Origin of the sequence: Nocardioides proteolyticus (assembly GCF_051280635.3) — a bacterium.
Lineage (GTDB): Bacteria > Actinomycetota > Actinomycetes > Propionibacteriales > Nocardioidaceae > Nocardioides.
In genome coordinates, this window is the sequence record NZ_JBNBPO030000016.1 from 1 (window position 1) to 53,723 (window position 53,723).

Here is a 53,723-nt window from a genome sequence, read left to right on the forward strand (position 1 = left end):
TCGGCCGCCTCGGCGTGCCTCCGCCTCGGTGCGGGCGAGCTCCTCGGCCTCGGCACGCGCCCGGTGGGCGACCGCCGCGGTCTCGGCCTGCTCCTGCGCGAGCCGGTCAGCCTCGGCGCGCGCCTCGCTGGCCCGCTGGGCCGCCTCCTCGGCCGCCATCCGCTCGGCGGCCTGCTGCGCGGCCGCCAGCTCGGCGTCGCGCCGCATCCGAGCAGCGAGGGCTGCCACGACCTCGGCGTTCGCCGACGGCTCGGCCGCCTCGTCGGCGCCCGTGGACTCCTCGGGAGCCGGCAGCAGCTCGGCCTCGATCTCGGCACGCGCGTGCGCCAGCACCTCCGCCGGCCGCCTCGGCGTCTCGGTGTGGCCGTCGACGTCCGGGATCGGCTCCTCGAGCAGCGGCGCGTCGACGAAGTCGGGGACGGTCCGCGACTCCTTGGGGGCAGTGCCGGCGCCGCCCGGGCGACGGCGGAAGCGCGCCAGCCCCTTGGCTGCGGGTGCCGGGACGGGCTCGGCGAACCCGCCCTCGACCGCATCCTGGATGACGCGCTCCTCGGGGGACTCGTCGGCGCGGTGGCGGTGGCGTGCGAGGGCGTCGGGTCCGCGCTCGTCGGCCGAGCCGTCGGGCAGGTCGGTCCTCTCGCGGGCGGGCCGGTCGGCGGTCTCCGTGGCGACGACCTCCAGCTCCTCGACCGTCGGGGCGGCCGGGCCGGTCAGGGTGGGGGCGGCCTCGGCACGCTCGGCGTCAGCGGCGAGCGACTCCACACGGGCGTCCTCGGCGCGAGCCTCGATCTCCTCCGCGGTGGGAGCCGGGTCCGGCGCCGGCTCCGGTGTCGACTCCGGTGTCGGCTCGGGTGTCGGCTCGGGTGTCGGCTCGGCGGGTCGTCGCGTGGCGCGGTCGATGATCTCCGCCCAACCGGGCTCGGCGGGGTCGCTCCCCGGATCGGCCTCCTGCTCGGGCGCTCGGTCGGTTTCCGGGGCGGGCGTCGGCGGCCGGCCGTCCTCGGCCGGGCTGACCATGGCGCCCCAGTCGACGTCGTCGGTGTCGGGTGCAGCCGGCGTCGCACCGGAACGGCTCCCCACCCGCGCGGCGATGTCGTCGGTGCGCTCGCCGTCCTCGCCGTCGAGCGCCGGTCTGCCGTCGGCCTCGGCCTCGGCGCCGCCGTCGGGCATGGTGTCGGTGAGCGCCGCGGCGGAGTGCCCAGCCTCCCCGGCCGGACCGCTGCGCCGCAGCAGCTCCTCCACGTCGTCGGGATCGAGCTCGCCGACCTCCGGCACCTGGTCGTCCTGCCGGCGCCAGAGCCGGCCCCTCCGCCCCCGACCGCGCTCAGGGCGCGACTCGCCGAACCGGGAGCCCTCGGGTCCCGGCTCGCCGTCGGTGACAGAGCTCATGACGTCCCAATCTACTCAGCGTTGCAGGAGTTACGCGCGATGTTCACCGATCCTCACGCCCGGCGGTACTGGACGTGCGTGTCCTCGGGGGCGTGGCTGAAGGCGAGGCCCTCGTAGAGCCGGCGGGCCGCGGTGTTGTCGGACTCGACGTAGAGCAGGATCTCCTGGACGCCGCGCGCGGTGAGGTGGTGCAGCCCGGCGAGGGTCAGCACCCGGCCGAGGCCGCGGCCTTGAGCCTCGGGCGCGATCCCCACGACGTACACCTCGCCGGTGTGCCGGTCGTGTTGCTTGGTCCAGTGGAACCCGAGCAGCTCACCGCCCTCGCCGACGGCCAGCAGCAGCCCGGCGGGGTCGAACCACGGCTCCGCCATCCGCTCGGCGAGTCCCGCCGCGTCGAGCGAGCCCTGCTCGGGATGGTGAGCGAAGGCGGCCGCGTTCACCTCCAGGAGCGCGGCGGCGTCGCGGTCGCCGTAGTCGCGGACGTGGACGCCGGCCGGCGGCTCCGCCGCCGGAAGGGGTACGGCGGTGGGCCGGCGCATCACCCACAGCTCGCGCTGCCGGGCGAAGCCCAGCCGCTCGGCGAGGCGTCCTGCCGCCGGGTGGTCGCCGTGCGACCAGGCGGTGAGCCCACCGCTGTCGGCGCAGGCGAGTGCCGCGAGGCTGCCGCCGAGTCCCGCGCCGCGAGCCTGTGGCGCGACGGCCAGGTCCACCTCCGGACCCCTCCGCAGCGCGAAGCCGTCCCGGGTGACCCACGCCCCGATCCCCTCCAGCCCGTCGTGCTTGAGGCGCAGGTGGGCCGCCTCGTCCAGCGGGTCGGCGCGGTCGTGCTCGAGGCACGCGCGTCGTACCTCCGCAATCGAGGCCAACGCCTCGTCGCCCGACAGCAGCGCGATCTCTGGAGCCACGTCTCGACGTTATCGCGACCATCCGGCCCGCTCGCGGGGGACCGTGGATGCCGCGCCCCAACGATTCTTGTCGCGTCCTGGGCGGAATGCCGACAAATTCTGATGGGGCGCGGGTCAGGCGTCGACGTCGTCGCGGTCCGCGGCCGGCGCGGTGTCGGCGGCGCTCTCCTTGGCCGGCAGCACGAACCGGTAGCCCACGTTGCGGACGGTCCCGATCAGGGTCTCGTTCTCGGGGCCGAGCTTGGCCCGGAGCCGGCGGACGTGGACGTCGACGGTGCGGGTGCCACCGAAGTAGTCGTAGCCCCACACCTCCTGGAGCAGCTGCTGGCGGCTGAAGACTCGGCCCGGGTGCTGGGCGAGGAACTTGAGGAGCTCGAACTCCTTGAACGTCAGGTCGAGCACCCGCCCGCCCACCTTCGCGGTGTACGTCGCGTCGTCGACGACGACCTCGCCGGACCGGATGAGGTGGGCCTCGGGGTCGGCGGCGTCGCGGGCGGCGGCCAGCCGTCCGACGGCGAGCCTGATCCGCGCCTCGAGCTCGGCCGGGCCGCAGGTGTGGAGCACGACGTCGTCCATGCCCCAGTCGTGGGCGACGACCGCGAGACCGCCCTCGGTGGTGACCAGGATGACCGGTACGTCGGTGCCGGTGGTCCGGATCAGCCGGCACAGGTCGCGGGACCCGGCCAGGTCCTGGCGTCCGTCGACGAGCACGAGGTCGGACTCCGGCGCCTCGAGCAGCGCGCTGCCCTCGGCAGGGAGGATCTTGACGTGGTGGCCTAGGAGCGCGAGACCCGGAAGCACCTCGGCCGAGGGTTGCAGGGCGCTGGTCAGGAGCAGGAGAGTGCTCACTGCTGGTCTCCTCACTGGCGCCGGTGACCGCAGGCGCCGTGTCGAGACCGAAACGCAACGCTGGGTCCCGGCCGGTTTTCCCTCTGAGGGACGATAGCGAAACACGGGAGCGACCGGGAAGAGAACGACGATGAACGAGATGCAGGTCATCCGGGTGCGGTACTGGGCCGCGGCACGGTCCGCGGCCGGCGTCTCCGAGGAGGACGTCGCCGTCGACGGACCGCTGACCCTCGACGCGCTCCGCGACGAGGTCGTACGGCGCCACGGCGGCACGCGGCTCCCCGACGTGGTCAAGGCCTGCTCGGTCCTGGTGGGGGAGCGCCCCGTCTCCTCGGCGGACCCCGCGACGGTGGTCGTACGGCCGGGGGAGACGGTGGAGTTCCTGCCTCCCTTCGCAGGTGGCTGACTCACGCACCCCACCGGCCTCCGTCCCCTAGACTCCGTTCGGCCGCCGCGATCCCCACGACGGCGGACAGAGGAGAGCAGTGCAGAGCCAGGCGAACGCAGGACCCTCCGGGTCGAGCCGTTCGGTCCAGGCGCCCGCAGGGAGCGGGGTCCTCGTCACCCTCGCCGTGCTGGCCGCGCTCGCCGGTCTGGTGTTCCTCTCCACCACCGATCTGGTCGGCGCGCTGGCCTCGGTGGGCATCGCGGTCTACCTGGCCGGGATCGCCGTGCTCGGCGCGACCAGGATGGGCGTCGCGACCCTGATGGCGGGGTTCGCGACCGCGCCTGCCTACAAGGGCCTGGCGCCGGAGGGCGCCGACGTCACTCCCACCGACGGCCTGGTCGTCATCGGGTTCGCGCTGCTGCTGCCGGTGGTGCTGAGCGGCCGCATCCGGCTCCCCCTGACCCACCTCATCGGCACGGTGCTGATCATCACGGCGGGCAGCATCGCCACCCTGCTGTCGGACTACCCGCTGCTCAGCGGGATCTCGATGGTGCTGTGGCTGTCGGTGATCTTCGGTCTCCCCATGGTGGTGACCATGTGGGACCCGTCGTCACGGGTGATCGAGCTGCTGGTCTGGAGCTACGTGGTCGGCCACATCGCCAGCTGGGCGGGCGGCATCGCGACCGGCGGCATCACGCCGAGCGGCCGCCACATCGGGCTGACCAACCACCCGAACTACTTCGGTCAGGCCGGCATGATGTCGCTGGCCCTGCTGATCTACCTCTTCTTCCGCTACCGGTCGACGCTCGCGCGGACGGTCGTCCTCGGTGCCGCAGCGATCTGCGGACTGTCGATCCTGTTCAGCGGCAGCCGCGGCGCGACGATCGTCGTGGCAGTGCTGATCCTGATGATCCCGTTCGTCGAGCGGTCGGCCGTGACCGGCTTCGTCTGGGCCCTCGTGGGCGGCCTGCTGATCGCGCTGCTGCCCTTCGTCGTGCAGATCACGGGCGAGACCTCCGCCGTCGAGCGCTTGCTCGGCGACGAGGGGACGACCGGCTCCAACCAGGTCCGGGAGCAGGGGCTCGAGGGCGGGATCGAGAAGTTCTTCGACCATCCCTGGGCCGGGATCGGCCTGATCGAGTTCGAGCTGTTCCACATCCACAACAACTTCCTCGAGGTGGCCGTCGGGATCGGGATCTTCGGTCTCATCGGCTACGTGCTGGTCCTCTACGCCTTTGCGCGCCCCCTCTTCAGCGACCTCGAGCACCGTCGGCTCTGCTACACGGTCTGGGGCTTCATGGGGTGGGGCATGACGATCCCGAGCCTGTACGACCGCAGCCTGTGGCTGCCGATCGCGCTCAGTGCCACCTGCTGGGTGGCCGCGGCCAAGCGGCGCGACGATCCCCCCTCCGGCGTGGCCCCCGGGCCCACGCTCGCCACGGCCGGCGGCCCCGCCCCGGCCCCGTCCACGAAGGAAGTCTGATGCGGGTTCTGGTGACGGGCGGTGCCGGGTTCCTCGGCTCCCACCTCTGCGACCGGCTGGTCGCCGAAGGCCACGACGTGCTGTGCGTCGACAACTACTACACCGGCACGAAGGACAACATCGCCGGCCTGCTGGGCAACCACCGGTTCGAGCTGATGCGCCACGACGTGACGTTCCCGCTGTACGTCGAGGTCGACCGCATCTACAACCTGGCCTGCCCGGCCTCGCCGATCCACTACCAGCGCGACCCCGTGCAGACCACGAAGACCAGCGTCCACGGCGCCATCAACATGCTCGGCCTCGCCAAGCGGGTGCGGGCACGGATCCTGCAGGCGAGCACCAGCGAGGTCTACGGAGACCCCGAGATCCACCCGCAGGTCGAGGAGTACTGGGGCCGGGTGAACCCGGTGGGCATCCGCAGCTGCTACGACGAGGGCAAGCGCTGCGCGGAGACGCTGTTCTTCGACTACTGGCGCCAGCACCAGCTCGAGATCAAGGTGATGCGGATCTTCAACACCTACGGGCCGCGGATGCACCCCGACGACGGCCGGGTGGTCAGCAACTTCATCGTCCAGGCGCTCCGCGGCGAGTCGATCACGATATACGGCGACGGGCAGCAGACCCGCAGCTTCTGCTACGTGGACGACCTCGTCGAGGGCATGTGGCGGTTGATGGAGAGCCCGGCCGACTTCGTGGGACCGGTCAACGTCGGCAACCCGCAGGAGAACACGATGCTGGAGCTCGCCGAGACGGTGCTGCGGCTGGTCGGTGGCACGTCCAAGCTGGAGTTCCGCCCGCTGCCGTCCGACGACCCGCGGCAGCGCCAGCCCGACATCTCGCTGGCCCGCAAGGAGCTCGGCTGGGAGCCGACGGTCGCCCTGGAGGACGGCCTCAAGGAGACCATCGACTACTTCCGCCACCGGCTCGAGCGCTGAGCCGGCGCTGAGCCGGGCTCACGACGGCGCCCGGGGAGCGACGGTCCGCTCCCGCGGAGCCGGCCCGCGAGGGCAGGTGAGGCGGCGGTCAGGCCACCGCGTCGGCGTCGCCCGCGGCGGCGTACGGCTGCTGCGTGGCGAGGTCGTGGATGCGCGCGCGCCGGGTCTGCACGACCGCGAGGGCCTCGGTGAAGCTCATCGGCTTCTTCAGACCGAACGTGATCAGCACGGTGTAGAGCAGGATCATGAAGTCGGTGCGCAGCCGGTAGCCCTCGACCGCGGCCCGGCAGTACGCCGCCTCGAGCTCGAGCCGCTGACCGTCGGTCAGCACCGAGCGACCGACCAGCTGGGGGAGCCCCGTCAGGCCGGCCGGCGTCTGCCAGCGCTCGTCGATCGTGCGGTGGCGCTCCACGAGCGCGAGTCGCACGTCCTCGGTCAGCGGCCGGGCGCCGACGATGCTCATCTCCCCCCGGAGCACGTGGATGAACTGCGGGATCTCGTTGAGACCGAGGCGGTCGAGCAGCCGACCGATCGGCGTGTAGAGCGGGGAGTCGGGCTTGGTGTTGAGGAAGTGGTCGGTCTCGTCGCAGTCCTTGACCTTGTTGGCGTCGGGGACCATGACGCGGAGCTTGACCATCTGGATCAGCACGCCCGGGCCGACCCAGCGGTGGGACCGGTAGAAGATGGGCCGCCCGGACAGCACCAGCACGGCGAGCGCCGCCATGGTGACCACGGGAATCCAGGCGAGGGCTGCAAGGCTGACGACGACGATGTCGAACATCCGCTTGAGCTTCATCCACGGACCTCTCTGCCGCTAGGTTCGGGGGGTACTAGCGGCTCCCGAGAAGGCAGTGCTCGGAGCCGCCTCGCAGTCCCAACGAGCGAGTCACGGAAGAGATACGAGTCTCACGAAAATCTTCGAGACCGCGCCGCCGGAGCACGGATGCGGCAGGCGGCGCCCCGGTCACGGAGCAGCGACCGGAGAGCCGCGGGGCCGGCTCCAGGCCGAGCGCGGCCGCTGGTCAGCGGCGGGCGCTGGTCAGCGGCGGGCGCTGTGCTGGGCGAGCAGCGCCTCGAAGCGGTCGGCGCAGCCTGCGAGCGCGAACTCCTGCTCCGCCAGGTCGCGCGACGCCTCGCCGAGCTCCTCGCGCAGCTCGGCGTCGTCGAGCACGCCGGCCACCCACTCTGCGGCGGCCGGCAGCGACTCCGCGGACGGGCGGAGGACCATCCCGCCGGCCCTGGTGATCAGCGAGGACGCCAGGTTCTCGGCCGGCATCAGGCCGAGCACCGGCCGACCCGCGCAGAGGTAGGAGAGGGTCTTGGAGGGGACGGAGAACGCGCCTGCCGCCTGCTCGAGCAGCACGACGAGCACGTCGCCGGTGCCGAGCACCTCGGGCAGCCGCTCGTAGGGCTGGAACGGCAGCAGCGAGACCGGCACGTCCAGCCGCTGGGCCTCGGCGCGGAGCACCTCGACCGCGGGGCCGTCGTTGACGACCACGAGGCGGACCGGAGACCCGCGGTCGATCACGGCCCGCGCCAGCTGCACCAGGAGGGCGGGGTTGTGCTTGAGGCCCAGGGTGCCGGAGTAGAGCAGGGTCCGGACGTCCTCCAGGCCGTGCTCGACGGCCCAGTCGTTCTTGCGGGCGGTCGGCCGGATCTCACCGAGCGGCGCCCAGTTGGGGATCACGGTCACCTTGTCGGCCGTGCCCCACTCCTCGTGGACGGCGACGAACGAGGGGGCGATCACCACGATCGCGGCGGCCCGGCGGGCGCACCAGCGCTCGAGGACCTCGAACACCGCGGCGACCAGGCGGAACCCGCGGCCCAGCTTGTCACCGGCGAACGACTTCACGGCCACGGCGTACACGTCCTGGTGCCACAGCATCCACGGCTTGCGCAGCACCATCATCGCCAGCGCGAACACGGTCAGCGTGGGGATCTGGACGTTCGACAGCAAGATGGCGTCGGGCTTGACGCGCCGCACCTCCCGCACGAGGTCGATGCCACGGGTCAGCTCCCGGAAGAGCCTGCTGACGAAGCGGTGGTTGTCGATCCGCCGGTCGCCGCCGATCCCCTCGAAGGTGATGCCCTGCTCGCCGGGCGCGGCCTCGAGCCGGCCCTTGCCGGAGACGTAGCCCGCGACGTACGAGTGCGTGACGCTGTGGCCACGGCGGGCGAGCTCGCGGCTGAGCTCGGCCTGGAACGGGTGCCCGCTGTGGTCGTGGACCAGGATCCGCAACGGGTCAGCCCTGTGCGCGCTTGACCTGGTCGTACACCCAGGCGTACGTCTTCGCGAGGCCGTCGGAGAGGCTGATCGACGGCTCCCAGCCGAAGACCTCGTTGATCCGCGTGTTGTCGGAGTTGCGGCCCCGCACGCCCTGCGGCGCGTCGAGCTTGTAGCGGCGCTCGCACTTGATCCCGGCGATCTCCTCCACGATGGAGTAGAGCTGGTTGATCGACACCAGCTCAGCGGAGCCCAGGTTGATCGGCTCCTCGTAGTCGCTGGCGAGGATCATCTGCGACCCGCGCACGCAGTCGTCGATGTACATGAAGCTGCGGGTCTGCTCGCCGTCGCCCCAGATCTCGATCTCGTGGTTGCCGCTGATCACGGCCTCCGCGATCTTGCGGCACACCGCCGCGGGCGCCTTCTCGCGGCCGCCCGTCCAGGTGCCCTCGGGGCCGTAGACGTTGTGGTAGCGGGCGACCCGGGTCACCATGCCGAAGTCCTCGGCGAAGTGGCGGCACATCCGCTCGCTGAAGAGCTTCTCCCAGCCGTAGCCGTCCTCCGGCATCGCGGGGTAGGCGTCGGACTCCTTGAGTGCGGTGACGGCGGTGTCGGTCTGCTTGTCGGCGGCGTACACGCAGGCCGAGGAGGAGTAGAAGTAGCGCTCGACGTCGTGCTTCTTCGCCGCCTGGAGCATGTGGGTGCTGGTCAGCACCGACAGCATGCACAGCGCCTTGTTGTTCTCGATGAACCCCATGCCGCCCATGTCGGCGGCCAGCATGTAGACCTCGCGGGCGCCGGCGGTGGCGGCCTCCGCGCTGTCGAGGAGCGACAGGTCGGCGACCTGGTTGTCGGCGTCGGCGTGCACCTGGTACCACTCGTCGACCGGCTTGACGTCCACCGCGCGCACGGTCTTGCCCTGAGCGAGGAGATCGGCGACCAGGTGGCCCCCGATGAAGCCCCCACCACCGGCGACGAGTACGTCGACAGCGCTCGAGTTCATTGCGTTCTCCTCACGATCGGTTGCCTTCGCCCCAGGGACGCCCTACCAACGAGGGGCCGGTCCCGGCGTCACGGTCCGGACGCGGCCCGTACCGCCTGCGCCGGCGGGCCAGCTCAGTCCACCGGGTACCCCAGTCGGGCCACCAGACCGGGGACGACCTCCTCGATCGCCGCATGGTGCTCGGGCCCGAACAGCTCACGATACGTCTTCCGGTCGATCCTGTAGTGCGATTCGCCACCACCGCGCTGGGCGATATCCCGGGCCTGCAGCGCCTCGCGCGAGACCTCGTTGACCACGGCGTCCAGCTCCGAGGGGCTCAGCCTTACCTCGCAGTGCTCGAGCATCCGGCGCACCTGGCCCTCCGGGTCTGTCTCGTTGTCCTCCAGCCGGAAAGTGGCCACCGAGGGGTCGTCGACGCCGACCCAGGTCCCGATCTCCTCGAACCTCGGTGCCGCCTCCCTGATCAGCCGGAGCAGCCCCTCCTCGCGGGGCATGCTGCGCAGCTCGTCGCGGAACTGCTCCAGCTCGGGGACGTGCACCTTGCGGTGCGTCTTGACCGCCGAGTAGTAGCCGCTGACGATCAGGTCGCGAGGGTCGCGGAACATGTACACGGTGCGGTGCGGCCACGGGCGCGGCAGCCGGCGGTACTCGTCGTAGCTGAGGTAGATGCCGGGCACGAAGGTGCCCGGCGGGAACGGCTTGTCGAGCCGCTGCTGGTAGTCCAGCTGCGGCAGCGTGAAGAGGCCGGTGTGCTCGCGCACGACGCGGTGGTGGAAGAGCGCCTTCATCCACTGGCTGCCGGCCTTCGGTGAGCCCGCCGTGAAGATGTTGGCCACCTCGGGCACCTTGCCGGCCCGGGCCAGGGCGGCCCCCCGCACCCGGGCACCGGCGTGCACGCCGTACTTGATCCAGGCTCGGGGGGTGTTCCACTGCACGACCTGCGCCGCCAGCTCGCGCACGCCACCGCTCTCGGTCTTCGCCATGTGGCGAACTCTACGGATCTCCGACCGATACGCTCGCCCTGTCCGCGGCCGGTGCGACCGTCGCCGGGCGACGACATCCGCGAGGGGGACCGTGAGCAGCAGGGACCAGGCCGGCCGTCGGCTGAGCCTGATCACCCTCGACCAGGTGCTGTCCGGCGCCTCCAACGTGCTGGTGGCGCTGCTGTCGGCGCACCTGCTCGGCGTCGCCGCGTTCGGCTACTTCGGCCTGGTGCTCATCATCTACGCCGCCGCCCAGGGCGTCACCCGGTCGCTGGTGGGCGACCCGGTGCTGCTGCACCCGGAGGACGCCAGGGAGCGTCCGGGTGCGCCGATCGGCGCCGCGCTCATCGTCGGGTCGGTGATCGGCGCGGCGGTCGCGGTGGTCGCCGGAGGTCTGCACCTGGCTGACCTGCCCCTCGTCCCCGAGCTGCTCGTGCTCGCGGTCGGCCTGCCCGGCCTGGTGCTGCACGACCTGGGGCGCTACCTCGGCTTCGCGACCCAGCGGCCGTCGTACTCGCTGGTGCTCGACGGCCTGTGGCTGCTGTTGATCGTGGTCGCGATGGTGGCGCTGGTGGCGCTCGACGAGACCACGCTGACCTGGTTCATCCTGGCCTGGGTCGGCACCGGCGCGCTGGCGTCGCTGCTCGTCCTCGTGCAGCACGGCCGGCCGTTGCGCGCCGGCTTCGGCTGGCTGCGCGAGCGGTGGTACTACTCGTGGCGCTTCCTGCTGTCGTTCAGCGCCCTCCAGGGCGCTGCACTGGTCTTCTCGGTCGCGGTCGCCGCGGTCGCCGGCGCTCGGGCCCTCGGCGCGGTCCGCGGCGTGCTGCTGCTGATCCGGCCCTACGTCACGTTCCAGACGGCGGCCGTCGCGGCGGGCGTCTCCGAGATCGCCAACGCCCCGGGCGGCCGGTCGCCGGGCCGCCACCTCCGTCGTACGACGGGGATCGCGCTGACCCTCGCGCTGGGCAACGTCGCGCTGCTCCTGGTCATCCCCGACAGCGTCGGGCGCCTGATCCTGGACGAGACCTGGGACTACACCGAGCCGCTGCTGCTGCCCGCCTGCCTGCACATCGTGTGCCTGGGGCTCGTGGTCGGGCCGCGCTCCTACCTGACCGGGCTGAAGGCCGTGCGGGCGACCGTCGCGCTCGACCTCGCCACCACCGTCGGCATCCTCGCGCTCGGGATCGCAGGCGTCGTCGTGGACGGCGCCGTCGGCGCCTACTGGGGCACCGCGATCGGCCAGGGCCTCTCGGCGGTCGTGTGGTGGGCCACCCTCCGGGTGCACGCCTCGCGGCGGGCCGACGAGGCAGGGTCCCCGGACCCGGACGGCGAACCGGTGACGGAGGCGGCCCCGCAGGGCTAGCCTGTCCGCACGACTCATCTTCTGGGGGGAGAACCGGGAGAGTGCCGTGCCGGAGACTCGGGGGCTGGCGGCCGTCGCGTGGCGACGCATGGGGTGGTTCGTCCGGGACCGGTTCCCCAGACGCAGGGTGGTCAGGGACGTCCAGGGCGTGCGGCTCGTGCTCCCCTGGTCGCACCGGCTGCCCGACTACACCGCCGGCGGGTCGGTCTACGGCCAGAACCTCGTGCAGCTCGCCGTCGAGCTCGCCGCCGGCTCCCCGGAGGACGGGCTCACCATGCTCGACGTCGGCGCGAACGTCGGCGACTCGGCTCTCCAGGTGCTCCACGCCGTGCCGGCGAAGGTGCTGTGCGTGGAGGGCGACCCCTACTACTTCGACTTCCTCGAGCTCAACGCGGGCGCCGACCCCCACATCACCCGCGTCGAGACGCTGCTGACCTCGGATGCCGCGGCGGTGCCGCTGGCAGCCGTCCGCGGCCGGGGCACCACCCGGTTCGCCGAGAGCGGAGCGCCGGTCTCCGTGCCGACCACCACGCCCGAGAGCCTGCGCGCCGCGCATCCGGACTTCGGGCGACTCAGGTTGGTCAAGTCCGACACCGACGGGTTCGACGTCGTCCTGGTGCCCGCGATCGCACGCGCGTGGGCCGACTCGGCGCCGGTGCTGTTCTTCGAGTACGACCACCGCCTGTCCCGGCTCGCCGGCAACGACCCGGTGGCCGTGTGGCCGCAGCTGGCGCAGCTGGGCTACGACACGGCCGCGGTCTGGGACAACGCCGGACGAGCCGTGGCGCTGGAGCGGGTCGACGCCATGGCGCAGCTGGCCGCCGTGCTCGACCATCCGGCGCGCGGCGTCGCGCCCTACTGGGACGTCGCCGTCGCCCACGGGTCCGACGCGGCCGGGCGGGCGGCGCTGTCCCGGATGTGCTCGTTTGCCGGTGTGGCCGCCGAGGGCGCGTCCGGGCAGTAGCCTGTCGCGCACCATGGCTGAGCCGACGTACTGCACGATCCTCGCGACCAACTACCTCCCCAAGGCGCTCGCCCTCGCCGACAGCCTCCAGCGCCATCACGGCGAGGCGGGCGCAGGTCTGGTCGTGCTGCTCATCGACGCCCAGGACGCGGCGGACCACGATCTGCCCGACCTGCCGGGCATCCGACTGGTGGGCACCGACTTCCTCGGGCTGTCCAGGCGGGAGGTGCTGGCCCTCACCACCTATTACGACCTGGTGGAGTTCGCGACGGCGATCAAGCCGCTGCTCTTCAAGCGGCTGCTCGAGGAGTCGGAGCAGGTCTTCTACCTCGACCCCGACACCTACGTCACCTCGCCGATGGCCGAGCTCCCCGGCGAGCTCGCCGCCAGCGAGGGCGGCATCCTGCTCACCCCCCACTTCCTGCATCCGTTGCCCGACGACGCGCCGGTGAGCGAGGGCCACGTGCTGGCGGTCGGCATCTTCAACCTCGGCTTCTGCGGCTTCGACCGCCGGGCGCTGCCCGCGCTGGACTGGTGGTGGGCGCGGCTGGAGTGGGAGTGCCTCTTCGACTACATGAGCGGGCTGTTCGTCGACCAGAAGTGGATGGACTTCGGGTCGGACCTGTTCCGCGCCCGGAGCCTGCGGCACCACGGCTACAACGTCGGAGTGGTGAACCTCCACGAGCGGCCGCTCGGCCTCGACGCCGAGGGGTTCTCCGTCGTCGGGACCGACGACCGGCTCCGGCTCTTCCACTTCCACGCCTTCGACACCAGCCGACCGGAGGAGCTGTCCACCCGGTTCGACATGTCCACCGCGCACCTCCGCACGGAGAGCGCGGCCGTCGACGCGCTGTGCAAGCAGTACGCCGACGACGTGATCCGCCACGAGGAGGCGCTGCCCGCGGCTCCGTCGTACCGCTACAACGTGGACACGCGGGGTCGCCGGATCCCTCGTCAGCTGCGTCGAGCGTGGCGGGTGGAGGCCCGTGCCGGGGGAAGGCCGCCGGTGCCGTTCCTGCCCGAGGAGGCGGAGGAGTGGGACCGGTGGCGGCGCGGGGCGTGGAAGACCGTGGCCCGCGAGCTGTCGGGCGACGCCGCGAAGGGTGCGCGGATGTCGATGCCGGAGGAGTTCGGCAGGGTGAAGGAGAAGTTCCCGGCCCTGATCTCCACGGTGCGCTCACGGTTCGTCGGCCGCGGCGGCATGTGGGGCTGAGTCCTCGCCGGGTCAGGGGGCCAGGGCCTCGCGCGTGGCGCGAATGGTCCGCTCCCAGGTGAAGCGGTCGGCCCACGCACGGGCGGCCGCGAGCGCGTCGTCGTCGAGACCGCGAGCACGGGTCACCGCGTCGGCGAGGGCGGCGGGCGTCCAGTCCGCCATCACGACGCCGTGCCCGCCGGCGACCTCGAGGCAGGCCTTCTCCGGGCCGATCACGACCGGCTTGCCGAGGGCCATGCCCTCCACCGTCGGCAGCCCGAATCCCTCGAAGTCGCTGGGGAAGACGATCATCTCGGCCTCGGTGAGCACCTGCTGGAACTCCGCGTCGGGAAGGAACGGGGCGAGCCGCACGTGCTCGGTCAGCCCACGCTCGGCGATGGCGGCCTCCATCGCGGGCCGCCGGGCCGAGCCCACGCCGAGGACGAGCAGCGGCGGCGGGGACTGCCCGCCCGCGAGCAGCCGCCACGCGTCGAGCACCAGGTCCGGGTTCTTGTTGGTGTGGTGGGCGAACGTCACCGCCGGGCCGGTACGACGCGGTGCCGGCCACCCGTGCACGTGGTCGGCACCCAGGTGGGCGACCACCGCGGGCTTGCCGCGGGTGCCGGGATGCAGCTCGTGGAGGTCGTCGAGGCTGCGCTGGGAGATCGCCACGAACGCGTCGGCCAGCCGGTAGGTCCGCCCGTAGGAGACGTCGCGCAGGAGCCGCCGACCGCGACTGAACTGCTCGGGCCGCAGCTCGTGGCGCAGGTCGAGGATGATCGTGACCAGCCGGCTGCCGAGCGGCAGCACCGACGTGGTCGGTGCGGTCGCGAGCACGGCGTCGGGACGCAGCCGGTGGGCCAGGGAGCGCATCGTCGTGGTCTGGGCGAGCGGGCGTCCGGCGATCGCCGGGCGTCGTACCGCGATCTCGTGGCGGGTGTGGTCGGCGGTCGGCAGGTCGGAGCCCGCCGGCACGGCCACGTGCAGCTCGTCATCGGGGAACACCGACGACCACTGCGCGAGGACGTGCTCGACCAGGGTGCGGATGCCGCCGAACTCGGCGCACATCGCGTCGACGAGCAGCTTCATCGGCTGCTCAGCCCTCCTTGCGATGGCTCACCAGGCGGCCGAGCTGCTCGATGTCGGCGTCGACCATGAGCCGCGCCAGCCCCTGGGCGTCCGTCCTCGCCTTCCAGCCCAGCACCTCCTGGGCCTTCGAGGCGTCGCCGATCAGGGCGTCCACCTCGGTCGGCCGCTCGTAGGCCTTGTCGTAGCGGACGTGGTCCTCCCAGTGCAGCCCGGCGTGCTCGAACGCGGCCTCGCAGAACTCGCGCACCGTGGTGCCGATGCCGGTCGCGAGCACGTAGTCCTGCGGCTCGTCGTGCTGGAGCATCCGCCACATCCCCTCCACGTACTCGGGCGCGTAGCCCCAGTCGCGGACGGCTTCGAGGTTGCCGAGGTCGAGGTGGTCGGTGATGCCGAGCTTGATCGACGCGACGCCGAGCGTGATCTTGCGGGTCACGAAGCTCTCGCCCCGGCGCGGCGACTCGTGGTTGAAGAGGATGCCCGACACCGCGAACAGGTCGTACGCCTCCCGGTAGTTGACGGTCACCCAGTGCGAGTAGAGCTTGGCGGCGCCGTACGGCGAGCGCGGGTAGAACTTGGTCTCCTCGTCCTGGGGTGGCGGCGTCGCACCGAACATCTCCGACGTCGAGGCCTGGTAGAACCGGCAGTCCAGCCCGCTGGCGCGGATCGCCTCGAGCAGCCGCAGGGTGCCGACCGCATCGGTCGAGGCGGTGTACTCCGGGAGCTCGAAGGACACCTTGACGTGGCTCTGGGCGCCGAGGTTGTAGACCTCGTGCGGCTCGATCGCATGCACCAGGTTGACCAGGCTGACCCCGTCGGTGAGGTCGCCGTAGTGCAGGTGGAGCCCAGGGTGCTCGTTGAGGTGGTCGATCCGCGACCGGTTCAGGGTCGACGCGCGACGGACGAGCCCGTGCACCTCGTAGCCCTTCCCGAGGAGCAGCTCGGCGAGGTAGGAGCCGTCCTGGCCGGTGATGCCGGTGATCAGCGCACGCTTCATGGGCGGGAAGCCTAGTGGTCGGCGGGTCCGCCGGTCAGCGGACTTCGGCCCAACGCATCAGTTCCCGCTCGATCTGCGACTGGCGGCCGACCCGGCGGTAGAAGCCGAGGGTCTCGGGCAGCTCGCGGACGGGCTCCGCCGGGTTGCCGCGGTAGAACGTCTGCTCGGCCCGCAGCTTGGTGGCGACGACGGAGCCGGCCGACACGATGGACCGGGCCGGGATGTTGGTGCCGTTCTGCATGGTGCAGCCCGACATCAGCACCGCGTAGTCACCGAGGACGACCTTGCCGGTCACGAACTTGTCCGTGACGAGGTTGAGGCTGTGGGTCAGGATGGCGGACCCGAACCCGGCGAACACGGCGTGGTCGCCGAGCTGCACCCGGTCGGCCACGTCGATCTCGTGACCCACCGTGATCATGGCGTACCGACCCATGACCAGGGACGGGTCGCGGTCGGGCACGTCGGGATAGAGCACCGACTCCGGGGGGACCCCGATCACCCAGTTGCGCGCGGAGATGTTGGCGCCCTCGCCCATGCGCAGCTCGTCGATGTCCCGGAACACGTTGAACGGCCCGATGCTCGAGCCGGGGCCCATGGTGACCTTGTTCGCCAGGATCAGGCTCCGCCCGATGTAGGCCGTGGGGTGGATGTCCCAGCCGAGGACCCGGTTCGCCACCAGGTGCTTCAGCTTCTGGGGCAGGAAGATCATCAGGAACGCGAGAGCACGGCGCATGTGGGTCCTCAGGATGGTTGGATGCCGGGTCGGGAGTGTATTGGAGATCCGAAGGGACGAGCATGGGAACCGACAACGGAAGCGCTCCGGTGAGCCACGAGCCCGACGCGCACTACGACCGGGTGCACGAGACCTGGCGGCTGATCATGGGGGAGGAGTTCCACTACGGGTACTTCGTGCCCGAGGGGATCCCGCTCGAGCGCGCGACCGCGGCGCTGACCGGCCAGATGCTGTCCCGCGCCCGGATCGGTGCCGGCGACCGGGTGCTCGACGTGGGGTGCGGCACCGGCCGACAGGCCTGCGACCTGGCCGAGCAGCACGGCGCCGAGGTGCTCGGCATCACCACCAGCGGCACCGGCGTCGCGGCGGCGACTCGCCTGGCCGACCGTCGCGGGCTCGACGGCGCGCGGTTCGAGCAGCGCGACGGCACTGCCAACGGACTGCCGGACGGCTCGTTCGACGTGGTCTGGGCCCTCGAGTCGTCCCACCTCATGCGCGACCGCCGGTCGCTGCTCTCGGAGTCCGCGCGCGTCCTGGCCCCCGGTGGCCGGCTGGTGCTGTGCGACATCATCCGTCGCCGGGAGATCCCGTTCCTCGAGGTCCGCGCGCGGCGCGAGGACTTCGCCGTGCTGCGCGCCGCGTTCGGCGACGCGCACATGCTGCCGCTCGACGACTACACCACCGTGCTCGAGGAGCTCGGGCTGACCGTCGAGGACGCCACCGACATCAGCGACGAGACGCTCGGCACGTTCGCGGCGTGGCGCGCCAACTGCGCGAAGCACGCCGACCAGATCAGCGCCCTGATCGGCGAGGACGGCCTCGCGACGTTCGTGCGCTCGACCGAGGTCCTGGAGGACTTCTGGAACGACGGCACGCTGGGCTACGGGATCCTCGGCGCGGTCAAGCCCCCCACGGCGTGACTCTCGCGGGCCACGTACGTTGAGGTGGTGTCCGAGGCCCGTGGAAAGGATCGAGAAGTGAGCACAGACCGCGCACGCAGCATCATCGCGGACTTCCTCCAGCGTGCGAACAAGCCGTTCGAGCAGCTGACCGACGACGTCGGTCTCTACGGCGGTGGGCTGGAGCTCGACTCCCTCGAGGCGGCCGAGCTCTCCGCGATGCTCGAGGACGAGCTCGGCAGCGACCCCTTCTCCTCCGGTGACGTGCTTCCCGAGACGGTCGGCGAGGTCGTGGGCTTCTACGAGGTCGCCCGGACCGCATGATCACGCTCCTCGAGCGTGCCGCGGCGGCCGACCCGGAGGCGGTCGCCGTCGTGACCGAGCAGGGCAGCACGACGTACGGCGAGCTGCTGGTCCGGGCGCGCGAGGTGGCGGCGGCGCTCAGCGAGCGGACGGTGGACAGGTTCGCCGTGGTCGAGACCGACGTGGCCCGGCTGGTCCCGCTGCTTGCGGGCGCGGCGCTGGCCGGGGCGGAGCCCTGCCAGTACCAGCCCGACACCGAGCCGGCCGAGCTGGTGGCCGAGCTCGCACGGCTCGGTCACGACGTCGTGGTGAGCCGAAGGACCGACATCGGAGCCGTCGTCGACCCCGACTCCCTGGTGGGCACCGCGGCGCCGGACCGATCGGCGGCCCAACCCGTCCTGATCCGGACCACCGGCAGCACCGGGGCGCCGAAGGCCGCCCGCCACGACTGGACCCGGCTCGCCCGCACCGTGGAGCGGGTCCGGCCGCGCCCCGACCAGCGCTGGCTGCTGGCCTACGGGCCCCACCAGATGGCGGGCGTCCAGGTGCTGATGCACGTCCTCGCGGCGCGCGCCACGCTGGTGGCGCCGTTCCCGCGGCAGCCGCGGGACGGCCTGCGGGCGATGGTGGATCACGGCGTCACGTGCGCGAGCGCGACCCCGACCTACTGGCGGTTCCTTCTCGCCCAGGCGCGGTCCCGCGATGTCGACCTGCCACGGCTGGAGCAGGTCACCCTCGGCGGCGAGGCCGTGCCTCCGGACCTGCTGTCGGAGGTCCGCGCCGCGTTCCCGGGAGCCCGCGTCTCCCAGGTCTACGCTTCCACCGAGCTCGGCTCGGTGGCCTCGGTCACCGACGGGCGGCCCGGGCTCGACGCGGCCAGGCTGCACGGGCCGGACAACCCCGGCGGCAGCCTCCGCATCGTCGACGGCGAGCTGTGGGTGCGCAGCGAGACCGGCATGCTCGGCTACGCCGGCGAGGACGACTCGTCCGCCCCCGAGGACGGGTGGCGCCCCACCGGTGACCTGGTCGAGCTGGTCGGGGACCGGATCCAGTTCCGAGGCCGCACCTCGGAGGTCATCAACGTGGGCGGGGTGAAGGTCCACCCCCTGCCCGTCGAGAACAGGCTCACGGCCATCGACGGCGTCGCAGCGGCGCGCGTCTTCGGCCGTGCCAACCGGCTCACCGGAGCCATCGTGGCTGCGGAGATCGTGCCCGGACCGGACGCCGACCAGGCCGCCCTGCGGGAGCAGGTGCGGAATGCGGTCGGCGACCTGCCCCGGGCGTGGCATCCTCGCAGCATCACCTTCGTCGAGGCTCTCGAGATCCGCGGCGGCAAGACGATCAGGAGGATCGAGAAATGACGAGTGGGTCGGACAACCGGGTTGCCCTCATCACCGGCGGAAGCAAGGGGCTGGGCGCCGGGATGGTGGAGGAGTTCCTCGCCGAGGGGTACGCCGTCGCCACCTGCTCGCGGTCGCGCACCGACCAGGTGGACCTCTGGGAGAAGCGGTACCCCGACACCTTCTCCTTCACGACCGCCGACGTGTCGGCGGAGCCCGACGCCACCCGCTTCGTGAAGGAGGCCGCCGAGCGGTGGGGCCGGATCGACGTGCTGGTGAACAACGCCGGGGTGGCCCGCGAGGGCGTGATCGGGCTGTTCGACGACACCGCGATCGACCAGGTGGTGGACCTCAACATCAAGGGCACCGCCTACGTCACCCGCGCGGCGAGCCGGGTCATGCTGACCCAGCGCAGCGGCTCCATCGTCAACATCTCCTCGGTCGTGGGGCTCTCCGGCTACCGCGGCCTGGCCCTCTACAGCGCGACGAAGGCCGCCCTCGACGGCATGACCCGGGCCCTGGCCCGCGAGCTCGGGTCGCGTGGGATCACGGTGAACAGCGTGGCGCCGGGCTACCTCCGCACCGAGATGAGCCACGGCCTCGATGAGGCGCAGCTGAAGCAGATCGAGCGTCGTACGCCGCTGGGCCGGCTGGGCGACCCGGAGGACGTGTCCCGGGTGGTGCTCTTCCTGGTGTCCCCGGAGAACCGGTTCGTCACCGGCCAGGTGCTCGTCGTCGACGGCGGGCTGACCTGCTGACGCCGGCTCAGAGGTAGCCGAGGTCGTCCTCGACGCCGCTGCGCAGGCGGACGAGGTCGACCTCGACCATCCGGGCGACCAGGTCCTCGAACCCGGTCGTGGCCCGCCAGCCCAACCGGGCGGCGGCCGGCTCCGGGTCGGTGACGAGCACCGCCGAGTCGGCGGGCCGCAGCAACGCCGGGTCCTGCTCGATCCGCGACCACGGATCGTCCACGCCTGCTGCCCGGAACGCCGTCTCGACCAGGTCGCCCAGCGTGTGGCTGGTCCCGGAGCCGATCGGTAGGTCGCCGGGCTCGTCGGCACGCACCATCCGGACGAACGCCCGGACGTAGTCACCGGCGAAACCCCAGTCGCGACGCACGTCGAGGTTGCCGAGGGTCAGCACCTCGCGACGTCCCAGCGCGATCTCGGCCGCGGCCAGGGTGATCTTCCGGGTGACGAACCGTGGCGTGCGGAGGGGGCTCTCGTGGCTGGCGAGCCGCGCCGCGGAGGCGTGCAGGCCGTGCCGCTCGCGTGCCGTCGCGACCAGGTGCTCGGCCTCCGCCTTCGCCTGTGCGTAGGGGCTCTCCGAGGCCGCCCCGGCCACCTCGGCGGAGGACGCCTGGAAGAAGCGCACCTCCTGCCCGGACCGGCACACCTCCACCGCAGCCTCGAGCAGGCCCTGCACCGCACCCCGGTTCACCTGACGGGTCCGGTCCGGCTCCTGCCAGCTCTGCGCCACGGAGCTGAGCGCCGCGAGGTTGTAGACCTCGTCCGGACGCACCTGCACCAGCAGGTCCCGCATGCCGGCCAGGTCGGTGATGTCTCGCTCGACGACCTCTACCCCGCCGAGGTAGGCCGCCACCCGCGCCGTCGAGCCCCGGCCGGGCGCGACGGTGCCGACCACCCGGGTGCCCTCGTCGGCCAGCAGGCGCGCGAGGTAGACGCCGTCCTGGCCGGAGGCGCCGGTGACCAGGGCGGTCCGGCGTGGCGAGCCCACTGCTCAGTCCTCGAGCAGGGCGTCGAGCGCGGCGTCCACCTCGTCGGGGGTCACCTCGATGTCCTGCATCAGCTCGTTGTCGCCGGTGCGGGCAGGCGTCCGCGCGACCAGGTAGCGGTAGCGCGAGTCGGCGATGTTGGCGGTGATCGCCCAGTAGCAGTGCACGGTGTAGCCCGGCGCGAACAGCTCGAGCACCCGCACCCCCTCCCGGCAGAAGACCAGGTTCGTCAACGCCGCGCCGTGGGGCGCCACCACCACCCGTGCGGCGGCGAAGTGGTCGATCTGCTCCTGCACCGAGAGGCTGCCCGGGTCGATGGTGACGAAGCCCCGCCGTTCGAGGCGCGCGCGGACGGCGTCCTCCGCGACGAGCCTGCGGGTGTTGGGGGTGCTGCCCCTGGTCAGGTAGATGCGCTCGGGAAGGCCGGTGACCACGCGAGGTGGCAGCCGGTCGCGCAACCACGACGTGCTCGTCGGCGGAGCGATCATCACCGCGTTGGGCAGTGAGGGCACGAGCAGGCGGTGGGCCCGCAGGGCCAGCCCCGGTCCGGGCTCGACGACCCGGCGCGGCGCCACCCCGAGCATGTCGAGCAGCTCGCGCTGGTAGCGGCTCGAGCGGTCGAGCACCCACGCATCGGGCTGGAGGTCCGGGAAGCACTGCTCGAGCAGGCCCAGCCGCGGCAGCGCGTCGGTGACGAAGTGGTAGTAGTTGCCGCCCGTCCCGCGGGCCGCGAGCACGGCGACGGTGCCGTCGACGCGCTCCGGCTCGGCGGGCCGGGGGTTCCAGAAGACCGGGTGCTCCTTCCAGCCGCGGATGCCGAAGTAGTGGCTGGTCTCCATGTCGAGCGTGCCGCCGGCGGTGACCACGGCCGCGTGGCGGCCCAGGAGCAGCCCGTCCTGCAGCTCCAGCACGTAGCGCTCGGGGACCGTGTGCTCCAGGTGCTCGGCGAGGAACGGAAGGCCCGCGGGATCGCCCGGCGGCATCGGGCGGCGGAGCGACTGTGCCGGACCGGCCGAGTGGATCCTGGTCGTGCCGGGCTCCAGCGCGAGGGTCTCCCGCGAGGTCGAGGTGGCCGTCCAGGGCAGCCCCCTCCGAGGCCCGACCGTACGACGCCCGACGGCTCCGACGACGCGGGCACCGACGCGGTGGCCGGCCTTCACCACGGGCCACAGCGGCTGCAGCCGCGAGGGGAGTCGGCTCATGCGCCCCGGCGCAGCCAGACCATGCCGAGGCCGGGCTGGTTGCCCTCCTCGTGGTGGTAGGGACGCAGGCCCAGCGGCGCCAGGAAGTCCAGCAGCTCCTGCAGGCCGTGACCGTCGACCGGGTGGTACTCCAGGGCGGCGGTGCGCACCTCCGACCACGACTTGGGCGAGCTGGCCAGCACCACGTCGTACTCGGCGCCCTCGACGTCCATCTTCACCACCTGCACGCTCCGGCCCGCGGCGCGCACCTCGGCGACGGCGTCGTCGAAGGTGACGGCGGGGACGACGACCTCCTGGCCGCTGCCCTCGGGCGCGGTGATGCCGTTGAGCACGCTCGCCGTGCCGTTGTCGACCAGGGAGAACTCACCGCGCTCGCCGGCGAGAGCGGCGGCATGCACGGTGACCCGGTCGGCGAGGGCGTTGTCGGCCATGTTGCGGCGGGCGTAGGCGGCGCTGGTGGGCGATGCCTCGTAGACGTCGATGCTCGCAGCGGGCAGCGCGCGGGCGACGGCGAGGGCGAAGCACCCGACCTGGCCGCCGATGTCGAGGACGGCGGCGTCAGCGTCCACGCCTCGGGTGAGGTCCGCCATGCCGTAGGCGTCGTCGGCGAAGATCTCGTAGACCGGGTAGCGGGCCCCGTCGGCGTTGGGGATGGTGACGACGAAGCCGTTGCGCAGCCGCAGCGTCATCTCCCGGCGCGCCAGCCGGGTCTCCTGGGTACCCAGGTCCCAGAAGACGGTCGGGAAGTTGCGGAACAGCGCAGGCGTCTGCCGGATGCGCTTCGCGAGGTGTGCGGCACTGCGGACGGCCGGCATCAGTGATCTCCCTAGGACTTGCGCCAGAACGCGCCGTTGCCGTCGATGTCGACGATCTCGTCGGTGATCCCGTGCTGCTTGCGGTAGTCGTGCACGGCGGCCTGTGCCTGGGTCGGCAGCGTGCCGTAGTCGTCGACGATGCAGAACCCGCCGGGCGAGAGCTTCGGGTAGAGCGCCTCGATCGCCTGCCAGGTCGACTCGTAGAGGTCGCCGTCGAGCCGGAGCAGGGCGAGCTTGTCGACCGGTGCGGTCGGCAGCGTGTCCTTGAACCAGCCCACGAGGAACTTCACCTGGTCGTCGAGCAGGTTGTAGCGCTCGAAGTTGTGGCGCACGGCGGCCTCGCCGACGCTCAGGCCCGACTGCTTGTAGAAGGTGTCGCCCGCGTCGGCGGGGAAGTCCTTCACGTTGGGCGCGGGAAGGCCCTCGAAGGAGTCGGCGAGCCAGACGGTGCGGCTGGTGTCGCCCCAGGCCTTCAGGTTGGCGCGCATGAAGATGCAGGCACCACCGCGCCAGACGCCGGTCTCGATGAAGTCGCCGGGGACGTCCTGCTCCATGATCTGCGTGATGCAGTCCTGGATGTTCTGCATGCGCTTGAGGCCGATCATCGACTCCGCCCGCGAGGGCCAGTCGTTGCCGTGCGCGCGCTGCTCGGCGTCGTAGGGCTTCTTGTAGGCGATCTCGAACCCGAAGCGCTGGGCTGCGGTGCCGACCGCATTGGCCAGCTGCTTCTTGCGGGACGGGGATCCCTGCGTCCGGACACCGCCGAGGATGGAGTCGTTGTCCTCCATCAGGGCGCCGGTCAGAACGCGCTTCATCAGGTCGAGGTAGAGCTCCCGGAGCTCGCCTTCGGTCGTCGTCACCGGGCGAAGATAGCAGCCGTCGGCGCGCTGTCCGGGCGGTCCGGAGAATTGCCCTGGAGTCTGGTGCGGACAATCCTTCACCCGGCCGTCCGGCGCCGCCTATCCTGCTCTGCACCGCCCGCGCTGCCCCCGACGATGCGCGGCAGCTGGAAGGCAAGCCGCTTGCTCACCGACAGGAACTCCATGGCGACCGACGACGTCTCCGACCTCCGTGCCCGTCTCTATCCCGAGGTCGGTGCCGGCGGCTACACCCGCCGCGACGGCTTCGTCGACTTCTACACCCGGGTCAACGCCCTGGTCGACAGCGACAGCGAGGTGCTCGACTTCGGCGCCGGCCGCGGCGCGTGGACCGACGAGCCGCTCGCGCCGTTCCACCGGCGGCTGCGCGCCGTCCAGGACCGGGTACGCCGCGTCGTGGGCGTCGACGTCGACCCGGTCGTGCTGGAGAACCCGTCGCTGGCCGAGGCGCGGGTGATGGGCCCGGGCGAGCCGATCCCCTACGGCGACGAGGCCTTCGACCTGGTCATCGCCGACTACGTCCTCGAGCACGTCGCCGAGGAGGACGCCCCGGGGGTGGCCGCGGAGATCCTCCGCGTGCTCAAGCCGGGTGGCTGGCTGGCGGCGCGGACGCCCAACAAGTGGGGGATGATCGGCATCGGCGCGCGCGCCGTGCCGAACGACCTGCACACGCGGGTCCTCAAGCACCTGCAGCCGGGGCGCAAGGAGCAGGACGTGTTCCCCGTCCGCTACAGCATGAACACCCGCCGCGACCTCGCACGGCTGTTCCCGCCCCCGCACGAGCTGGTCGTCTACGGCCACGCGTCCGAGCCGACGTACTTCGGCTCCGCGAAGGCGGCCTGGCGGGCCGCGCAGCTGGTGGACCGGCTGACGCCTCCGCGGCTGGCTCCCACGCTGATGGTGTTCGTCCAGAAGGCGGCGGCCGGCCGCTAGTCAGTCGTCCCGGCGGCGGCGGCCGCCGTCCTTGCCGCCGCCCTTCGTCTTCGGGGACTTCGCAGCCTTGCCGGACTTGCCCGAGCCGGCGCCCTTGTCGCGGCCGGTCGGGCTGGTCTCCTCGTAGTAGTAGTAGTAATAGGAGCCGACGGCCCGCTTCGCGACCATGTTGACGACCACGCCGTAGAGCCGGGCGCCGACCTGGTCCAGGCGCTTGATCGCCTCGCCGACCTGGTCGCGGGTGGTCTTGCCGTGCCGCACCACGACGATCACGCCGTCGGCGAGCTTCGCGAGCACCGACGCGTCGGCGACGGGCAGCAGCGGCGGGGCGTCGATGATCACCATGTCGTAGGACGAGCGGAGACGCCGGATCAGGTCCTGGGTGATCTTCGACTGGAGGATCTCGGTGGGGTTGGGCGGCTTGGCGCCGCTCGCCAGGACGTGCAGCCCGCTGGCCTCGTGCACCTGGATGGCGTCGTGGATCTCCGTCTTGCCCACCAGTGCGGTGGTCAGCCCGATGGCGGGGTCGAGCCCCAGCGTGCTGGCCACCCGGGGGCGGCGCAGGTCGGCGTCGATGATCAGCGTGTTGCGCCCGGTCTGCGCCAGGGCGACGGCGAGGTTGGTCGACGTCATGGTCTTGCCCTCGCCGGGCACGGCGCTGCTGATCACCAGGCAGCGTGGCTGGTGGTCGAGGTCGATGAACTGCAGGTTCGTGCGCAGCAGGCGGAACGCCTCGGTCCGCGCGGCGAACCCGCCGAGGTCCGTGAGCAGGGGGGCGCTCCGGATGTCGCTGTCGAACCCGATGCTGGCCAGGACCGGGGACTCGGTGAGCTCGGAGACGTGGTCGGCGGTGCGGATGGTGCGGTCGAGCACCTCGCGGGCGACCGCCAGGGCGATGCCCAGGAGCAGGCCGATGAGACCCGCCACGATGAGGTTGAGCTCCACCTGCGGGCTCACCGGGCTCGGGTTGTACGACGCACGGTCGGTGATCTGCGCGATGATCTGCGACTCGCCGCCGCCTCCGGGCGTCTCCAGGCCGGCGACGTAGTTGGTGAACTCCTCGGTCGTCACCCGGGCGATGGTCTGCGCGTCGCGCGGGTTGTCCGCGGTGACCGAGAGCTGGATCAGCGAGGTGCTCTCCTCGACCTGGGCGTCGATCCGCGAGGCGAGGTCCTCGGCCGTCACGTCGAGGTCGAGCTGGTCGATCACCCGCTCGGAGAGCTCGGTGCTCTTCGCCACGCTCGCGTAGGAGGCCGCGCGGTTCGACGCGAACAGCAGCGCCGCGTAGGCGTCCGTCGTGTCCCGCACGTCGACGGTCAGGAAGACCTTGGAGTCCGACTCGTACTGGGGTGTCCGGGTGAAGGTGATGGCCGAGCTGATGGCCAGGGCGAGCAGCACGATGGCGACGATGCTGCGCCAACGGCGCCGCAGCACCAGGAGAAACTGCTTGAAGTCCAAGACCCAACCCTTGCTGTCAGTACCGTGTGCGCACGGACGAGTGTGCGCGATCCTAGTCAACAAGCCGAGGGGAGGGGGCCAAGTGAGGGGTTCCGACGCGGATGCCTGAGGTTCGCCGGCGTCGCCGCTCCCGCCCGATGCGGCTGTGGCGTCGCCTGCGCCGTCAGCGACCACTCATGATCGGCCTCGGCGTGGCGGGTGGCCTGCTCCTCGGGTGGGTCGTCTGGGCGGCGTGGCTGGTGTGGGCGACGAGCGACGACCTGGCCGACGTGCGCGAGAAGGGCACCGTCATGCGTGCGGCGCTCGTCCGCGGTGACGCCGAGGGTGCGCGCGAGGCGATGGAGGCCTACCAGGAGGCGGCCACGTCCGCGGAGTCCCGAACCTCCGGCGCCACCTGGTGGCTGTTCGAGAAGGCACCCCTGCTGGGCGACGACGCCGAGGGTGTCGCGGTCGTGTCGAGGGTGCTCGCCGACATCGGCCGCGACGGGCTGCCGCCGGTCGCGGACGCCGCCGACGAGGTGACGGCGGACGCGTTCCAGCCGACCGACAACGTCTTCCCGCTCGACCGGATCGCCGCCATGGAGGAGCCTGCCCGGCAGAGCGAGCAGGCGTTCGACGCGGCGGCGGAGCGGCTGCGGACGGTGGACCCGTCGGGCTTCGTCGGGCCGGTCCGTCACCAGTTCGGTCAGCTGCGGACCCTGGTGACCGAGGCTCGCAAGACGCTCGGGTCGACGTACCGCGCGGCTCGGCTGATGCCGGAGATGATGGGCCAGGAGCAGCCCCGCTACTACCTCCTGGTCCTCCAGAACAACGCCGAGCTGCGCAGTGGCGGAGGCCTTCCCGGCGCCCTGTCCCTGGTGGAGATGCGCAACGGCAGGGTCCGGATCGTCGAGCAGGCGGACATGTCCGAGATCGGCCGGAACACCGATCCGGTCGTCGAGCTGACCGCCGAGGAGCGCAGCCTCTTCGGGAGGATCCTGGGCCTGGCCGCGGTCAACGCCACGCTGACGCCCGACGTGGCCCGGTCCGCGGAGATCATCCGTGCCCGGTGGGAGCGGGAGATGGGGGGCCGGCTGGACGGCATGTTCTTCGTCGACCCGGTCGCCGTGTCGTACCTGCTGCGCGGGACCGGCCCGGTGGCGGTCCCGGGCTATCCGCGGCCGGTCGACGCGGGCAACGTCGTCGCGGCCGTTGAGAATGCGGTCTACCGGGCCTCCAACGACCGGGACGTGCACAGCGACTACCAGCAGGCGGTCGCCAAGGCGGTCTTCGAGGTCTTCGCCGACGGGAGGGGCGACACGGCCGAGTCCATCCGCGGCCTGGTCACCGGCGTGATGGAGGGCCGCGTGCGGATGCACAGCTTCCGTCCCGACGAGCAGGCCGAGATCGCCGGCACCGAGATCGCCGGTGAGTTCCCGCGCGAGCCCGACGAGCAGCCCGACGTGGGCGTCTACATCAACGACGGCGGCCCGACGAAGCTGCAGTACTACCTGAAGTACGCCGCCCGCGTCTTCTCCCGCTCCTGCGTCGGTGAGCGCCAGGACATCGCGGGCTCCATCGAGCTGCACAGCGACACGCCGGAGGACGTGGAACGGCTCCCGCCGTCGATCACCGGCGCGGGCTATCCCGGCATCCGGGTCGATCCCGGCGACCAGCTCCTCGTCCTCTACCTCACCTCGCCGATCGGGGGGGAGCTCGTCGAGCTGACCATCGACGGTCAGCGGGTACGACGACCGGCCGTCCAGGAGTTCGCCGGACGACAGGTGGCCACGGTGGGCGTGCACCTGGATCCGCAGGAGCGCCGCGAGCTCGAGTTCGTGATGCGCTCCGGCCCGGGACAGACCGGCGACGTGGACCTCGAGGTCACTCCGGGCGCGTTCCCGGGTAGCTCGAACGCCACCTCGCCGAGCGCCTGCGCCGTCCGGTGACAGACGGCTGTCCACCATTCGGACAACCGTCTTGGTCATCGAGACGTCGAGTTCGTGGAACTTCCGACCGCCCGTAGGCTTCTGGCCATGTCGAGGATCCTGCTGCTCACGAAGCGGCGCGCGGTGGACAACTGCCGCGTCAGCTCGGCACTGTGTCGACCCCTCTGACGGGGCCCGTCTGAGCGGCCGACGTCCGGGACCGCCACCTCCGCCGCACTCGCGGACGCGGTGCGCAGACCTCCGCGTCGTGCCCGAGCCCCGTGTCGCGCAGTCCTCCGCGGCTGCCTCGAGCTTCGCAACCGACCGTCTCACATCAATCCGAAGAGGAATCAGCATGAGCCGCGACAACTCGCTCGTCTCCGCCCAGTGGGTGGAGGAGAACCTGGACAACCCGAAGGTCGTCCTGATCGAGGTCGACGAGGACACCACGGCCTACGACAAGGGCCACATCCGCAACGCCATCAAGCTCGACTGGACGACCGACCTGCAGGACCAGGTCCGCCGCGACTTCGTCAACAAGGAGCAGTTCGAGGCGCTCCTGTCCGACCGCGGCGTGGCCAACGACGACACCGTCGTGCTCTACGGCGGCAACAACAACTGGTTCGCCGCCTACGCCTACTGGTACTTCAAGCTCTACGGCCACCAGGACGTCAAGCTGATGGACGGCGGCCGCAAGAAGTGGGAGCTGGACAGCCGCGAGCTGACCGACGCCGTGCCCACGCGCGAGAAGACCAGCTACGTCGCCCAGGAGCAGGACACCTCGATCCGCGCCTTCCGCGACGAGGTCGTCGGCGCGATCGGCACCCAGAACCTGGTCGACGTGCGCAGCCCCGACGAGTACGCCGGCCGGCTGATGGCGCCCGCGCACCTGCCGCAGGAGCAGGCGCAGCGCGCCGGCCACATCCCCACCTCGGTCAACGTGCCGTGGAGCAAGAACGCCAACGACGACGGCACCTTCAAGTCCGACGAGGAGCTCAAGGCCCTCTACGACGAGGTCGGCTTCGACGAGGGCAAGGACACCATCGCCCTGTGCCGCATCGGCGAGCGCTCCTCGCTCACCTGGTTCGTCCTGCACGAGCTGCTGGGGCGCCAGAACGTCAAGAACTACGACGGCTCCTGGACCGAGTACGGCTCGCTGGTCGGCGTCCCGGTCGTCCTCGGCGACGAGCCCGGGGAGGCCTGATGTGCGGCGCAACGGTCGGCGGGCTCTCGCTCGACGGCGTGAACGTGGCCAAGGAGGCCGTCATCCAGGGCCAGGTCGTCCGCGGAAGCGGTGACGACGCGACGCCGGTGTCGGGCGCCTACGTCCGGCTGCTCGACGCGCGTGGTGAGTTCACCGCCGAGGTGCCGACCTCCGCCACCGGGCACTTCCGGTTCTTCGCCGGTGACGGCGAGTGGACCCTGCGCACGCTCGCTCCCAAGGCCGAGCCGGTCGACCGGGTCGTCCGCGCGCAGACCGGTTCCGTGGCCGAGGTCGCGATCGCGGTCTGACCCGGCCCGGGTCGGGCGCCGTACCTGCGCGCGGCCATGAAGCAGACCGGCGGCGGCTCGCGGAATCCGGGAGCCGCCGCCGGCGTTGAAGGTGGAGATGTCTCCCGGAATCGTGATCCTCGTGCTGGCCGTCGCCGTCGCGGTCGGCTTCGGCCTGCATCGACGCCGCCTCGACGGCCGCTTCGGCGACTCGCGTCCGGAGCGTCCGGCGTGGACGGAGGGCGCCGCCCCGCACCCGCGGACCGAGCGTCACGGCGCCGACGGCCCGGACGGCCCGGACGGCCCGGACGGCCCGGACGGCACAGCCTGGTCCGCGCTCGCCGCGGCCCTGCCCCACGCCACCCGCGGGGAGCGCGCCACGCTGGTGCAGTTCTCGAGCGCGTTCTGCGCACCGTGCCGGGTGACCCGGGTCGTGCTGGGTGACGTGGCGGAGCGGGTCGACGGCGTCGTCCACCTCGAGGTGGACGCCGAGCAGCACCTCGAGCTGGTCCGCGCCCTGGACGTGCGCCGGACGCCGACCACGCTGGTTCTCGACCGCTCCGGCACCGAGCTGACCCGCGCCGCCGGTGCTCCGCGCCGCGAGCAGGTCCTCGCAGCGCTGCCCTCTCCGAGCGAGGCGCCGTGATGGCCGGCATCGACCCGCGCGGTCCGCGGTTCACCGCGGCCGTGACGGTGGTGGTCCTGGCCGTCGCCCTGGTGCTGTCGGACACCGGCCCGACCGCCGCGGCGGTGGTGACCGGCGCCCAGGGCCTGCTGTTCGCGATCGGCGCCGTCGCCGGCGTCCAGCGGACGCCGACCGGTCTGGTGTTCCGAGCCGTCGTCCGACCACGGCTGGCGCCCCCGGCCCAGCTGGAGGATCCCGCCCCGCCGCGGTTCGCCCAGGTCGTGGGCCTGATCTTCGCCGTCGTGGCGACGGCCGCGTTCGCCGCGGGCGCCGTGCTGGTCGGCCAGGTCGCGACCGGCCTGGCCCTGGTGGCGGCAGTGCTCAACGCGGCGTTCGGGCTGTGCCTCGGCTGCGAGCTCTACCTGCGCGGCCTCCGGCTGACCCGCCGACCGGCCTGACCCTACGGCGTCTCCAGCAGCACCGTGAACGGTCCGTCGTTGACCGAGCTCACCTGCATGTCGGCTCCGAAGACACCCCGCTCGACGCGCACCCCCATCGCGGCGAGCTCCTCGCACACCGCCTCGTAGAGGGGCTCGCTCTGCTCGCCGGGCGCCGCTGCGGCCCACGTGGGTCGACGGCCCTTGCGGGCGTCGCCGTAGATGGTGAACTGGGAGACGATCAGCACCGGGGCGCCGACCTCGCCCACGGAGCGCTCGCCGTGCAGGATCCGGAGGTCGCGGATCTTGCGTGCCGTCCAGGCCGCCTCGGCGGGACCGTCGGCGTGTGTCACGCCGAGGTAGACCAGGAGGCCGGGCTCGGCCAACGCTCCGACCACCGACCCGCCGACCTCCACCGAGGCGGACGAGACGCGCTGCAGCACCGATCGCACGGCAGCATTGTCGGTCTGCCGCGCGCCGGTCAGGGAGCCGGGTCGGGCGGCGGGCCGAGCTCGCCGGGCTTGCGTGCCCAGGCCTTCAGCACGATCCGCGGTGCGAGTCCGCGCTCGACGACCGCGTCCGCGGCCCTGCCGAGGCCCGCCCCGACGCGGTCGGGAAGGCCCAACGACGTGAGGTAGTCGCCGCTGGCCCGGGTGTAGTAGGGCACCGGCTCGACGTGGACGTCCACGAAGCCCAGACGCTGCAGGGCCCGCGCCATGCTGTCCTCGGTGTGCAGCAGCCAGTGGTGCTCGGCCACCCGACGGTCGGTCCAGTGGCTGAGCCGGCCCCCGGTGGCGCGCAGGGCACCCATCGCCGCACGGTCGACGACGCTGCGCCGCGGGGTCTGCAGGTAGATGACACCGCCGGGCCGCAACGCGTCCCGGCACGCCTCAAGCAGGCCGTAGGGATCGGCGTTGTGGGCGATCACGCACCACAGGCTGATCACGTCCTGCTGGTCGAGGTCGATGGTGCGGATGTCGCCGAGGTCGATCTTGATGTCGTACTCGGCGCGGGCGATCTCGAGGGCCGCCTCGAAGAGGTCGTTGCCCCGCACCTGGAAGCCTCGCTCGCGAGCGAGGCTGAGGAAGCGGCCGTCGCCGGTGCCGATGTCGTACCACCGGCGGTCCGTCGGGTCGCCGACGACCCGGCTGACCACGTCGAGGGCGGAGATCCAGGCCTCCTCGGTGGTCTCCTCCTTGCGCTCGTCGAACCAGCTCGCCCGCTCCTCGACGCTGACCTGGTCGAGCCCGACGGTGAGCTGTTGGCCGCGGGCGTCCAGGTCCGGCGTGGGGCGGTCGTCCCAGCCGATCATGCCGCACGCGCGACAGCGGAAGTTCCGCCGGCCGGTACGACGCGAGGGGGGGTAGGTCCTCAGGTCCCTGGACATGCAGGCAGGACAGGAGTGGACAGACATGGGGGGTGCCTCCAGGCCACCGTGCGGAGGGAGGGGGGTGCGGCGACCTGTCTAGAGCATAGGCACTTGCGAGCCCGCGCGCGCAGCACTTCTGGTGAATCCTCGGTTACTTCGCGAAGGAGTGCCCTGCGGGCGTCCGTCAGTAGACCAGCGCCTGCGTGCCCTCGCGCAGGACCTCCTCGACGAAGACCGATGCGCCGGCGATGCGGACGCCCGCCAGGAGGTCCGGCTCCGTCAGGGAGCGGCGCGCCGCGCACTGCGCGCACACCGTCACGCTGCCGCCGGCCAGGACGCTGTCGAGGAGGTCGGGCAGCGGCGTCGCGAGCGGGAGCTCGAGGTCGCCGGCGCGGCCGGGGACGGCGAGCCACGTCGCCTCGCCGGTCAGCCACAGCGACACCTCGACGCCCGATGCGGCCGCCGTGGCGGCGACGGTGAAGCCCTGGTTGCACCGCTCCGGCTGCTCGGTGCCACAGGTGACCTTCACGGTGAGCGATCGCGTCATGGCCCGAGCCTAGGCCCGAACTAGACTGCTTCCTCGTGGCCTTCCATCTCCCCGAGAACCTGCACCCCGACTGCGGACCGATCGCGTGGATGCTCGGCACGTGGCGGGGGAACGGCCACGGCGACTACCCGACGATCGAGAAGTTCCAGTTCGGGCAGGAGCTGATCTTCGCCCACGACGGGCGGCCGTTCTTCCACTACATGGCGCGGGCGTGGGAGATCGACGAGCAGGGCGAGAAGGTCCGCGACCGGGCGATCGAGACCGGCTTCATCCGCGCGGTCGGCGAGGGCCGGTTCGAGATCCTGCTGACCCACAACACCGGGTTCGCGGAGATCTGGCACGGCGAGGCGGCCGACGGCAAGTTCGAGTGGACCACCGACGCCGTGGCGCGCACCGAGACGGCCAAGGAGTACTCCGCAGGGCACCGGCTCTACGGCAACGTCGAGGGCGACCTGCTCTATGCCTTCGACATGGCGGCGATGGGCCAGCCGTTGCAGCCGCACCTGTGGGCGAGGTTGAAGCGTGTCCAGTGACGCCGACTGGCGCCAGGCCCTGCGCGAGCGGGGCTACCGGCTGACCCCTCAGCGGGAGCTGATCCTCGCGGCGGTCGACGAGCTCGGCCACGCGACGCCCGACGAGGTGCTGGCCCACGTCCAGCAGAGGGCGAGCGCGGTCAACGCCTCGACGGTCTACCGGACGCTCGAGGTGCTCGAGGAGCTGGGCCTGGTGCGGCACACCCACCTGAGCGACCGGGCGCCGACCTACCACTCCACCGGCGGTGCCGAGCACTTCCACCTCGTGTGCCGCGGCTGTCGTTCGGTGATCTCGGTCGACGCGGAGGAGGCGGCGCCGTTCGTCGACCTGCTCTCCGGCAAGGGCTTCACGCCGGATCTCGGTCACCTCGCCGTGTTCGGCAGGTGCGCCCGGTGCGAGGAGGACACCCCATGACCACGGTGCTGACCTACGGCACGTTCGACCTGTTCCACATCGGTCACCTGCGGTTGATCGAGCGGCTCGCCGCCATGGGCGACCGGCTCGTCGTCGGCGTCTCCACCGACGAGTTCAACGCGGGGAAGGGCAAGCGGTCGGTGGTGTCCTACGACGACAGGGCCGCCATCGTCGGGGCGATCAAGGGCGTCGACCAGGTGATCCCCGAGCGGTCCTGGGACCAGAAGCGGTCCGACATCCTCGAGCACCAGGTCGACGTCTTCGTGATGGGCGACGACTGGGCCGGGAAGTTCGACGACCTCTCCGACGTTTGCGAGGTGCGCTACCTGCCGCGCACCTCGGGCGTCTCCAGCACCGAGATCAAGGAGATGCTCCGCACCCTCGACCCCGTGCACATCGAGGAGATGCAGGCGGCGCTCGGCACCCTGACCAGACTCCTCGAGCACTACCGGGACCTGACATGAACTCCACCCGCACCAGCCCGCTCCTCGACCTGCCGGGCGCCGTCGCCGGCGACGGCGTCGACGCCCCGGTGGCCGCCCACTACGGCAGCCTGTACGGCGAGCAGCGGGCGCTCGACCAGGGCGAGGGCTTCGTGGACCTCTCCCACCGCGACGTCGTCCGCATCGCCGGGCCCGACCGGCTCTCGTGGCTGCACTCCCTGACCACGCAGTCGTTCGAGGACCTCGCGCAGGGTTACTGGGTGACCGCCCTGGTGCTGAGCCCGCAGGGCCACATCGAGCACGGCTTCACCGGCGTCGACGACGGTGAGGCGTTCACCGCCCACACCGAGCCGGGCCGCGCGGCCGCGCTGATCGGCTTCCTCGAGCGGATGAAGTTCATGACGAGGGTGGACGTCGCCGACGTCACGGCCGACGTCGCCGTCTGCTGGCGACCCCGGGGCTACGACCTCGTCCCTCGCGACCAGCTCACGGCGTACGCCGCCGCCGCCGGGCCGGCCGCGGGCCTGTGGGCCTTCGACGCGCTGCGCATCGCTCGCGGCGAGCCGCGCCTCGGGGTCGACACCGACGAGCGCACCATCCCCAACGAGCTCGGTCTCCTGGCGACCGACCACGCGCCGGCCTGGGCGAGCGCCGTCCACATGGACAAGGGGTGCTATCGCGGCCAGGAGACGGTGGCCCGCGTGCACAACCTCGGACGGCCGCCCCGACGGCTCACCCTGCTGCACCTGGACGGCTCGGAGAACCGGCTTCCCGAGGCCGGGACGCCGGTGCTGCTCGGGGACCGGCAGGTCGGCTTCGTCGGGTCGTCGGCACGGCACCACGAACTCGGCCCGGTCGCCCTGGCGCTGCTCAAGCGTAACGTCGCCGTCGACGCGCAGCTCGAGGCCGGCGGGCTGCCGGCCGCGCAGGAGGTCGTCGTGGACCCCGAGGTCGGCCTGCACTTCCGCGCCCGTCGCTGACCGGGACGGGACCCGCCGGCCGGCCGGCCCGACCGCGTCAGCCGTTGATCATGCCGGCGCCGACGGTCACGCCGGTCGCCTCGTCGATCAGGATGAACGAGCCGGTCGTGCGGTTCTTGGAGTACGGGTCGCAGAGCAGCGGCACGGTCGTGCGCAGCTTGACCCGGCCGATCTCGTTGACGCCCAGCTCGTTGGTCTCCTGGTCGCGGTGCAGGGTGTTGACGTCGAGCCGGTAGGCGATGTCCTTGACGAGCGCCCGGCCGGTGCGGGTGGTGTGCTTGATCGCCAGCTTCTGCCGCGGCTGCAGCGGCGTGGTGGTCATCCAGCAGACCATGGCGTCGATGTCCTGGCTCGGGGTCGGCGCGTTGTTGACCCGGGCGATCATGTCGCCGCGGGAGACGTCGACGTCGTCCTCCAGGTGCACGGTCACGCTCATGGGCGGGAACGCCTCGGCGATCTCCTCGTCGAACAGGTCGATCCGCGAGATGCGCGACGTCATCCCCGACGGCAGCACGACGACCTCGTCGCCCGGCTTGAGGACGCCACCGGCGACCTGCCCGGCGTACCCCCGGTAGTCGTGGAACTCGTCGGACTTCGGACGCACGACGTACTGCACCGGGAACCGGACGTCGACCAGGTCGCGGTCGGACGCCACGTGGACGTGCTCGAGGTGGTGCATCAGGGTCGGCCCGGAGTACCACGCCATCTTCTCGGAGCGGGTCACCACGTTGTCGCCCTGGAGCGCCGAGATCGGGATGACCGCGAGGTCCGGCACGTTGAGCTTGGTGGCGAACTGCGTGAACTCCTGGTGGATCTGGTCGAAGACGTCCTCCGAGTAGTCGACGAGGTCCATCTTGTTCACCGCGAGCACCAGGTGGGGGACGCGCAGCAGGGAGAGAATCACCGCGTGCCGGCGGGACTGCTCGGTGAGCCCCTGGCGGGCGTCGACGAGGACGAGCCCGAGGTTGGCCGTCGAGGCGCCGGTGACCATGTTGCGCGTGTACTGCACGTGGCCGGGCGTGTCGGCGATGATGAACTTGCGGTTGGGCGTCGCGAAGTAGCGGTAGGCCACGTCGATGGTGATGCCCTGCTCGCGCTCGGAGCGGAGACCGTCCGTGAGCAGGGCCAGGTCGGTGTAGTCGTAGCCCTTGGCGCTGCTCGTCGCCTCGACGGCCTCGAGCTGGTCCTCGAAGATCGCCTTCGAGTCCAGCAGGAGGCGGCCGATCAGGGTGGACTTGCCGTCGTCGACCGAACCGGCGGTCGCGAACCGCAGCAGGTCCATGGGGCGCTTGGTGTCGGTCATCAGAAGTAGCCCTCCTTCTTGCGGTCCTCCATGGCGGCCTCGGAGAACCGGTCGTCCCCGCGGGTGGCGCCGCGCTCGGTCACCCGCGCGATCGCGACCTCCTCGATGATCTCCTGGATCGTGCTCGCGGTGGACTCGACGCATCCGGTCAGCGTCAGGTCGCCCACGGTGCGGAACCGGACGGTGCGCTCCTGGACGACCTCGCCGTCACGCAGCGGGTTGTGCTCGCTCTCGCTCAGCAGCATGCCGTCGCGCTCGAAGACCCGCCGCTGGTGGGAGAAGTAGATGCTCGGGATCTCGATGCCCTCGCGCCCGATGTAGTCCCAGATGTCGAGCTCGGTCCAGTTCGAGATGGGGAAGATCCGCATGTGCTCGCCCTCGTGGAGGCGGCCGTTGTAGAGGCTCCACAGCTCGGGACGCTGGTTCTTCGGGTCCCACTGCCCGAACTCGTCGCGGTGGGAGTAGACCCGCTCCTTGGCCCGCGCCTTCTCCTCGTCGCGCCGTCCGCCACCGAAGGCGGCGGTGAAGCCGTTCTCCTCGATCGCGTTGAGCAGCGTGCCGATCTGCAGCCGGTTGCGGGAGGTCTTGCCGTCGTCGACCACCACGCCGTCGGCGATCGCCTGCTCGACCGAGGCGACGATCAGCTTGACGCCCAGGCGGCTGACCCAGTTGTCGCGGGTCGCCAGCACCTCCGGGAAGTCGTAGCCGGTGTCGACCTGGAGGACGGGGAACGGGATCTTGGCCGGGTAGAACGCCTTCTCGGCCAACCGCATCATCACGATGGAGTCCTTGCCGCCCGAGAACATCAGGACCGGCTTCTCGAACTCCGCCGCGACCTCGCGGAAGATGTGGATCGACTCCGCCTCCAGCTGGTCGAGCTGGCTGAGGCGATAGTCGGTGTGGGTCTGGGTCATGGCGGGAACCGCGCCGTCCTTTCCGAACCGGAGGAGTCCAGGGCGGAGCCATCGTGCCACGGAGGAGGCGGGCACGAGGCATCCGAGCGTGGGGCGTAGACAAATCCACGAGTTTGCCACTGCCGCGCCCGCCCGGCGTCCTACCCTTCCGGTGTGGCCGACTTCGTCGCCCGGCTCGGGTCGCGGGCTTCCGTCCCGGGCGAGGTGCGCTCGACCTTCGACGTCCCCGACTACGTCGCGCTGATGGCCGACCAGCCCGACCAGCCCGACAGCCCCGTCGATCCCGATGGCCCCGGCGACACCGCCGGCGCGCGGCTGCGCCGGCTGGCCGACCGCGACGCCAGGGCGCTGCGCCGACTCGACCCGGACCGGCTGCTGGCCCTGCTCGGGGCGCTGGCGCGACCTCCCTCGGCCGAGCTCAACAAGACCCGCCTCGCGGCGGAGTCGGGCATCCCGGCCACCACCCTCACGCCGTACGTCGACGTGCTGGTCGAGCTGGGCGTGATCCGGCTGCTGCCCGGGTGCCGGGCCTCGGTCGCCAAGCGAGCCATCGGCCGGCCGCGGGTGGTGTTCGACGATCCCGCCGTCGCGCGGCATCTCTCCGGCACGCGGGTCGACGACCTCCTCGCCCTGCGCGGCCGGAGCCGGCTCGCGCCGTTGCTCTTCGGCATGGTGGCCGCCGAGCTGCTGCGGCAGCGCGAGACCAGCTCCGTCGACTTCCGGCTGAGCCACCTGCGGGAGCGCAACGGGCTCGCGGTCGGCCTGGTGGTGGAGCTCCCGGACGACACCGTCTACGGCCTGGAGGTGCGGACGGCCGGTGGTCTGCGGCCCCACCAGTTCGCCGGGCTGGACGTGCTGGCCGCCCGCGCGGGGTGGCGGTTCCGAGGGGGCGTCGTCCTCAACACCGCCGCGACGGGCCACGCCTACCGTCGCGACCTGTGGGGGCTGCCGATCTCCGCGGTCTGGGAGTGGGACGCCGCCGAGGCGACGGTCCGGCCGCAGCGTTCACGACCCGGACGCCCGAACGCCCCCACGGCCAGGGGCGCGATCACCTAGCCTGCTGGCATGAAGATCGCCGTGGTCGGGACTGGATATGTCGGCCTGTCGAACGCCGTCGTGCTCGCTCAGCGCAACGAGGTGTGGGCGCTCGACGTGGACCCGGTGAAGGTCGAGCAGGTCAACCGTCGCGAGTCCCCGATCGTCGACGCCGAGCTGGAGGAGTACCTGCGCGAGAGGCCGCTCCAGCTCACCGCGACCCTCGACAAGCAGCTGGCCTACGTCGACGCGTCGTACGTCATCGTCGCGACGCCCACCGACTACGACCCCGTCACGAACTACTTCGACACCCGTACCGTCGAGGCGGTCACCGCTGACGCGCTGGCGACCAACCCGCACGCGACGGTGGTGATCAAGTCGACCGTGCCGGTGGGCTTCACCAGCCAGCTGCGGGAGGCGCACCCGGGCGCGTCGATCATCTTCAGCCCGGAGTTTCTCCGGGAGGGACACGCGCTCTACGACAACCTGCACCCGTCCCGGATCATCGTCGGCTCGGACACCGAGGCCGGGCGTCAGTTCGCGAAGCTGCTGGTGGAGGGGGCGCTCGCCGAGGACGTGCCGGTGCTGTTCACCGGCTCGACCGAGGCCGAGGCGGTCAAGCTCTTCGCCAACACCTACCTCGCGCTGCGCGTCGCCTACTTCAACGAGCTCGACACCTACGCCATGAGCCGGGGCCTGGACACCGCGCAGATCATCGAGGGCGTCGGCCTCGACCCGCGGATCGGCACCCACTACAACAACCCGTCCTTCGGCTACGGCGGCTACTGCCTGCCCAAGGACACCAAGCAGCTGCACGCCAACTACGAGGACGTCCCCCAGAACCTGATCAGCGCCATCGTCGCGGCCAACACCACGCGCAAGGACTTCATCGCCTTCGACATCCTCGCCCGACGGCCGAAGGTGGTCGGTGTCTACCGCCTGATCATGAAGGCGGGGAGCGACAACTTCCGGATGTCCTCGATCCAGGGCGTGATGAAGCGGATCAAGGCGAAGGGCGTCGAGGTGGTCGTCTACGAGCCCGAGCTCCCGGACGACCGCTTCTACAACTCCGAGGTCATCCGCGACCTCGACGAGTTCAAGCGGCGGTCCGACGTGATCCTCGCCAACCGGCGCACCGAGGTCCTCGACGACGTCGCGGCGAAGGTCTACACCCGCGACATCTACGGGCGGGACTGATCCGGGCGCGGGAACCGCTCAGGTCGGCGGCGGCGCTGCCGAGGAGGGGGAGACCACCCGGAGCAAAATCTGTCGTGTGACAGGGGTTACATCGCTCCGGGGCGGGTACGGCCACCTCAGGAGGAGTTCTCATGCTGGTGCTTGCGCTTGTGATCGGTCTCTGGATGGTTGCCGCGACGGCGGTCACCGTCGCCCTCTCCCACGCCGCGCGCTGCCACGGCTCCGCGGGCTTCGAGGTGGAGCGGGAGCTCCAGCTCCAGCCCTGAGCGTCCCCGGCCGCCCGGTCAGCGGCCGGTCGGCCGGTCGCCCGGTCAGCGCCGGGCCGCCCTGCCGTGGCGCCGGTCGCCCAGCGACTCCAGCTCCGCCACGGTCGGCGCGCCGAACATGGGGAGCCCGTGCCTCCTCCGCAGCACGCCCCAGACGAACGGCACGAGCACCAGCATCGCCACGCCCAGCCCGGCCACCACCATGGCCTCCGCCGTCTCCTGGCCCTCGCCGAAGGGGTGGAGGCCGGCCTTGAAGAGCAGGGCCACGCCCGACATCGTGAGCACGATGACGATGCCCCGCCGGATGTAGGACTGGGGCACCCGCGGCGCGAGTCGTGCGCCGAGGAGGGTCCCGGGAACCGAGCCGATCACCAGTGGGACGAGCAGCCCCCAGTCCAGGCCGTGGATGAGGATGTTGGCGATCGCCGCGCTCAGCACGAGCGGCACCGCCTGGACGAGGTCGGTGCCCACGAGGCGCACGGCCGAGAGCCCGGGATAGAGCATCAGCAGGGCGATCATGATGACCGACCCCGAGCCGACGCTGGTGATGCCCACCAGCAGGCCGCCCAGCATGCCGACCAGCAGGGTCGGCAGCGGCCTGATCGGCGGGTCGTCGTCGGGCAGGTCGCGACCCTCGCGGACCCGCCGCAGGTTGATGTAGAGACGGAGCGCGTAGGTCGAGGCGGCGAAGAGGAGCGCGACGCCGATGCAGAGCTTGAGCACCTGCTCGAGCTGCTGCGGGTCGTCGGTCAGCGCCTTGACGAGATAGGGCCCGACGAACGCCATGGGGACGGAGCCCGCCACGAGCCAGAGGGCCAGACGGAGGTTGGGTGAGCCCTCGCGGGCGTGGGTCAGCGCGCCGCCGGTCTTGTAGACCGCGGCGGCCGTGAGGTCGGCGGTGACGATGGCGGAGGTGTGGCCGACGCCCAGGAAGATCAGCGCCGGCGTCATCAGCGCACCGCCGCCCATGCCGGTGAGGCCGACGACGATGCCCACCACGAAGCCCGCCACGGCGATGGACGCCGCGGCGAGGGTGAGCCACTCGCTCATCGGTCGCCTGCCTGCGGCCCGACGAGGCGGGGGAGCACGGCTGCCAGCAGTCGGTCGATCTGGTCGGCGGAGGCCTCCGCCGCGGCCCGGCCCCGTCGGTAGGGGTCGCGCACGTCGTGCTCGTCGGTCGCCCCGGCCCGGCGGTGACCGACGGCGCTGACCAGGCCGGCGCCGGTGATGCCCGGGTCCACCCGCGCGGCGGACTCGGCGAACTGCCCGAGGGTGAAGACCTTCCGGAAGGCGCCGGGCATCTCCTCGAGCACGAAGGCCCGGTGGGTCGCCTCGGCGGTGAGCACCAGGTCGGCGGCGTCGACGAGGTCCTTGGTCAGCGGGCGGCTGGCGAAGCCCGCGACCAGGTCCGCCGGCACGCCGCGCTCGGCGAGGACGCGGGCCATCGTCGGGTCGACCGGGTGGGCACGGAACCCGTGGGTGCCGGCGCTCGCGAGCTCGACGCCGCCGTCGTCGCCCACCAGTGCCCGCGCGCGGAGCTCCATGTAGGGGGAGCGGCAGATGTTGGCGGTGCAGACGAAGAGCACCTTGAGCCGTGGCGCCGGCGGTGCGCCGACCGTGTCGTCCGTGGCTCCGGCGGCTTCCGTGTCGTCCGGCGCCGGTGCAGCGGCGGTCGCGGGCGTCGCGGCCGGGAGGTCGAGGTAGCCGGCGTCGCGCAGAGCGGCGGTCACCTCGTCGAGCGCCTCCTCGATCGACCGGCCGGTGGTGTCGACCCGGACGTCCGCGTCGACCGGCTCCTCGTAGGGCGAGGAGATGCCGGTGAAGTCCGGGATCTCGCCGCGGCGGGCCTTGGCGTAGAGGCCCTTGCGGTCGCGTCGCTCGCACTCCTCCAGTGGCGTCGCGACGTGGACCAGGAAGAACGCCCCGCCCGCCTCCTCGACCATCGCCCGGACCTGCTGGCGCGTCTCGGCGAAGGGCGCGATCGGGCTGCACACCGCCACCCCGCCGTGACGGGCGATCTCGGCCGCCACCCAGCCGATCCGGCGGATGTTGGTCTCCCGGTCCTCGCGGGAGAAGGTCAGGCCCGCGGAGAGATGGCGGCGTACGACGTCGCCGTCCAGGCTGGTGACGGTGCGTCCCCCCTGCTCGAGCAGCCGGTCCATCAGGGCGCGCGCGAGCGTCGACTTGCCGCTGCCGGAGAGGCCGGTGAAGAAGAGGACCAGGCCCCGCCGGTCGGGCGCGGGGCGCTCCTCGGCGGCGATGTCGGCGAGCTCCGGCAGGGCCGCGCCGCCGTAGGCCAGCTCCACGACCGGGTCGGGTCCGGCGTACGACGCCAGCACCGACGCCCGCAGGGCGGGGTCGGCTGGCGAGCCGTGGTCGGCGAGCGGGACGGCGACCACGGCGGCGTCGATCTGCTCGGCGACGCGGAGCGTCGCCCGGAGCAGCGCCACGGGGCTCACGGCGGGCGTGCCGGTGCCGACCAGGGCGAGCAGCAGCACCGGGCCGAGCCGGCGGAGCTGGTCGAGCTGGACGTCGGTGAGCAGGTCGGAGACGGCCACCACGGTGCGTCCGGCATACCGGCTCCGGACCGTGTCGGGCGGCAGGTACAGCCGGCGGAACGGTCCGAACTGCGCGTGCGCCAGCGGGTGCACGGCGAGCCCCTCGCGGGCGCGGGTGAGCCGGGCGAGCGGGAGCCCCTCGGGGTCGACCAGCTCCACGGCGTCGCCGCCGTCGAGCCGTGCCCGCAGCTCCGGAGGCAGGGTGATGGTCAGCGGACTGCCCGGCTCGTCGAAGCCGGTGATCGGCGCGGCCGCTCCCGAGACGAGGAGCTCGAGGTCGTCGAGCTCCCGGGGCGCTGGGCAGTGCTGCGGGACCGGACTCGACACACACTGGATCGTACAGAGTCGAGTGAGTTGCTCCTCTTTGCGCCGGTGCAAGGCGCGTGGGCCGACCGTCTCGCGATGCGGCCAGCTTGCAGATCGCTAACTTTTGCTAGCACGATGGAGCCATGGCGAAGGGCAAGGTGGGGCAGGCCGTCGGCTCCCTCGGCGACTACCTCAAGGAGCAGCGGGTCTCGGCCCGGCTGTCCCTCCGGCAGCTCGCCGAGCAGGCGGGGGTCTCCAATCCCTACCTCAGCCAGATCGAGCGCGGGCTCCGCAAGCCCTCGGCCGAGGTGCTCCAGCAGATCGCCAAGGCGCTGCGCATCTCTGCGGAGCAGCTGTACATCCGGGCGGGCATCCTCAGCCCCGATGACGGTGTGGGGAGGTCGGTCGAGCTCGCGATCCTCGGCGACACCGACCTCACCGAGCGACAGAAGCAGTCGCTCCTCGACGTCTACGCCTCCTTCCTCGCCCTCAACGCAGCCGAGCACTCCACAGGCAGCGACGACGAGGCAGAAGGGCCGGACGCCGCGCCGATCGCCAACCCGAAGATCCCCGATTCCGTCCCCACAGAAGGGTGAGACACCACATGCCGAAGCTCGAGCTCCCGAAGATCGAGATCCCCACGATCGACCTCAAGACCGTGGACCTGCCGGACCTCCCGGCGAGCGCCGCGAAGCCGATCTACGCCGGCGTCGGCGCCACCGACCTGGCCGTCGCAGCGGTGCGGGCCTACGTCGTCGACGTCCAGGCCAAGATGACGGCCAGGGTCGTCGACGTGCAGCAGGACCTCGTCTCCAGGATCGGCGAGGTGCAGAAGGCCGTCCGCGGCCTCGAGATCCGCGAGCCCCGGGAGCTGCAGGGCAAGGCGCTCGGCGCCCTCGCCGACCGCCGCAGCCGCGCCGAGGCCCGGATCGCGGACCTGCAGGCCGACGCGCGCGCCCTCCCCACCCGGGTGCAGAGCACGGTGAAGAGCACGGTGAAGGGGAAGGTCGACGCGAACGTCGCCGTCGCCACCGCGCTCTACGCCGACCTGGCGAAGCGCGGCGAGGGCGTGGTCGTGAAGCTGCGCTCCCCGGAGGCGCCGAAGGACGACGCTGCGGCGAAGCCCGCCGTCGCGCCCCGCACCGCGACGGAGTCGACGGCGACCACCACCGTGGTGAAGCGGAAGGCCCCCGCCAAGAAGCGGACGACCGTCGTCAAGCAGGCAGCCGCCGCGCCGTCGGGCACGACCACCGCGCAGGCGGAGCCGGCCGCGAAGAAGGCCGCGGCCACCAAGTCCGCCAAGCCGGCCGCCAAGCCCGCCACCAAGAAAGCCGCGGCCAAGAAGGTCGCGGCCAAGAAGGCGCCCGCTCGCAAGCCCACGGCGAAGAAGGCGCCCGCCGCCCCGGCCAGCCAGCCCACCGAGCAGAGCCCTGCCGTGTCCGCGGACGGCGCCGCCAGCTGACCTGCTGAGGTCGCGCCGGGGTGCGGGCCCACCGCCCGCGCCCCGGTCGCGAGGTGCTGCGGGCCCCGGAACGGTCCCCGGCTAGGATCGGCGCACCATGGTCAGCGGAGGGTTCGTCTACCCGTACAACGACGTCGAGGCGTGGATCAACGTCGGCATCGCCTTCGTGCTGCTCGTCATCAAGATCTACGCGTTCGCGAACGCGCTGCTCTACTCCGCGGAGTCGTACCACGCCGCCGGCAAGCTCAACAAGGTCACCTGGGTGGCGATCCTGGCAGTGGGCCTGATGCTCCAGCTGCTGCTCTGGGTCGGCTTCGACCTGTCGATCGTCAACCTCGCGATGACGGTCGCCGCGCTGGTCTACCTGGTCGACGTCCGGCCCGCGCTGGCCGGCCTGCGCCGCCGCTGAGCCGGGCCCGGGTCGAGAGCGGGGTCAGAGCAGGTCGAAGAGCTGGCCGGTCTGCTCGCCGCTGGGCAGGTAGCCCTGGGCGACCTCGCCGGTGCCGATCACCCGCAGCTCCCCGTCGCTGTCGTCGGCGAAGGCCGCGTCGCCCCTGCGGAGCCGGAGGATCTCGTCGCGCTCGTTGACCAGGGCGACCTCGCCACCGGTGCAGACCAGCAGCCGCTGGCCTGACGCCGGCAGCACCACGCCCGCCGGGTCGGCGAGCGAGCTCTGGGTCACCGACAGCGCGAAGTCCGGGCCAGGACTGAAGACGTCGGTGGAGTAGTTGAAGACCAGTGGCTCGACGCGGGCGGCGCGGGACGTGCCCTCCTCCAGGCACTGCATCAGGCCCTGGGTGTCCACGTGCTTGGTGGTGAGGCCCGCCCGCAGCACGTTGTCCGAGGACACCATCACCTCCAGGCACAGCCCGCGGAGGTGGGCGTGGATGATGCCCGTGGCCAGGTACGCCGCCTCGCCGGGCTGCAGGGTCAGCCGGTTCAGCAGCAGGGAGACGATGACGCCGACGTCCCCGGGCCAGGTCTCGGCGATCTCCACGGCGGTGGCGTAGGCCCGCTTGACGTCGAGGCCGGCGTCGAGGGCCCTCCGGCAGTCCTCGACCACCTCGCCCACGACCTCGGGAGACGGCGGGTCGGCGACCAGCCCCTCGATCAGCTTCACGATCCCCGAGAAGCCCGGCCGGTCGAGGAGGCCCTCGGTGAGGTCCTTGGCCAGCGGGTGCTCGAGCCCGGCGAGCACGCGGGCGATCTCCGAGGTCCGCCGGAGCCCGACGAGGGTGTCGAAGGAGGAGAGGGCGTAGACCATCTCCGGCTTCGGGTGGGGGTCCTTGTAGACCCGGTGCGGGGCGTCGAGCGGCACGCCGGCCGACTCCTCGGCCTCGAAGCCCGCGCGGGCGTGATCGGCGTTCGGGTGCACCTGGATGGACAGCGGCCGCTCGGCCGCCAGCATCTTGAGCATGAAGCCCAGCTGTCCGGCGACCTCGGTCAGCGGCCGCTCGCCGCCGTCGGCGTCGACCACCCGCGCCGTGCCGAGCGGATGCGTGCCGAGCCACACCTCGGCGACCGGACCGCCGTCGGCGGTCCGGCGCTGGAAGCCGGGAATGGCGTCCGGGGAGCCCCAGTCGTAGGACTGGGTGGGGCAGACGAGGGCGAGCAAGAGGTCTCCGGGTCGGTCGGGTGCGGGCGACAAGCCTAGGGTGCTGCGGCGAGGTAGCGGGCGAGGGCCTCGTCGGCATCGGTGCTGCTGAAGCCGGTGGCAGCGAGCTTGTCGAGCGCGAGCACGCTGTTGCGCGGCCGTGGCGCCAGGCTCCTGCCGGCGCCGTACTCCTCGGTGGTGGTGGTGCGTACGTCGGCCGGGTCGCGGCCGCAGAGCTCGAACACACGGCGGGCGTAGGCGGCCCACGAGCGAGGCGGCCCGCTGTTGGTGACGTTGTAGGTGCCGTGGGGGGCGCCGGTCGCGAGCAGGTGGCGGGTGGCGCGGGCGAGCTCGTCGGTGAAGGTCAGCCGCCCCACCTGGTCGTCGACCACGCTGGGCGTCACGCCGTCGGCGGCCAGCCGCGCCATCGTGCGCACGAAGTTATGGCCGTCGCCGATCACCCACGACGTGCGGAGGAGGTAGTGCCGCGGCGCCGCGGCCACGGCCAGGTCGCCGGCGGCCTTGGCCTGGCCGTAGACGCCGAGCGGCGCGAGCGGGTCGTCCTCGCGGTGGCCGCCTTCGGTCGGCCGGCCGTCGAAGACGTAGTCGGTGGAGTAGTGCACCAGGGTCAGCCGGCGCTCCGCGGCGATCCGCGCGAGCGCCGCCGGTGCCGTGGCGTTCGCCGCCCAGGCGGCGACGCGTCCCTCGTCGGTCTCGGCGGCGTCGACCGCCGTGTGGGCCGCGGCGTTCAGCACCACGTCGTGGTCCTCCCACCGCCAGGCCGCGAGGGCACGGGGGTCGGTCAGGTCGAGCTCGTCGAGGTCGACGGTGGTCGCACCCGGGAACTCCCGCGCCAGCGCCCGCCCCAGCTGCCCGCGGCAGCCGGTGATCAGCACGCGCCGGGGCGCCATCGGGCGGACCTCGTCGAGGAAGGGGTTGGTGCGGTCCTTCTCCGAGATCTCGACCTCGGCGGAGTCGAGGGGGATCGGCCACGGGATGGCGACGGTCGGGTCCGCGAGGTTGAGGGCGGGATAGCTGCGCCCGGGCTGGAAGTGGTCGTTGACCAGGTAGGAGTACACCGTGCCGTCGACGAGCGCCTGGTAGGAGTTCCCGACTCCTCGTGGCACGAACACGGCGACGCCCTCGTCGATCTCCATCGTGTGCGTGGCCCCGAAGGACTCACCGGCCCGCATGTCGACCCACGCCGCGAAGACCCGCCCGGTCGCCACCGACACCAGCTTGTCCCACGGCTCGGTGTGGACGCCCCGGGTCGCGCCCCGGGCGGCGTTGTAGCTCATGTTGTTCTGGACCGGCCCGAAGTCGGGCAGGCCGAGCGCCGTCATCTTCTCCCGCTGCCAGTTCTCCTTGAACCAGCCGCGCGCGTCGCGGTGCACCGGCAGCCGGACGACGAGCAGGCCCGGCACCGGCGTCCGCTCGACGGCCAGCTCGGACACGCGCTCAGGGCGCGCCACGGCCCGATCCGACATCGGCTACTGCCCCTTCGCGGCGTACGCCGCCTCGGTCGCCTGCTTGTGCGGTCGCCACCAGGCCTCGTTGTCCTGGTACCACCGGATCGTCTGCGCCAGGCCGGCCTCGAAGTCGCCGTACCGCGGCGTCCAGCCCAGCTCGGTGCGCAGCCGGCCGGCGTCGATCGCGTAGCGGAGGTCGTGGCCCGGTCGGTCGGTGACCTGCTCGAAGTCGTCCTCGGGGCGGCCCATCAGGCGCAGGATCATCCGCACCACCTCCAGGTTGCTCCGCTCGCCGTCGGCGCCGACGAGGTAGGTCTCGCCGATCCGCCCGTCGAGCAGGATCCGCAGCACCGCGGAGGAGTGGTCCTCGGTGTGGATCCAGTCGCGGACGTTGGCGCCGGATCCGTAGAGCCGCGGCCGGCGCCCGTCGACGACCTCGGTCACCTGGCGCGGGATGAACTTCTCGACGTGCTGCCACGGGCCGTAGTTGTTCGAGCAGTTCGAGATCGTGGCGCGGACACCGAAGCTGCGGACCCACGCGCGCACGAGGTGGTCCGAGCCCGCCTTGGAGGCCGAGTACGGCGACGACGGCCGGTACGGCGTCTCCTCGGTGAACCGCTGCGGGTCGTCGAGCTCCAGGTCGCCGTACACCTCGTCGGTCGACACGTGGTGCAGGCGGGCGTCGGCCTTGCGGACCGCCTCGAGAAGGGTGAACGTGCCGACCAGGTTGGTGCGGATGAAGGGGGAGGGGTCGGTCAGCGAGTTGTCGTTGTGGGACTCGGCGGCGAAGTGCACCACGGCGTCGTGGTCGGCCACGAGCGGCTCGACGACGGCGGCGTCGGCGACGTCGCCGACGACGAGGCGCACCCGGTCCTCGGGCAGCCCCTCCAGCGCCTCGCGGCTGGCGGCGTAGGTCAGCTTGTCGAGCACCGTGACCCGGGCCCCGGTGTGCCGGACCAGGTGGTGGACGAAGTTGGAGCCGATGAAGCCGGCGCCGCCGGTGACGAGGATCCGCTGCACGTGCCGCAGTCTATGGAGGACAATCGGGCGTCACCGCCGATCGCCACAACCAGGAGCGGGAAAGACATGCGCGGCATCATCCTCGCCGGAGGCACGGGCAGCCGGCTGCACCCCATCACGCACGCGATCAGCAAGCAGCTGATGCCGATCTACGACAAGCCGATGGTCTACTACCCGCTGTCCACCCTGATGCTGGCGGGGATCCGCGAGGTGCTGGTGATCACCACGCCGCACGAGGCCGACCAGTTCCGCCGCCTGCTCGGCGACGGGTCGCGGCTGGGCATCGAGATCGACTATGCCGTCCAGCCCTCGCCCGACGGGCTGGCGCAGGCGTTCCTGATCGGCGAGGACCACCTCGCCGGTGCCGGCGCGGGTCTCGTCCTCGGTGACAACATCTTCTACGGCGCGGGGCTCGGCACCCGGCTGCGCCGCTTCCAGGACCTCGACGGCGCCGCCGTGTTCGGCTACCGCGTGGCCGACCCGTCGGCGTACGGCGTCGTGGAGTTCGACGACGACGGCCGTGCCGTCTCGCTGGAGGAGAAGCCCGAGAAGCCGCGCAGCCACTACGCCGTGCCGGGCCTGTACTTCTACGGTCCCGACGTGGTCGACCGCGCGAGGTCGCTGCGGCCGTCGGCCCGCGGGGAGCTCGAGATCACCGACCTGAACCGCCTCTACCTCCAGGAGCGCCGGCTGCAGGTGGAGGTGCTGCCACGTGGGTCGGCCTGGCTCGACACGGGGACCTTCGACGACCTCAACGACGCGAGCAACTTCGTGCGCGCGCTCGAGGCGCGGCAGGGCACCAAGGTCGGCGCGCCGGAGGAGGTGGCGTGGCGGATGGGCTACATCGACGACGGTCAGCTCGCCGACCTCGCGCAGGGCCTGCTCAAGAGCGGCTACGGGAGATACCTGCTCGAGCTGCTCGACGAGTCCTGACCAGCACGGTTCGGCTCCCACGAGCGGCCGGGACGCTGGGTTGTCCGCCCGACGCGGGAGCTGAGGGTTTCCGACCGCGATGGCCGCGGGGAGGCGTCGCCCCGAGTCGGTAGGGTCGGGCGGCATGAAGGTTCTCGTCACCGGCGGCGCCGGCTACCTCGGCTCCGTCACGTCGAAGGCGCTGGAGCAGGCCGGGCACACGCCGGTCGTCCTGGACTCCCTGCTCACCGGGCCTCGGCAGTACGTCGGCGACCGGATCTTCTACGAGGGCGACATCGCCGACCGCGCGCTGCTGCGCCGGGTGGTCGCCGAGCACCCGGACATCGAGGCGACCATCCACATGGCTGCCCGGATCGTGGTGCCCGAGTCGGTCGACCTGCCCTACGAGTACTACCGCGACAACGTGGCGAAGTCGCTGGAGATGTTCGACGAGCTGACCGCCCTGGGTCGCCCGCGCATCGTCTTCTCCTCCACCGCGTCGCTGTACGCGATGCAGCCCGACTTCGAGGTGACGGAGGAGGACCCGGTCGAGCCGACCTCGCCGTACGCCCGGACCAAGCGGATGATGGAGATGGTGCTGGAGGACATGAGCCGCGCCACCCCGCTCCGCGCGATCATCCTGCGCTACTTCAACCCCATCGGCGCCGACCCCGACCTGGAGACCGGCTACCACCTGCGGGACGCCACCCATGTCGTGCCGCTCATGGCGCAGGCGGCCCTCGGCTTCCGGGAGACGTTCACGATCACCGGCACCGACCACCCCACCCGCGACGGCACGGGCATCCGCGACTACATCCACGCCTGGGACCTCGCCCGCGCCCACGTGCGGGCCATCGAGGAGTTCGACAGCGTGGTCGCCAAGGTGGACGCGCCGTTCACCTACATCAACATCGGCGGTGGGGACGGCGTGACCGTCCGTGAGCTGCTCGCGGCGGTCGAGCGGGTGGTCGGCAAGCCGATCCCGGTCACCGAGGCCCCGCCCCGGCCCGGCGACGCCGCCGGCGCCTACGCCAACGCGGACAAGGCGGCCCAGCTGCTCGGCTGGAAGACCGAGCTGTCGTTGGACGAGGCGATCGCGTCGGCTCTCGCCTGGGGCGAGAAGCGGAAGTCGGTCCTGGGATACGAGTGACCCGCCGGGCGGCGGGCCGCGTCCTCGCCACCGTCGTCATCGGCCTCGTCGGCACCCTGCTCGCCACCGTGCTGGCCGGGTGCTCGGGCCTCGGGGACGCGCCCGGCTCCCCGCCGACCACCCGGGACACCGGCACCGATGCGTCGTCGACGCCGACCACCGGCACCGCGGCCACCCGACCGGCCGACCCGCGGGAACCGGGCCCGCTAGCGGGCCGGGTGGTGGTGCTCGACCCGGGCCACCAGCGCGGCAACGGCCGCTTCCCCGACCGGATCCGGCGCCCGGTGGACGCGGGCGGGCTCCGCAAGGAGTGCAACACGACCGGCACCTCGACCGACGACGGCTACCCGGAGTCGACGTTCGTGTGGGAGGTCGCGCAGCAGGCCGCGCGCCGGCTCCGCCGGCTCGGCGCCACCGTCGTGCTCACCCGCAGCTCCGACAGCCTCCGGCGCTGGGGGCCCTGCATCGACGAGCGGGGCCGCGCCGGCAACCCCGGCACGCCGGGCCCGACGGCCGACGTGAAGGTGAGCCTGCACGCCGACGGCGTGCGTGACCCCGGCGCCCGAGGCTTCCACGTCATCCGTCCGGGCGTACGACGCGGCTGGACCGACGACATCGCCGCCGACTCCGCCGAGCTGGCGCGCGCGCTGCGGGACGCCCTCGTCGACGCGGGCTTCGCGACCTCCACCTACCGAGGCCGGCGCGGGATCGACGTCCGCCGCGACCTGGGCACCCTCAACCTGTCCGACGTGCCCACGGTCCTCGCGGAGCTGGGCAACATGCGCGACCCCGGCGAGGCGGCGCTGATGCGCAGCGACGGGGGCCCGGCGCGGTACGCGCAGGCGGTCGTCGCGGGGATCCGGACGTATCTGTCGGCCTGACCCGGGTACGGGCAAGGCATGAAGCTCGACACCCTGCGACCGATCTACGAGCAGTCCGGCCCCTACGTCTCGCTGCACCTCGAGGTGAGCCGGGACAGCGAGAACGCCCAGCAGCAGCTCGACGCCCGGTGGACCAACGCCAAGCAGGAGCTGGAGCAGGCCGGTCTCTCCTCGGAGCTCCTGGCCGAGCTGGAGGAGCGGCTGAAGGAGCAGACCCACGTCGCCGGGACCGCGTGGCGGACCATCGTCGCGACCACGGAGTCGGTCGTGTTCGACGACGTCCGGGCAGGAGACTCGCACCGCCCCGAGACCGTGGAGGTCGGTCCGCTGCCCGACCTCAGCGGCTGGCTCAGCATGGCCGACGGTCAGTTCCCCTTCCTCGTGGTCCGGGCCGACCGGGTCGGCGCGGACGTGGACCTCTACCACGCGGCGAACTCGGCGGTGGAGCAGTCCCGCTCGGTCGACGGCGGCGAGCTGCACATCACGAAGGTGGCGGTCGGCGGCTGGGCCCACCGCCGGTTCCAGGAGCGTTCGGAGAACCAGTGGCGCGACAACGCCGCGCTGGCGGTGAAGGCCATCGAGCAGGCGATCACCGGGCGGGGCGTGCGGCTGATCGTGCTCGCCGGCGACGTGCGGGCGCGGGCCGACATCGCGGAGATGCTGGGCGACCGCGACGACGTCACGATCGTGCAGACCGAGGCCGGCGGCCGCGCCGCGGGCGCCTCGGAGGACGCGCTGTGGGAGGAGGTCCGCCGCGCGCTCGCCGACCTCGAGGCCCGTGAGGTCGACGACCTCGGTCAGCGGATCGCGCGCGGCGTCGCCGTCTCCGAGGGGGTCCTCACCGGCCCGGACCCGGTCGCCGACGCCTTCGTCAAGGGGGCGGTCGAGCGGCTGGTGCTCGACCTCGACGACGCCCACGCGGTCACCGTGGCAGCCGGCGACCACCCCGGCCTGGCGCTGCCGCCGTCGGCGATGGAGGCCGGTGAGCTGCCGGCCGACCAGGTGCTGGTCGCCGCCGCGGCGCTCACCGACGCGGAGGTGTCCGTGCTGCCGGCCGGGATGCCGCTTCCGCAGGACCTCGCGCTGTCCTCGGGCGTCGCCGCCCTGCTGCGCTGGGACGACCGCACGCCGGACCAGGCGACCGCCGAGGCGGCCGCCGCCGAGAACCGCGGCGATCAGGGGTGAACCGCGTGCCGCCCCCGGGGTGGCTTGGGGGCACGCCGGCGACGTGAGTGTCGCTCGATGTGCGGGCAGCGGTGCGGGCCGTACTTGAAGAAGCACCGGATCTTGCGGCGCAGGCGTCGGAAGCTCATGCGGAACTCCACGTGAGTTGGGGGAGCAAAGCCATCGGCCCGAGCCTGGAATCCGACGGTAGGTCACCGGCTTCGATGAGGGAACCCCAATTGCCTGAATCGGTCGGTGCGGCCCACCGGTAGGTTGGCTGCCATGGGGATCCGCTCCGCCCGGTGGGACGACTGGCTCCTCGACGGCCTCCTCTCCGCCAAGGACGACGCGGAGGCGAAGGTGAGTCTGGTCGTCCCCGCGCGCAACGAGGAGGCGACCGTCGGCGAGGTGGTCTCGCGGCTCCGCACGGCGCTGATGGAGACGGTCGACCTGGTCGACGAGATCGTCGTGATCGACAGCGACTCCGTGGACGCCACCTACGCCGCCGCCGAGTCGGCCGGGGCCCGGGTGCATCGCTCGGCGGAGATCCGGCCGGACCTCGGCAGCCACCCGGGCAAGGGTGAGGCGATGTGGAAGTCGCTGTTCGTGACCAGCGGCGACCTGCTGGTCTTCATCGACGCCGACCTGCGCGACTGGGACACCCACTTCGTCCCGGGGCTGCTGGGCCCGCTGCTGACCCGCCCGGAGGTGCAGCTGGTCAAGGGCTTCTACGAGCGGCCGGGTGTCGACGGGCCCCTGGAGGGTGGTCGGGTGACGGAGCTGGTGGCTCGCCCCCTCATCGCGCTGCTGTATCCCGAGCTCGCCGGCCTCGTGCAGCCGCTGGCCGGCGAGTGGGCCGTACGGCGCTCGTGGTTCACCTCGCTCTCGGTCCCCGTCGGCTACGCCGTCGAGCTCGCCGCGCTGGTCGACACGGTGCGGGCGCACGGGGCGGAGGCCGTCGCCCAGGTCGACCTCGGCGTCCGCGCGCACGGCCACCAGTCCCTGCTCGACCTCGGCGCGATGGGGACCCAGATCATGGCGGCGGCCCTGGCGCGCGCCGGGCTGACCACGACGGCCGAACCCGGGGCGGCGGTCATCCGGCAGTTCCTGCCCGGCCCCGAGCCGGCGGACCGGACGGTGCTGACCCTCGAACGGCCGCCGGCGCTCGGGCACCTGTGATGCTGAGGCTGGGACGGCACCGCTTCGCCGACGACGCGACCCTGATGATGGCGATCGTCAACCGCACCCCCGACTCGTTCTTCGACAGGGGCGCGACCTGGGCCGAGGAGGCCGCGTTCGAGCGGGTCGCCGAGGTCGTCGCGCAGGGTGCCGAGATCGTCGACATCGGCGGGATCAAGGCGGCGCCGGGCGTGGAGGTGTCGCCGGCGGAGGAGAAGGCCCGGGTGGTCGACCTCGTGGCCCGGGTGCGGTCGTCGTACCCCGACGTGGTCATCTCGGTCGACACGTGGCGGGCGGAGGTCGCGGCCGCGGTGTGTGCGGCGGGCGCCGACGTGCTCAACGACGCGTGGGGCGGCGCGGACCCCGAGCTGGTGGACGTTGCCGCCTCCGCGGGGGCTGCCGTCGTCTGCACCCACACCGGCGGGGCGACGCCGCGGACCCGCCCCTACCGCGTGGAGTACGACGACGTGGTGGCGGCCGCGATCGCCGACACGGTCGCCTACGCCGAG

58 protein-coding genes (1 of these 58 running past the window's edge) are annotated in these 53,723 nt (G+C 72.1%); 33 read left to right on the forward strand and 25 right to left on the reverse strand.

Annotated elements, in window-relative coordinates; translation table 11 throughout:
• The 3 genes from ACPOLA_RS10975 to ACPOLA_RS10985 form a co-directional block, all read right to left on the reverse strand.
• Positions 1-1,389 (reverse strand): hypothetical protein (locus ACPOLA_RS10975; RefSeq protein ID WP_435770468.1); only part of this gene is annotated, 1,389 nt, incomplete at its 3' end.
• 53 nt (positions 1,390-1,442) lie between these two features.
• Positions 1,443-2,294 (reverse strand): mycothiol synthase, encoded by an 852-nt coding sequence (gene mshD, locus ACPOLA_RS10980; RefSeq protein ID WP_435770469.1) that lies wholly within the window; start codon positions 2,292-2,294, stop codon positions 1,443-1,445.
• Between the two features lie 114 nt (positions 2,295-2,408).
• Positions 2,409-3,143, reverse strand: coding sequence for a response regulator transcription factor (locus ACPOLA_RS10985; RefSeq protein ID WP_435770470.1), 735 nt, complete (start codon positions 3,141-3,143; stop codon positions 2,409-2,411).
• 130 nt (positions 3,144-3,273) lie between these two features.
• Here ACPOLA_RS10985 and ACPOLA_RS10990 point away from each other — a divergent pair, with 130 nt between their 5' ends.
• The 3 genes from ACPOLA_RS10990 to ACPOLA_RS11000 all read left to right on the forward strand — a co-directional run bounded on the left by ACPOLA_RS10990 (position 3,274) and on the right by ACPOLA_RS11000 (position 5,949).
• Entirely contained in the window at positions 3,274-3,549 is a 276-nt protein-coding gene (locus ACPOLA_RS10990; RefSeq protein ID WP_435770471.1) for a MoaD/ThiS family protein, read from the forward strand.
• Between the two features lie 79 nt (positions 3,550-3,628).
• Entirely contained in the window at positions 3,629-5,014 is a 1,386-nt protein-coding gene (locus ACPOLA_RS10995; RefSeq protein ID WP_435770472.1) for an O-antigen ligase family protein, read from the forward strand.
• Complete coding sequence (locus ACPOLA_RS11000; RefSeq protein WP_435770473.1) at positions 5,014-5,949, forward strand: UDP-glucuronic acid decarboxylase family protein; 936 nt, start codon at positions 5,014-5,016, stop codon at positions 5,947-5,949. The genes ACPOLA_RS10995 and ACPOLA_RS11000 overlap by 1 nt, the downstream gene beginning before the upstream one ends.
• An 88-nt stretch (positions 5,950-6,037) precedes the next feature.
• Here the strand turns inward: ACPOLA_RS11000 and ACPOLA_RS11005 are convergent, their stop codons facing one another.
• The 4 genes from ACPOLA_RS11005 to ACPOLA_RS11020 form a co-directional block, all read right to left on the reverse strand.
• Complete coding sequence (locus ACPOLA_RS11005; protein WP_435770474.1) at positions 6,038-6,745, reverse strand: sugar transferase; 708 nt, start codon at positions 6,743-6,745, stop codon at positions 6,038-6,040.
• Positions 6,746-6,988: 243 nt separating this feature from the next.
• On the reverse strand, positions 6,989-8,188 hold the full coding sequence (locus ACPOLA_RS11010; RefSeq protein WP_435770475.1) for a glycosyltransferase family 4 protein: 1,200 nt from the start codon (positions 8,186-8,188) through the stop codon (positions 6,989-6,991).
• Positions 8,189-8,192: 4 nt separating this feature from the next.
• Positions 8,193-9,176, reverse strand: a complete 984-nt coding sequence (locus ACPOLA_RS11015; protein WP_435770476.1) for an NAD-dependent epimerase/dehydratase family protein — start codon at positions 9,174-9,176, stop codon at positions 8,193-8,195.
• A 113-nt stretch (positions 9,177-9,289) separates the two neighbouring features.
• The gene (locus tag ACPOLA_RS11020; RefSeq protein WP_435770477.1) at positions 9,290-10,159 is read right to left on the reverse strand and encodes a sulfotransferase domain-containing protein; all 870 of its coding nucleotides are present in this window, start codon (positions 10,157-10,159) and stop codon (positions 9,290-9,292) included.
• 91 nt (positions 10,160-10,250) lie between these two features.
• Here ACPOLA_RS11020 and ACPOLA_RS11025 point away from each other — a divergent pair, with 91 nt between their 5' ends.
• From ACPOLA_RS11025 to ACPOLA_RS11035, 3 genes are read left to right on the forward strand one after another with little or no spacing between them, the layout of a single operon-like run.
• A complete protein-coding gene (locus ACPOLA_RS11025) occupies positions 10,251-11,522 on the forward strand; it encodes an MATE family efflux transporter (protein ID WP_435770478.1) in 1,272 nt (423 codons plus the stop codon).
• A gap of 46 nt (positions 11,523-11,568) precedes the next feature.
• Complete coding sequence (locus ACPOLA_RS11030) at positions 11,569-12,486, forward strand: FkbM family methyltransferase (RefSeq protein ID WP_435770479.1); 918 nt, start codon at positions 11,569-11,571, stop codon at positions 12,484-12,486.
• A 13-nt stretch (positions 12,487-12,499) separates the two neighbouring features.
• Positions 12,500-13,699, forward strand: coding sequence for a hypothetical protein (locus tag ACPOLA_RS11035; RefSeq protein ID WP_435770480.1), 1,200 nt, complete (start codon positions 12,500-12,502; stop codon positions 13,697-13,699).
• 12 nt (positions 13,700-13,711) lie between these two features.
• Here the strand turns inward: ACPOLA_RS11035 and ACPOLA_RS11040 are convergent, their stop codons facing one another.
• The 3 genes from ACPOLA_RS11040 to ACPOLA_RS11050 are packed head-to-tail and all read right to left on the reverse strand — an operon-like array spanning position 13,712 to position 16,494.
• Entirely contained in the window at positions 13,712-14,767 is a 1,056-nt protein-coding gene (locus ACPOLA_RS11040; protein ID WP_435770481.1) for a glycosyltransferase, read from the reverse strand.
• A gap of 7 nt (positions 14,768-14,774) precedes the next feature.
• Entirely contained in the window at positions 14,775-15,761 is a 987-nt protein-coding gene (gene gmd, locus ACPOLA_RS11045; protein ID WP_435770482.1) for a GDP-mannose 4,6-dehydratase, read from the reverse strand.
• 34 nt (positions 15,762-15,795) lie between these two features.
• Positions 15,796-16,494: an acyltransferase gene (locus ACPOLA_RS11050; RefSeq protein WP_435770483.1), complete on the reverse strand. Its 699-nt coding sequence runs from the start codon at positions 16,492-16,494 to the stop codon at positions 15,796-15,798.
• 62 nt (positions 16,495-16,556) lie between these two features.
• Here ACPOLA_RS11050 and ACPOLA_RS11055 point away from each other — a divergent pair, with 62 nt between their 5' ends.
• From ACPOLA_RS11055 to ACPOLA_RS11070, 4 genes are read left to right on the forward strand one after another with little or no spacing between them, the layout of a single operon-like run.
• Complete coding sequence (locus ACPOLA_RS11055; protein WP_435770484.1) at positions 16,557-17,414, forward strand: SAM-dependent methyltransferase; 858 nt, start codon at positions 16,557-16,559, stop codon at positions 17,412-17,414.
• 57 nt (positions 17,415-17,471) lie between these two features.
• A complete protein-coding gene (locus ACPOLA_RS11060; RefSeq protein WP_435770485.1) occupies positions 17,472-17,717 on the forward strand; it encodes a phosphopantetheine-binding protein in 246 nt (81 codons plus the stop codon).
• Positions 17,714-19,057 (forward strand): class I adenylate-forming enzyme family protein, encoded by a 1,344-nt coding sequence (locus ACPOLA_RS11065; RefSeq protein ID WP_435770486.1) that lies wholly within the window; start codon positions 17,714-17,716, stop codon positions 19,055-19,057. The genes ACPOLA_RS11060 and ACPOLA_RS11065 overlap by 4 nt, the downstream gene beginning before the upstream one ends.
• Positions 19,054-19,794, forward strand: coding sequence for an SDR family NAD(P)-dependent oxidoreductase (locus tag ACPOLA_RS11070; protein ID WP_435770487.1), 741 nt, complete (start codon positions 19,054-19,056; stop codon positions 19,792-19,794). The genes ACPOLA_RS11065 and ACPOLA_RS11070 overlap by 4 nt, the downstream gene beginning before the upstream one ends.
• Positions 19,795-19,801: 7 nt before the next feature.
• Here the strand turns inward: ACPOLA_RS11070 and ACPOLA_RS11075 are convergent, their stop codons facing one another.
• Genes ACPOLA_RS11075 through ACPOLA_RS11090 form a run of 4 tightly spaced genes read right to left on the reverse strand, consistent with a single transcriptional unit; the run spans position 19,802 to position 23,648 of the window.
• A complete protein-coding gene (locus ACPOLA_RS11075) occupies positions 19,802-20,773 on the reverse strand; it encodes a GDP-mannose 4,6-dehydratase (protein WP_435770488.1) in 972 nt (323 codons plus the stop codon).
• Between the two features lie 3 nt (positions 20,774-20,776).
• Positions 20,777-21,973 carry a glycosyltransferase family 61 protein gene (locus ACPOLA_RS11080; RefSeq protein WP_435770489.1) on the reverse strand — a complete coding sequence of 399 codons (1,197 nt, stop codon included), beginning with the start codon at positions 21,971-21,973 and terminating at the stop codon, positions 20,777-20,779.
• The gene (locus ACPOLA_RS11085; protein WP_435770490.1) at positions 21,970-22,788 is read right to left on the reverse strand and encodes an FkbM family methyltransferase; all 819 of its coding nucleotides are present in this window, start codon (positions 22,786-22,788) and stop codon (positions 21,970-21,972) included. Before ACPOLA_RS11085 ends, ACPOLA_RS11080 begins: the two co-directional genes overlap by 4 nt.
• Positions 22,789-22,799: 11 nt before the next feature.
• Positions 22,800-23,648 carry a TylF/MycF family methyltransferase gene (locus tag ACPOLA_RS11090; RefSeq protein ID WP_435770491.1) on the reverse strand — a complete coding sequence of 283 codons (849 nt, stop codon included), beginning with the start codon at positions 23,646-23,648 and terminating at the stop codon, positions 22,800-22,802.
• Between the two features lie 162 nt (positions 23,649-23,810).
• On the opposite strand from ACPOLA_RS11090, the gene ACPOLA_RS11095 reads away from it, so the two are divergent.
• Positions 23,811-24,599, forward strand: a complete 789-nt coding sequence (locus ACPOLA_RS11095; protein WP_435770492.1) for a class I SAM-dependent methyltransferase — start codon at positions 23,811-23,813, stop codon at positions 24,597-24,599.
• Here ACPOLA_RS11095 and ACPOLA_RS11100 read toward each other — a convergent pair whose 3' ends face one another.
• Entirely contained in the window at positions 24,600-26,057 is a 1,458-nt protein-coding gene (locus ACPOLA_RS11100) for a tyrosine-protein kinase domain-containing protein (RefSeq protein WP_435770493.1), read from the reverse strand. It lies immediately after the preceding gene.
• A gap of 101 nt (positions 26,058-26,158) precedes the next feature.
• Between ACPOLA_RS11100 and ACPOLA_RS11105 the strand changes: the two genes are divergently transcribed.
• The 6 genes from ACPOLA_RS11105 (at position 26,159) to ACPOLA_RS11130 (ending at position 30,538) form a co-directional block, all read left to right on the forward strand.
• Complete coding sequence (locus tag ACPOLA_RS11105; protein ID WP_435770494.1) at positions 26,159-27,985, forward strand: DUF4012 domain-containing protein; 1,827 nt, start codon at positions 26,159-26,161, stop codon at positions 27,983-27,985.
• An 87-nt stretch (positions 27,986-28,072) separates the two neighbouring features.
• A complete protein-coding gene (locus tag ACPOLA_RS11110) occupies positions 28,073-28,153 on the forward strand; it encodes a putative leader peptide (protein WP_435770562.1) in 81 nt (26 codons plus the stop codon).
• 166 nt (positions 28,154-28,319) lie between these two features.
• Entirely contained in the window at positions 28,320-29,168 is an 849-nt protein-coding gene (locus tag ACPOLA_RS11115; RefSeq protein ID WP_435770495.1) for a sulfurtransferase, read from the forward strand.
• A complete protein-coding gene (locus ACPOLA_RS11120) occupies positions 29,168-29,476 on the forward strand; it encodes a DUF1416 domain-containing protein (RefSeq protein ID WP_435770496.1) in 309 nt (102 codons plus the stop codon). Before ACPOLA_RS11115 ends, ACPOLA_RS11120 begins: the two co-directional genes overlap by 1 nt.
• Positions 29,477-29,573: 97 nt before the next feature.
• A complete protein-coding gene (locus tag ACPOLA_RS11125; protein ID WP_435770497.1) occupies positions 29,574-30,101 on the forward strand; it encodes a thioredoxin family protein in 528 nt (175 codons plus the stop codon).
• Complete coding sequence (locus ACPOLA_RS11130; protein WP_435770498.1) at positions 30,101-30,538, forward strand: DUF4395 domain-containing protein; 438 nt, start codon at positions 30,101-30,103, stop codon at positions 30,536-30,538. The genes ACPOLA_RS11125 and ACPOLA_RS11130 overlap by 1 nt, the downstream gene beginning before the upstream one ends.
• 2 nt (positions 30,539-30,540) lie before the next feature.
• On the opposite strand, the gene dtd is transcribed toward ACPOLA_RS11130, so the two are convergent.
• From dtd to ACPOLA_RS11145, 3 genes are all read right to left on the reverse strand, one after another.
• A complete protein-coding gene (dtd, locus tag ACPOLA_RS11135; protein WP_435770499.1) occupies positions 30,541-30,969 on the reverse strand; it encodes a D-aminoacyl-tRNA deacylase in 429 nt (142 codons plus the stop codon).
• 29 nt (positions 30,970-30,998) lie between these two features.
• Entirely contained in the window at positions 30,999-31,904 is a 906-nt protein-coding gene (locus ACPOLA_RS11140; protein WP_435770500.1) for a class I SAM-dependent methyltransferase, read from the reverse strand.
• A gap of 166 nt (positions 31,905-32,070) precedes the next feature.
• Positions 32,071-32,433, reverse strand: coding sequence for a DsrE family protein (locus ACPOLA_RS11145; RefSeq protein WP_435770501.1), 363 nt, complete (start codon positions 32,431-32,433; stop codon positions 32,071-32,073).
• 35 nt (positions 32,434-32,468) lie between these two features.
• On the opposite strand from ACPOLA_RS11145, the gene ACPOLA_RS11150 reads away from it, so the two are divergent.
• The 4 genes from ACPOLA_RS11150 to ygfZ are packed head-to-tail and all read left to right on the forward strand — an operon-like array spanning position 32,469 to position 34,804.
• Complete coding sequence (locus ACPOLA_RS11150; protein ID WP_435770502.1) at positions 32,469-32,966, forward strand: heme-binding beta-barrel domain-containing protein; 498 nt, start codon at positions 32,469-32,471, stop codon at positions 32,964-32,966.
• Positions 32,956-33,381, forward strand: a complete 426-nt coding sequence (locus ACPOLA_RS11155; protein WP_435770503.1) for a Fur family transcriptional regulator — start codon at positions 32,956-32,958, stop codon at positions 33,379-33,381. Before ACPOLA_RS11150 ends, ACPOLA_RS11155 begins: the two co-directional genes overlap by 11 nt.
• Entirely contained in the window at positions 33,378-33,845 is a 468-nt protein-coding gene (locus tag ACPOLA_RS11160) for an adenylyltransferase/cytidyltransferase family protein (protein WP_435770504.1), read from the forward strand. The genes ACPOLA_RS11155 and ACPOLA_RS11160 overlap by 4 nt, the downstream gene beginning before the upstream one ends.
• Positions 33,842-34,804: a CAF17-like 4Fe-4S cluster assembly/insertion protein YgfZ gene (gene ygfZ / locus ACPOLA_RS11165; protein WP_435770505.1), complete on the forward strand. Its 963-nt coding sequence runs from the start codon at positions 33,842-33,844 to the stop codon at positions 34,802-34,804. The genes ACPOLA_RS11160 and ygfZ overlap by 4 nt, the downstream gene beginning before the upstream one ends.
• A 37-nt stretch (positions 34,805-34,841) precedes the next feature.
• Here ygfZ and cysN read toward each other — a convergent pair whose 3' ends face one another.
• Both cysN and cysD read right to left on the reverse strand, forming a co-directional pair.
• Entirely contained in the window at positions 34,842-36,107 is a 1,266-nt protein-coding gene (cysN, locus tag ACPOLA_RS11170; RefSeq protein WP_435770506.1) for a sulfate adenylyltransferase subunit CysN, read from the reverse strand.
• A complete protein-coding gene (gene cysD / locus ACPOLA_RS11175) occupies positions 36,107-37,021 on the reverse strand; it encodes a sulfate adenylyltransferase subunit CysD (protein ID WP_435770507.1) in 915 nt (304 codons plus the stop codon). Before cysD ends, cysN begins: the two co-directional genes overlap by 1 nt.
• A 153-nt stretch (positions 37,022-37,174) precedes the next feature.
• On the opposite strand from cysD, the gene ACPOLA_RS11180 reads away from it, so the two are divergent.
• From ACPOLA_RS11180 to ACPOLA_RS11190, 3 genes are all read left to right on the forward strand, one after another.
• Positions 37,175-38,077, forward strand: a complete 903-nt coding sequence (locus ACPOLA_RS11180; RefSeq protein ID WP_435770508.1) for a DUF8612 domain-containing protein — start codon at positions 37,175-37,177, stop codon at positions 38,075-38,077.
• Between the two features lie 9 nt (positions 38,078-38,086).
• A complete protein-coding gene (locus ACPOLA_RS11185; RefSeq protein ID WP_435770509.1) occupies positions 38,087-39,253 on the forward strand; it encodes a nucleotide sugar dehydrogenase in 1,167 nt (388 codons plus the stop codon).
• A gap of 131 nt (positions 39,254-39,384) precedes the next feature.
• Positions 39,385-39,519 (forward strand): hypothetical protein, encoded by a 135-nt coding sequence (locus ACPOLA_RS11190; protein ID WP_435770510.1) that lies wholly within the window; start codon positions 39,385-39,387, stop codon positions 39,517-39,519.
• 45 nt (positions 39,520-39,564) lie between these two features.
• Here ACPOLA_RS11190 and ACPOLA_RS11195 read toward each other — a convergent pair whose 3' ends face one another.
• Positions 39,565-40,569 carry a sulfite exporter TauE/SafE family protein gene (locus ACPOLA_RS11195; protein WP_435770511.1) on the reverse strand — a complete coding sequence of 335 codons (1,005 nt, stop codon included), beginning with the start codon at positions 40,567-40,569 and terminating at the stop codon, positions 39,565-39,567.
• Positions 40,566-42,404, reverse strand: coding sequence for an adenylyl-sulfate kinase (cysC, locus tag ACPOLA_RS11200; RefSeq protein ID WP_435770512.1), 1,839 nt, complete (start codon positions 42,402-42,404; stop codon positions 40,566-40,568). Before cysC ends, ACPOLA_RS11195 begins: the two co-directional genes overlap by 4 nt.
• Positions 42,405-42,526: 122 nt before the next feature.
• Here cysC and ACPOLA_RS11205 point away from each other — a divergent pair, with 122 nt between their 5' ends.
• The 3 genes from ACPOLA_RS11205 to ACPOLA_RS11215 all read left to right on the forward strand — a co-directional run bounded on the left by ACPOLA_RS11205 (position 42,527) and on the right by ACPOLA_RS11215 (position 44,254).
• Positions 42,527-42,979 (forward strand): helix-turn-helix domain-containing protein, encoded by a 453-nt coding sequence (locus tag ACPOLA_RS11205; protein ID WP_435770513.1) that lies wholly within the window; start codon positions 42,527-42,529, stop codon positions 42,977-42,979.
• Positions 42,980-42,987: 8 nt separating this feature from the next.
• Positions 42,988-43,845: a hypothetical protein gene (locus ACPOLA_RS11210; protein ID WP_435770514.1), complete on the forward strand. Its 858-nt coding sequence runs from the start codon at positions 42,988-42,990 to the stop codon at positions 43,843-43,845.
• 97 nt (positions 43,846-43,942) lie between these two features.
• Positions 43,943-44,254, forward strand: coding sequence for a DUF2516 family protein (locus ACPOLA_RS11215; RefSeq protein ID WP_435770515.1), 312 nt, complete (start codon positions 43,943-43,945; stop codon positions 44,252-44,254).
• Positions 44,255-44,278: 24 nt separating this feature from the next.
• Here ACPOLA_RS11215 and manA read toward each other — a convergent pair whose 3' ends face one another.
• The 3 genes from manA to rfbB are packed head-to-tail and all read right to left on the reverse strand — an operon-like array spanning position 44,279 to position 47,928.
• Complete coding sequence (manA, locus tag ACPOLA_RS11220) at positions 44,279-45,460, reverse strand: mannose-6-phosphate isomerase, class I (protein WP_435770516.1); 1,182 nt, start codon at positions 45,458-45,460, stop codon at positions 44,279-44,281.
• 35 nt (positions 45,461-45,495) lie between these two features.
• Positions 45,496-46,893 carry a sugar nucleotide-binding protein gene (locus ACPOLA_RS11225; protein ID WP_435770563.1) on the reverse strand — a complete coding sequence of 466 codons (1,398 nt, stop codon included), beginning with the start codon at positions 46,891-46,893 and terminating at the stop codon, positions 45,496-45,498.
• A 36-nt stretch (positions 46,894-46,929) separates the two neighbouring features.
• The gene (gene rfbB / locus ACPOLA_RS11230; RefSeq protein WP_435770517.1) at positions 46,930-47,928 is read right to left on the reverse strand and encodes a dTDP-glucose 4,6-dehydratase; all 999 of its coding nucleotides are present in this window, start codon (positions 47,926-47,928) and stop codon (positions 46,930-46,932) included.
• 66 nt (positions 47,929-47,994) lie between these two features.
• Here rfbB and rfbA point away from each other — a divergent pair, with 66 nt between their 5' ends.
• From rfbA to folP, 6 genes are all read left to right on the forward strand, one after another.
• Positions 47,995-48,861: a glucose-1-phosphate thymidylyltransferase RfbA gene (rfbA, locus tag ACPOLA_RS11235; RefSeq protein WP_435770518.1), complete on the forward strand. Its 867-nt coding sequence runs from the start codon at positions 47,995-47,997 to the stop codon at positions 48,859-48,861.
• A 124-nt stretch (positions 48,862-48,985) separates the two neighbouring features.
• Positions 48,986-49,990: a UDP-glucose 4-epimerase GalE gene (galE, locus tag ACPOLA_RS11240; protein WP_435770519.1), complete on the forward strand. Its 1,005-nt coding sequence runs from the start codon at positions 48,986-48,988 to the stop codon at positions 49,988-49,990.
• Positions 49,987-50,871, forward strand: a complete 885-nt coding sequence (locus ACPOLA_RS11245; protein WP_435770520.1) for an N-acetylmuramoyl-L-alanine amidase family protein — start codon at positions 49,987-49,989, stop codon at positions 50,869-50,871. Before galE ends, ACPOLA_RS11245 begins: the two co-directional genes overlap by 4 nt.
• An 18-nt stretch (positions 50,872-50,889) precedes the next feature.
• The gene (locus tag ACPOLA_RS11250) at positions 50,890-52,056 is read left to right on the forward strand and encodes a baeRF2 domain-containing protein (protein ID WP_435770521.1); all 1,167 of its coding nucleotides are present in this window, start codon (positions 50,890-50,892) and stop codon (positions 52,054-52,056) included.
• A gap of 261 nt (positions 52,057-52,317) precedes the next feature.
• Positions 52,318-53,214 (forward strand): glucosyl-3-phosphoglycerate synthase, encoded by an 897-nt coding sequence (locus ACPOLA_RS11255; protein ID WP_435770522.1) that lies wholly within the window; start codon positions 52,318-52,320, stop codon positions 53,212-53,214.
• Positions 53,214-53,723, forward strand: the 5' portion of a protein-coding gene (gene folP / locus ACPOLA_RS11260) for a dihydropteroate synthase (protein WP_435770523.1). 351 nt of this gene lie beyond the right edge of the window; 510 of the gene's 861 nt are visible here — the first part of the coding sequence; it begins with the start codon at positions 53,214-53,216; its stop codon lies off the right edge, out of view. The genes ACPOLA_RS11255 and folP overlap by 1 nt, the downstream gene beginning before the upstream one ends.

What these genes read in the sequence shown, in the direction of transcription:
- ACPOLA_RS10990 (WP_435770471.1), top strand. Translation starts at nt 3,274, where the DNA reads ATGAACGAGATGCAGGTCATCCGGGTGCGGTACTGGGCCGCGGCACGG.
- ACPOLA_RS11000 (WP_435770473.1), top strand. Translation starts at nt 5,014, where the DNA reads ATGCGGGTTCTGGTGACGGGCGGTGCCGGGTTCCTCGGCTCCCACCTC.
- ACPOLA_RS11005 (WP_435770474.1), bottom strand. Translation starts at nt 6,745, where the DNA reads ATGAAGCTCAAGCGGATGTTCGACATCGTCGTCGTCAGCCTTGCAGCC.
- ACPOLA_RS11015 (WP_435770476.1), bottom strand. Translation starts at nt 9,176, where the DNA reads ATGAACTCGAGCGCTGTCGACGTACTCGTCGCCGGTGGTGGGGGCTTC.
- ACPOLA_RS11020 (WP_435770477.1), bottom strand. Translation starts at nt 10,159, where the DNA reads ATGGCGAAGACCGAGAGCGGTGGCGTGCGCGAGCTGGCGGCGCAGGTC.
- ACPOLA_RS11035 (WP_435770480.1), top strand. Translation starts at nt 12,500, where the DNA reads ATGGCTGAGCCGACGTACTGCACGATCCTCGCGACCAACTACCTCCCC.
- ACPOLA_RS11040 (WP_435770481.1), bottom strand. Translation starts at nt 14,767, where the DNA reads ATGAAGCTGCTCGTCGACGCGATGTGCGCCGAGTTCGGCGGCATCCGC.
- gmd (WP_435770482.1), bottom strand. Translation starts at nt 15,761, where the DNA reads ATGAAGCGTGCGCTGATCACCGGCATCACCGGCCAGGACGGCTCCTAC.
- ACPOLA_RS11050 (WP_435770483.1), bottom strand. Translation starts at nt 16,494, where the DNA reads ATGCGCCGTGCTCTCGCGTTCCTGATGATCTTCCTGCCCCAGAAGCTG.
- ACPOLA_RS11055 (WP_435770484.1), top strand. Translation starts at nt 16,557, where the DNA reads ATGGGAACCGACAACGGAAGCGCTCCGGTGAGCCACGAGCCCGACGCG.
- ACPOLA_RS11065 (WP_435770486.1), top strand. Translation starts at nt 17,714, where the DNA reads ATGATCACGCTCCTCGAGCGTGCCGCGGCGGCCGACCCGGAGGCGGTC.
- ACPOLA_RS11070 (WP_435770487.1), top strand. Translation starts at nt 19,054, where the DNA reads ATGACGAGTGGGTCGGACAACCGGGTTGCCCTCATCACCGGCGGAAGC.
- ACPOLA_RS11080 (WP_435770489.1), bottom strand. Translation starts at nt 21,973, where the DNA reads ATGAGCCGACTCCCCTCGCGGCTGCAGCCGCTGTGGCCCGTGGTGAAG.
- ACPOLA_RS11085 (WP_435770490.1), bottom strand. Translation starts at nt 22,788, where the DNA reads ATGCCGGCCGTCCGCAGTGCCGCACACCTCGCGAAGCGCATCCGGCAG.
- ACPOLA_RS11105 (WP_435770494.1), top strand. Translation starts at nt 26,159, where the DNA reads ATGCCTGAGGTTCGCCGGCGTCGCCGCTCCCGCCCGATGCGGCTGTGG.
- ACPOLA_RS11110 (WP_435770562.1), top strand. Translation starts at nt 28,073, where the DNA reads ATGTCGAGGATCCTGCTGCTCACGAAGCGGCGCGCGGTGGACAACTGC.
- ACPOLA_RS11115 (WP_435770495.1), top strand. Translation starts at nt 28,320, where the DNA reads ATGAGCCGCGACAACTCGCTCGTCTCCGCCCAGTGGGTGGAGGAGAAC.
- ACPOLA_RS11120 (WP_435770496.1), top strand. Translation starts at nt 29,168, where the DNA reads ATGTGCGGCGCAACGGTCGGCGGGCTCTCGCTCGACGGCGTGAACGTG.
- ACPOLA_RS11125 (WP_435770497.1), top strand. Translation starts at nt 29,574, where the DNA reads ATGTCTCCCGGAATCGTGATCCTCGTGCTGGCCGTCGCCGTCGCGGTC.
- ACPOLA_RS11130 (WP_435770498.1), top strand. Translation starts at nt 30,101, where the DNA reads ATGGCCGGCATCGACCCGCGCGGTCCGCGGTTCACCGCGGCCGTGACG.
- ACPOLA_RS11140 (WP_435770500.1), bottom strand. Translation starts at nt 31,904, where the DNA reads ATGTCCAGGGACCTGAGGACCTACCCCCCCTCGCGTCGTACCGGCCGG.
- ACPOLA_RS11145 (WP_435770501.1), bottom strand. Translation starts at nt 32,433, where the DNA reads ATGACGCGATCGCTCACCGTGAAGGTCACCTGTGGCACCGAGCAGCCG.
- ACPOLA_RS11160 (WP_435770504.1), top strand. Translation starts at nt 33,378, where the DNA reads ATGACCACGGTGCTGACCTACGGCACGTTCGACCTGTTCCACATCGGT.
- ygfZ (WP_435770505.1), top strand. Translation starts at nt 33,842, where the DNA reads ATGAACTCCACCCGCACCAGCCCGCTCCTCGACCTGCCGGGCGCCGTC.
- cysN (WP_435770506.1), bottom strand. Translation starts at nt 36,107, where the DNA reads ATGACCGACACCAAGCGCCCCATGGACCTGCTGCGGTTCGCGACCGCC.
- cysD (WP_435770507.1), bottom strand. Translation starts at nt 37,021, where the DNA reads ATGACCCAGACCCACACCGACTATCGCCTCAGCCAGCTCGACCAGCTG.
- ACPOLA_RS11185 (WP_435770509.1), top strand. Translation starts at nt 38,087, where the DNA reads ATGAAGATCGCCGTGGTCGGGACTGGATATGTCGGCCTGTCGAACGCC.
- ACPOLA_RS11190 (WP_435770510.1), top strand. Translation starts at nt 39,385, where the DNA reads ATGCTGGTGCTTGCGCTTGTGATCGGTCTCTGGATGGTTGCCGCGACG.
- ACPOLA_RS11195 (WP_435770511.1), bottom strand. Translation starts at nt 40,569, where the DNA reads ATGAGCGAGTGGCTCACCCTCGCCGCGGCGTCCATCGCCGTGGCGGGC.
- ACPOLA_RS11205 (WP_435770513.1), top strand. Translation starts at nt 42,527, where the DNA reads ATGGCGAAGGGCAAGGTGGGGCAGGCCGTCGGCTCCCTCGGCGACTAC.
- ACPOLA_RS11210 (WP_435770514.1), top strand. Translation starts at nt 42,988, where the DNA reads ATGCCGAAGCTCGAGCTCCCGAAGATCGAGATCCCCACGATCGACCTC.
- ACPOLA_RS11215 (WP_435770515.1), top strand. Translation starts at nt 43,943, where the DNA reads ATGGTCAGCGGAGGGTTCGTCTACCCGTACAACGACGTCGAGGCGTGG.
- rfbA (WP_435770518.1), top strand. Translation starts at nt 47,995, where the DNA reads ATGCGCGGCATCATCCTCGCCGGAGGCACGGGCAGCCGGCTGCACCCC.
- galE (WP_435770519.1), top strand. Translation starts at nt 48,986, where the DNA reads ATGAAGGTTCTCGTCACCGGCGGCGCCGGCTACCTCGGCTCCGTCACG.
- ACPOLA_RS11250 (WP_435770521.1), top strand. Translation starts at nt 50,890, where the DNA reads ATGAAGCTCGACACCCTGCGACCGATCTACGAGCAGTCCGGCCCCTAC.
- ACPOLA_RS11255 (WP_435770522.1), top strand. Translation starts at nt 52,318, where the DNA reads ATGGGGATCCGCTCCGCCCGGTGGGACGACTGGCTCCTCGACGGCCTC.